The 57,671-nt window shown below is 39.5% G+C and carries 52 protein-coding genes and 1 other RNA gene (1 of these 53 running past the window's edge); 33 read left to right on the top strand and 20 right to left on the bottom strand.

The features are described from left to right. The 5 genes from AC5YCE_RS10320 to sucD all read left to right on the top strand — a co-directional run. On the top strand, positions 1–439 hold the end of the coding sequence (locus AC5YCE_RS10320) for a 2-oxoglutarate dehydrogenase E1 component (RefSeq protein WP_496125154.1). Its footprint begins 2,402 nt before the window's first position; the window shows 439 of its 2,841 coding nt (coding positions 2,403–2,841); the start codon falls outside the window, past its left edge; the stop codon is at positions 437–439. Further along, positions 439–1,653: a 2-oxoglutarate dehydrogenase complex dihydrolipoyllysine-residue succinyltransferase gene (odhB, locus tag AC5YCE_RS10315; protein ID WP_496125153.1), complete on the top strand. Its 1,215-nt coding sequence runs from the start codon at positions 439–441 to the stop codon at positions 1,651–1,653. Before AC5YCE_RS10320 ends, odhB begins: the two co-directional genes overlap by 1 nt. A gap of 67 nt (positions 1,654–1,720) precedes the next feature. Continuing rightward, positions 1,721–3,154, top strand: a complete 1,434-nt coding sequence (lpdA, locus tag AC5YCE_RS10310; protein WP_496125152.1) for a dihydrolipoyl dehydrogenase — start codon at positions 1,721–1,723, stop codon at positions 3,152–3,154. 168 nt (positions 3,155–3,322) lie between these two features. Then, a complete protein-coding gene (gene sucC, locus AC5YCE_RS10305) occupies positions 3,323–4,489 on the top strand; it encodes an ADP-forming succinate--CoA ligase subunit beta (RefSeq protein ID WP_496125151.1) in 1,167 nt (388 codons plus the stop codon). A gap of 12 nt (positions 4,490–4,501) precedes the next feature. After that, a complete protein-coding gene (gene sucD, locus AC5YCE_RS10300; protein ID WP_496125150.1) occupies positions 4,502–5,392 on the top strand; it encodes a succinate--CoA ligase subunit alpha in 891 nt (296 codons plus the stop codon). 47 nt (positions 5,393–5,439) lie between these two features. Here the strand turns inward: sucD and AC5YCE_RS10295 are convergent, their stop codons facing one another. Both AC5YCE_RS10295 and AC5YCE_RS10290 read right to left on the bottom strand, forming a co-directional pair. Further along, positions 5,440–5,577, bottom strand: a complete 138-nt coding sequence (locus AC5YCE_RS10295; protein WP_496125149.1) for a hypothetical protein — start codon at positions 5,575–5,577, stop codon at positions 5,440–5,442. Positions 5,578–5,590: 13 nt separating this feature from the next. Next, positions 5,591–6,301, bottom strand: coding sequence for an IS30 family transposase (locus AC5YCE_RS10290; RefSeq protein ID WP_496125148.1), 711 nt, complete (start codon positions 6,299–6,301; stop codon positions 5,591–5,593). 213 nt (positions 6,302–6,514) lie between these two features. Here AC5YCE_RS10290 and AC5YCE_RS10285 point away from each other — a divergent pair, with 213 nt between their 5' ends. Beyond that, positions 6,515–6,754 carry a hypothetical protein gene (locus AC5YCE_RS10285; protein ID WP_496125147.1) on the top strand — a complete coding sequence of 80 codons (240 nt, stop codon included), beginning with the start codon at positions 6,515–6,517 and terminating at the stop codon, positions 6,752–6,754. A gap of 59 nt (positions 6,755–6,813) precedes the next feature. On the opposite strand, the gene rsmD is transcribed toward AC5YCE_RS10285, so the two are convergent. Next, the gene (gene rsmD / locus AC5YCE_RS10280; RefSeq protein WP_496125146.1) at positions 6,814–7,368 is read right to left on the bottom strand and encodes a 16S rRNA (guanine(966)-N(2))-methyltransferase RsmD; all 555 of its coding nucleotides are present in this window, start codon (positions 7,366–7,368) and stop codon (positions 6,814–6,816) included. Position 7,369: 1 nt separating this feature from the next. Continuing rightward, positions 7,370–9,457: a penicillin-binding protein 2 gene (gene mrdA / locus AC5YCE_RS10275; protein WP_496171981.1), complete on the bottom strand. Its 2,088-nt coding sequence runs from the start codon at positions 9,455–9,457 to the stop codon at positions 7,370–7,372. Positions 9,458–9,693: 236 nt separating this feature from the next. Here mrdA and AC5YCE_RS10270 point away from each other — a divergent pair, with 236 nt between their 5' ends. The 4 genes from AC5YCE_RS10270 (at position 9,694) to AC5YCE_RS10255 (ending at position 12,581) form a co-directional block, all read left to right on the top strand. Further along, positions 9,694–10,209, top strand: a complete 516-nt coding sequence (locus tag AC5YCE_RS10270; protein ID WP_496125144.1) for a hypothetical protein — start codon at positions 9,694–9,696, stop codon at positions 10,207–10,209. Positions 10,210–10,271: 62 nt separating this feature from the next. Beyond that, positions 10,272–11,588, top strand: a complete 1,317-nt coding sequence (locus tag AC5YCE_RS10265; protein WP_496125143.1) for a hypothetical protein — start codon at positions 10,272–10,274, stop codon at positions 11,586–11,588. Positions 11,589–11,667: 79 nt separating this feature from the next. Continuing rightward, positions 11,668–12,327, top strand: coding sequence for an adenylate kinase (gene adk, locus AC5YCE_RS10260; RefSeq protein ID WP_496125142.1), 660 nt, complete (start codon positions 11,668–11,670; stop codon positions 12,325–12,327). 77 nt (positions 12,328–12,404) lie between these two features. After that, positions 12,405–12,581 carry a hypothetical protein gene (locus AC5YCE_RS10255; protein WP_496171980.1) on the top strand — a complete coding sequence of 59 codons (177 nt, stop codon included), beginning with the start codon at positions 12,405–12,407 and terminating at the stop codon, positions 12,579–12,581. A 125-nt stretch (positions 12,582–12,706) separates the two neighbouring features. Here the strand turns inward: AC5YCE_RS10255 and nth are convergent, their stop codons facing one another. Continuing rightward, the gene (gene nth, locus AC5YCE_RS10250) at positions 12,707–13,396 is read right to left on the bottom strand and encodes an endonuclease III (RefSeq protein WP_496171979.1); all 690 of its coding nucleotides are present in this window, start codon (positions 13,394–13,396) and stop codon (positions 12,707–12,709) included. A 1-nt stretch (position 13,397) separates the two neighbouring features. After that, complete coding sequence (locus AC5YCE_RS10245; RefSeq protein WP_496125140.1) at positions 13,398–14,192, bottom strand: RnfABCDGE type electron transport complex subunit B; 795 nt, start codon at positions 14,190–14,192, stop codon at positions 13,398–13,400. Between the two features lie 341 nt (positions 14,193–14,533). On the opposite strand from AC5YCE_RS10245, the gene gdhA reads away from it, so the two are divergent. After that, positions 14,534–15,877 (top strand): NADP-specific glutamate dehydrogenase, encoded by a 1,344-nt coding sequence (gene gdhA / locus AC5YCE_RS10240; RefSeq protein WP_496125139.1) that lies wholly within the window; start codon positions 14,534–14,536, stop codon positions 15,875–15,877. Positions 15,878–15,942: 65 nt separating this feature from the next. Here the strand turns inward: gdhA and AC5YCE_RS10235 are convergent, their stop codons facing one another. From AC5YCE_RS10235 to rlmH, 3 genes are all read right to left on the bottom strand, one after another. Then, positions 15,943–16,719: a DUF4377 domain-containing protein gene (locus AC5YCE_RS10235; RefSeq protein WP_496171978.1), complete on the bottom strand. Its 777-nt coding sequence runs from the start codon at positions 16,717–16,719 to the stop codon at positions 15,943–15,945. Between the two features lie 218 nt (positions 16,720–16,937). After that, positions 16,938–17,714: a dioxygenase family protein gene (locus tag AC5YCE_RS10230; RefSeq protein ID WP_496171977.1), complete on the bottom strand. Its 777-nt coding sequence runs from the start codon at positions 17,712–17,714 to the stop codon at positions 16,938–16,940. Between the two features lie 179 nt (positions 17,715–17,893). Next, complete coding sequence (rlmH, locus tag AC5YCE_RS10225) at positions 17,894–18,376, bottom strand: 23S rRNA (pseudouridine(1915)-N(3))-methyltransferase RlmH (RefSeq protein WP_496125136.1); 483 nt, start codon at positions 18,374–18,376, stop codon at positions 17,894–17,896. Between the two features lie 230 nt (positions 18,377–18,606). Between rlmH and AC5YCE_RS10220 the strand changes: the two genes are divergently transcribed. After that, complete coding sequence (locus tag AC5YCE_RS10220) at positions 18,607–19,551, top strand: M20/M25/M40 family metallo-hydrolase (protein ID WP_496125135.1); 945 nt, start codon at positions 18,607–18,609, stop codon at positions 19,549–19,551. A gap of 328 nt (positions 19,552–19,879) precedes the next feature. Here AC5YCE_RS10220 and lon read toward each other — a convergent pair whose 3' ends face one another. The 3 genes from lon to AC5YCE_RS10205 form a co-directional block, all read right to left on the bottom strand. Continuing rightward, positions 19,880–22,306, bottom strand: coding sequence for an endopeptidase La (gene lon / locus AC5YCE_RS10215; RefSeq protein WP_496171976.1), 2,427 nt, complete (start codon positions 22,304–22,306; stop codon positions 19,880–19,882). Positions 22,307–22,450: 144 nt separating this feature from the next. Next, entirely contained in the window at positions 22,451–23,041 is a 591-nt protein-coding gene (locus AC5YCE_RS10210; RefSeq protein WP_496171975.1) for a 5-formyltetrahydrofolate cyclo-ligase, read from the bottom strand. A 39-nt stretch (positions 23,042–23,080) separates the two neighbouring features. Next, complete coding sequence (locus AC5YCE_RS10205; RefSeq protein ID WP_496171974.1) at positions 23,081–23,467, bottom strand: MerR family transcriptional regulator; 387 nt, start codon at positions 23,465–23,467, stop codon at positions 23,081–23,083. Between the two features lie 81 nt (positions 23,468–23,548). On the opposite strand from AC5YCE_RS10205, the gene AC5YCE_RS10200 reads away from it, so the two are divergent. The 3 genes from AC5YCE_RS10200 (at position 23,549) to AC5YCE_RS10190 (ending at position 28,298) form a co-directional block, all read left to right on the top strand. Beyond that, entirely contained in the window at positions 23,549–26,518 is a 2,970-nt protein-coding gene (locus AC5YCE_RS10200) for a heavy metal translocating P-type ATPase (RefSeq protein ID WP_496171973.1), read from the top strand. 272 nt (positions 26,519–26,790) lie between these two features. Next, positions 26,791–28,017, top strand: coding sequence for a putative solute-binding protein (locus AC5YCE_RS10195; RefSeq protein ID WP_496171972.1), 1,227 nt, complete (start codon positions 26,791–26,793; stop codon positions 28,015–28,017). A 158-nt stretch (positions 28,018–28,175) separates the two neighbouring features. Beyond that, positions 28,176–28,298, top strand: a complete 123-nt coding sequence (locus AC5YCE_RS10190; RefSeq protein ID WP_496171971.1) for a hypothetical protein — start codon at positions 28,176–28,178, stop codon at positions 28,296–28,298. A 232-nt stretch (positions 28,299–28,530) separates the two neighbouring features. On the opposite strand, the gene ssrS is transcribed toward AC5YCE_RS10190, so the two are convergent. From ssrS to AC5YCE_RS10175, 3 genes are all read right to left on the bottom strand, one after another. Continuing rightward, positions 28,531–28,712: non-coding RNA, 6S RNA (gene ssrS / locus AC5YCE_RS10185), on the bottom strand. Between the two features lie 101 nt (positions 28,713–28,813). Further along, a complete protein-coding gene (locus tag AC5YCE_RS10180) occupies positions 28,814–29,098 on the bottom strand; it encodes a cell division protein ZapA (RefSeq protein WP_496125128.1) in 285 nt (94 codons plus the stop codon). Between the two features lie 2 nt (positions 29,099–29,100). Continuing rightward, on the bottom strand, positions 29,101–29,652 hold the full coding sequence (locus AC5YCE_RS10175; RefSeq protein ID WP_496171970.1) for a hypothetical protein: 552 nt from the start codon (positions 29,650–29,652) through the stop codon (positions 29,101–29,103). Positions 29,653–29,717: 65 nt separating this feature from the next. Between AC5YCE_RS10175 and AC5YCE_RS10170 the strand changes: the two genes are divergently transcribed. The 6 genes from AC5YCE_RS10170 (at position 29,718) to AC5YCE_RS10145 (ending at position 36,372) form a co-directional block, all read left to right on the top strand. Next, a complete protein-coding gene (locus AC5YCE_RS10170) occupies positions 29,718–30,338 on the top strand; it encodes a UPF0149 family protein (protein ID WP_496171969.1) in 621 nt (206 codons plus the stop codon). A 131-nt stretch (positions 30,339–30,469) separates the two neighbouring features. Further along, the gene (gene pepP, locus AC5YCE_RS10165; protein WP_496171968.1) at positions 30,470–31,792 is read left to right on the top strand and encodes a Xaa-Pro aminopeptidase; all 1,323 of its coding nucleotides are present in this window, start codon (positions 30,470–30,472) and stop codon (positions 31,790–31,792) included. Between the two features lie 66 nt (positions 31,793–31,858). After that, positions 31,859–33,352, top strand: coding sequence for a hypothetical protein (locus tag AC5YCE_RS10160; protein ID WP_496171967.1), 1,494 nt, complete (start codon positions 31,859–31,861; stop codon positions 33,350–33,352). A gap of 134 nt (positions 33,353–33,486) precedes the next feature. Then, entirely contained in the window at positions 33,487–34,695 is a 1,209-nt protein-coding gene (ubiH, locus tag AC5YCE_RS10155; RefSeq protein ID WP_496171966.1) for a 2-octaprenyl-6-methoxyphenyl hydroxylase, read from the top strand. Then, positions 34,692–35,936, top strand: coding sequence for an FAD-dependent monooxygenase (locus AC5YCE_RS10150; RefSeq protein WP_496171965.1), 1,245 nt, complete (start codon positions 34,692–34,694; stop codon positions 35,934–35,936). Before ubiH ends, AC5YCE_RS10150 begins: the two co-directional genes overlap by 4 nt. 187 nt (positions 35,937–36,123) lie before the next feature. Further along, complete coding sequence (locus AC5YCE_RS10145; protein WP_496125112.1) at positions 36,124–36,372, top strand: hypothetical protein; 249 nt, start codon at positions 36,124–36,126, stop codon at positions 36,370–36,372. Positions 36,373–36,517: 145 nt separating this feature from the next. Here AC5YCE_RS10145 and rsmI read toward each other — a convergent pair whose 3' ends face one another. Continuing rightward, complete coding sequence (gene rsmI / locus AC5YCE_RS10140; RefSeq protein WP_496171964.1) at positions 36,518–37,366, bottom strand: 16S rRNA (cytidine(1402)-2'-O)-methyltransferase; 849 nt, start codon at positions 37,364–37,366, stop codon at positions 36,518–36,520. Between the two features lie 11 nt (positions 37,367–37,377). Here rsmI and AC5YCE_RS10135 point away from each other — a divergent pair, with 11 nt between their 5' ends. The 4 genes from AC5YCE_RS10135 to AC5YCE_RS10120 all read left to right on the top strand — a co-directional run bounded on the left by AC5YCE_RS10135 (position 37,378) and on the right by AC5YCE_RS10120 (position 40,519). Beyond that, positions 37,378–38,319 (top strand): penicillin-binding protein activator, encoded by a 942-nt coding sequence (locus tag AC5YCE_RS10135; protein ID WP_496171963.1) that lies wholly within the window; start codon positions 37,378–37,380, stop codon positions 38,317–38,319. Between the two features lie 98 nt (positions 38,320–38,417). Continuing rightward, a complete protein-coding gene (locus AC5YCE_RS10130; protein ID WP_496171962.1) occupies positions 38,418–38,873 on the top strand; it encodes a YraN family protein in 456 nt (151 codons plus the stop codon). Between the two features lie 61 nt (positions 38,874–38,934). After that, entirely contained in the window at positions 38,935–39,639 is a 705-nt protein-coding gene (locus AC5YCE_RS10125; RefSeq protein ID WP_496125108.1) for a BON domain-containing protein, read from the top strand. Then, the gene (locus tag AC5YCE_RS10120; RefSeq protein ID WP_496171961.1) at positions 39,626–40,519 is read left to right on the top strand and encodes an alpha/beta hydrolase; all 894 of its coding nucleotides are present in this window, start codon (positions 39,626–39,628) and stop codon (positions 40,517–40,519) included. Before AC5YCE_RS10125 ends, AC5YCE_RS10120 begins: the two co-directional genes overlap by 14 nt. 75 nt (positions 40,520–40,594) lie before the next feature. Here the strand turns inward: AC5YCE_RS10120 and nudC are convergent, their stop codons facing one another. From nudC to dnaQ, 3 genes are all read right to left on the bottom strand, one after another. After that, a complete protein-coding gene (gene nudC / locus AC5YCE_RS10115; protein ID WP_496171960.1) occupies positions 40,595–41,356 on the bottom strand; it encodes an NAD(+) diphosphatase in 762 nt (253 codons plus the stop codon). After that, positions 41,356–42,999 (bottom strand): chemotaxis protein, encoded by a 1,644-nt coding sequence (locus tag AC5YCE_RS10110; RefSeq protein WP_496125105.1) that lies wholly within the window; start codon positions 42,997–42,999, stop codon positions 41,356–41,358. The genes nudC and AC5YCE_RS10110 overlap by 1 nt, the downstream gene beginning before the upstream one ends. Before the next feature lie 136 nt (positions 43,000–43,135). After that, on the bottom strand, positions 43,136–44,659 hold the full coding sequence (gene dnaQ, locus AC5YCE_RS10105) for a DNA polymerase III subunit epsilon (RefSeq protein WP_496171959.1): 1,524 nt from the start codon (positions 44,657–44,659) through the stop codon (positions 43,136–43,138). A gap of 216 nt (positions 44,660–44,875) precedes the next feature. On the opposite strand from dnaQ, the gene AC5YCE_RS10100 reads away from it, so the two are divergent. The 6 genes from AC5YCE_RS10100 (at position 44,876) to AC5YCE_RS10075 (ending at position 55,207) form a co-directional block, all read left to right on the top strand. Further along, on the top strand, positions 44,876–48,316 hold the full coding sequence (locus AC5YCE_RS10100) for a lytic transglycosylase (protein ID WP_496171958.1): 3,441 nt from the start codon (positions 44,876–44,878) through the stop codon (positions 48,314–48,316). Between the two features lie 52 nt (positions 48,317–48,368). After that, the gene (locus AC5YCE_RS10095; protein WP_496171982.1) at positions 48,369–50,195 is read left to right on the top strand and encodes an extracellular solute-binding protein; all 1,827 of its coding nucleotides are present in this window, start codon (positions 48,369–48,371) and stop codon (positions 50,193–50,195) included. A gap of 28 nt (positions 50,196–50,223) precedes the next feature. Continuing rightward, positions 50,224–51,306, top strand: a complete 1,083-nt coding sequence (locus AC5YCE_RS10090) for a microcin C ABC transporter permease YejB (RefSeq protein ID WP_496171957.1) — start codon at positions 50,224–50,226, stop codon at positions 51,304–51,306. Next, positions 51,306–52,319, top strand: a complete 1,014-nt coding sequence (locus AC5YCE_RS10085; RefSeq protein ID WP_496171956.1) for an ABC transporter permease — start codon at positions 51,306–51,308, stop codon at positions 52,317–52,319. The genes AC5YCE_RS10090 and AC5YCE_RS10085 overlap by 1 nt, the downstream gene beginning before the upstream one ends. After that, positions 52,294–53,883, top strand: coding sequence for an ABC transporter ATP-binding protein (locus AC5YCE_RS10080; RefSeq protein WP_496171955.1), 1,590 nt, complete (start codon positions 52,294–52,296; stop codon positions 53,881–53,883). Before AC5YCE_RS10085 ends, AC5YCE_RS10080 begins: the two co-directional genes overlap by 26 nt. A gap of 79 nt (positions 53,884–53,962) precedes the next feature. Beyond that, positions 53,963–55,207 carry an NADH:flavin oxidoreductase/NADH oxidase family protein gene (locus AC5YCE_RS10075; RefSeq protein ID WP_496171954.1) on the top strand — a complete coding sequence of 415 codons (1,245 nt, stop codon included), beginning with the start codon at positions 53,963–53,965 and terminating at the stop codon, positions 55,205–55,207. A 76-nt stretch (positions 55,208–55,283) separates the two neighbouring features. Here AC5YCE_RS10075 and AC5YCE_RS10070 read toward each other — a convergent pair whose 3' ends face one another. Continuing rightward, positions 55,284–56,042, bottom strand: a complete 759-nt coding sequence (locus AC5YCE_RS10070; protein ID WP_496171953.1) for a glutathione S-transferase — start codon at positions 56,040–56,042, stop codon at positions 55,284–55,286. A 210-nt stretch (positions 56,043–56,252) separates the two neighbouring features. On the opposite strand from AC5YCE_RS10070, the gene AC5YCE_RS10065 reads away from it, so the two are divergent. Beyond that, positions 56,253–56,441, top strand: a complete 189-nt coding sequence (locus tag AC5YCE_RS10065) for a hypothetical protein (protein WP_496171952.1) — start codon at positions 56,253–56,255, stop codon at positions 56,439–56,441. Positions 56,442–56,463: 22 nt separating this feature from the next. Then, positions 56,464–57,629 (top strand): IS3 family transposase gene (locus tag AC5YCE_RS10060; protein WP_496171372.1). Its coding sequence is split into 2 segments (ribosomal slippage): positions 56,464–56,731 and positions 56,731–57,629, totalling 1,167 coding nucleotides; the frame shifts between segments, so codons are not numbered across the junction. The last annotated feature ends 42 nt before the right edge of the window (positions 57,630–57,671 follow it).

Below are 57,671 nucleotides of genomic sequence, written 5' to 3'. Positions count from 1 at the left end.
CCAAACTGTGATTGATGAAGTAGATAACATCAACAAGTCTGATGTAACACGTTTAGTGCTTTGTGGTGGTAAGGTTTATTACGATTTACTTGAAAAACGTCGTGAAAACGAATTGAACAACATTGCCATCGTTCGTGTTGAACAATTATATCCGTACCCTGAAGCTCGTCTGGCTGAGGTTCTTGCTCAATATCCAAATGTGAAAGAATTAGTATGGGCTCAAGAAGAACCGAAGAACCAAGGCGCGTGGTTATTTATTGCTCCTCGTTTATACGAAGGCGTAATGAAGTCTGGTCAACATATTCAAATTAGTTACGCAGGTCGTGAAGCTTCTGCTGCACCAGCTTGTGGTTCACCTTATTTGCACGCAAAACAACAAGCTCAGCTCGTAAATGACGCATTGGCGATCGTAGCTGAACAATCAGGAGATTCTAAATAATGGCAACCGAAATTAAAGCACCGGTATTTCCAGAGTCAGTTGCAGATGGAACAATTGCAACTTGGCACAAACAACCAGGTGAAGCTGTATCACGTGACGAAGTGATCTGTGATATCGAAACTGACAAAGTTGTTTTAGAAGTTGTTGCGCCTGCAGACGGTACAATTGCATCTATCGTTAAAAACGAAGGTGATACTGTTCTTTCTAATGAAGTAATTGCTCAGTTTGAAGAGGGTGCTGTATCTGGCGCTGCTCAAACTCAAGCAGTTCAATCAGAAGCGAAAGTTGAACAAGCTGCTGCGGTCACTGAAGCAGGTGCTGCACCTGTAGTTGAGCGTGCTCAAGTTGCTGATCAAGCGCCAGCTGTGCGTAAAGCATTGACTGAGTCTGGCGTTGCTGCAAGCGATGTTGCTGGTACTGGTCGTGGTGGTCGTATCACTAAAGAAGATGTTGCGAATCATCAAGCTAAACCAGCTGCTGCTCCAGCTGCGCCTTTGAGTGTTGCTGTGGGTGAACGTGTTGAAAAACGTGTTCCGATGACTCGTCTTCGTAAACGTGTTGCTGAACGTCTTCTTGCTGCAACGCAAGAAACTGCAATGTTAACGACGTTTAACGAAGTGAACATGAAACCAATCATGGATATGCGTAACCAATACAAAGATGCTTTTGAAAAGCGTCATGGTGCACGTCTTGGCTTCATGTCATTCTTTGTTAAAGCTGCGACTGAAGCGCTTAAACGCTACCCAGCGGTTAATGCATCAATTGATGGTGAAGATATCGTTTATCACGGTTTCTACGACATCGGTGTTGCAGTATCAAGCGAACGTGGTTTAGTGGTTCCTGTTCTTCGTGACACAGACCGTATGAACTATGCTGAAGTTGAAAACGGTATTCGTGCATATGCGGGTAAAGCGCGTGACGGTAAATTGGGTATCGAAGATATGACTGGCGGTACGTTCACGATTACCAATGGTGGTACGTTCGGTTCTTTACTCTCTACGCCGATTCTAAACACGCCACAAACTGCGATTTTGGGTATGCATAAAATCCAAGAACGTCCAATGGCTGTAAATGGTCAAGTAGAAATTCTTCCAATGATGTACTTGGCTCTTTCTTATGACCATCGTTTAATCGATGGTAAAGAAGCAGTCGGTTTCCTTGTAACAATCAAAGAATTGCTAGAAGAGCCAGCTCGTTTGATCCTTGATCTTTAATTCATAGTTCATAAAATTACAAAAGTAGATTTAGGGCGATCCTCTAAATCTACACTTGGAGATTAATATGTCTCAACAGTTTGATCTTGTTGTGATTGGTGGTGGACCAGGTGGATACGAAGCTGCGATTCGTGCTGCGCAACTTGGTTTTAAAGTTGCTTGTATCGAAAAACGTATTCATAAAGGCAAGCCATCTTTAGGTGGTACATGCTTAAACGTGGGTTGTATCCCATCTAAAGCATTGCTTGATTCTTCTCATCGTTACGAAGATACAGTTCATCATTTAGATGATCATGGTATTACCACCGGTGACGTGAAGTTTGATCTTGCAAAGCTTCTTGCGCGTAAAGACAAAATCGTTGACCAATTGACTATGGGTATCGATGGCCTGCTTAAAGGTAACGGTATTGAGTGGTTAAAAGGGACTGGTAAACTCCTTGCGGGTAAAAAAGTTGAGTTTGTATCTCACGAAGGTGAAACTCAAATTTTAGAACCTAAATACGTGATTCTTGCGACCGGTTCTGTACCTGTAAATATTCCTGTTGCTCCTGTAGATCAAGACATCATTGTTGACTCAACTGGCGCATTAGAATTCCAAGAAGTTCCTAAGCGTTTAGGCGTAATCGGTGCGGGTGTCATCGGTCTTGAACTTGGTTCAGTATGGCGTCGTTTGGGTGCAGAAGTTGTTGTATTTGAAGCAATGGATGCATTCTTACCCATGGCTGATAAAGCTTTGGCTAAAGACTACCAAAAACTTTTAACGAAGCAAGGTCTTGATATCCGTGTTGGCGCGAAAGTTGCTGGTACTGAAGTCAATGGTCGTGAAGTTACTGTTAAGTACACACAAGGCGGCGAAGACAAAGAGCAAACTTTCGATAAATTGATCGTTTGTGTAGGTCGTCGTGCATATGCTGAAGGTTTATTGGCAGACGATTGTGGTATCAAACTCACTGAACGCGGTTTGGTTGAAGTAAACGATTGGTGTGCAACTTCTGTTGAAGGTGTATATGCCATTGGTGACTTGGTACGTGGTCCAATGCTTGCACATAAAGCAATGGAAGAAGGCGTAATGGCAGTTGAGCGTATTCACGGTCATGCTGCACAAGTGAACTATGACACCATCATTTCTGTCATCTACACACACCCAGAAGCGGCGTGGGTAGGTTTAACAGAACAGCAAGCAATTGAAAAAGGCCATGAAGTGAAAACTGGTCAATTTGGTTTTGCTGCAAATGGTCGTGCAATGGCTGCGGGTGAAAATGCAGGCTTTGTTAAGTTTGTTGCTGATGCAAAAACAGATCGTCTTTTGGGTATGCACGTGATTGGACCTGCTGCGTCTGACATCGTTCACCAAGGTATGATCGCACTCGAGTTCGTATCTTCTGTTGAAGATTTACAGTTAATGACTTTTGGTCACCCAACATTCTCTGAAGTGGTTCATGAGGCTGCGCTAGCAGTCGATGGACGTGCGATTCACGCAATTCAGCGTAAACGTAAATAATCTAAAAAGAGCGGCTTAGGCCGCTCTTTTTGCATTTGGTGGTTGTTTTTGTATGAATAATCATCTAAAACTAATAATAGAAAATTAAATAATTGCTAATACTTATCGTGATGGATGTTTAGGTATTAGTAAACCATAAAAACGTGAAAAGTAGTCAAAGGTAAAATAATGAATCTACATGAATATCAAGCGAAATCGCTGTTAAAAAAATATGGAATGCCAGTTCAAGAAGGGATTCTTGCAACCAATGCGGATGAAGCTGTTGCAGCTTTTGAACAGCTCGGCGGTAAGTTTGCTGTCATGAAAGCACAAGTTCACGCAGGTGGCCGTGGTAAAGCAGGCGGTGTAAAAGTTGCCAAATCTAAACAAGAAGTTGCTGATTATGCAAATTCAATAATTGGTACAAACTTAGTTACCTATCAAACCGATGCCAATGGTCAGCCAGTAAACAGCCTTTTGATTTGTGAAGATGTTTATCCTGTGGAAAGAGAATTGTACTTAGGTGCGGTTGTTGATCGTTCAAGTCGTCGTGTGACTTTTATGGCATCCACAGAAGGTGGTGTTGAGATTGAAAAAGTCGCAGAAGAAACTCCTGAGAAAATTATCAAAGTTGAAGTCGATCCGTTGGTTGGACTTCTACCTTTCCAAGCACGTGAAGTTGCATTTCAATTAAATTTGAAAGATGGGCAAATTAACCAATTTGTAAAAATAATGACTGCGGCTTATCAAGCATTTATTGAAAATGATTTCGCATTATTTGAAATTAACCCACTTTCAGTCCGTGAGAATGGCGATATTCTTTGTGTAGATGCAAAAGTAGGGATTGATTCAAATGCCCTCTATCGTTTACCTGAAATTAACGCGATGCGTGATAAGTCTCAAGAGAATGAGCGCGAGCTTAAAGCCTCTGAGTTTGATCTGAACTATGTTGCCTTAGAAGGTAATATTGGTTGTATGGTCAATGGCGCAGGTCTTGCTATGGCAACCATGGATATTATTAAATTGTATGGTGGTCAGCCTGCAAACTTCCTTGATGTTGGTGGTGGTGCAACGAAGGATCGCGTGATTGAAGCATTTAAAATTATTTTGTCAGATACCACAGTAGAAGCAATTCTGATCAATATTTTTGGTGGGATTGTACGTTGTGACATGATTGCTGAAGCCATCATTGCAGCGGTTCAAGAAGTCAATGTAACGGTACCTGTCGTTGTTCGCTTAGAAGGGAACAATGCGGAACTCGGTGCAAAATTACTCGATGAATCAGGTCTTAAATTAATTTCTGCTGCTGGCTTGGCTGATGCTGCAGAAAAAGTTGTTGCTGCAGTGAAAGCGTAAGGAGTATCAATCATGAGCGTATTAATTAATAAAGACACCAAAGTATTGGTACAAGGCTTTACAGGTAAAAATGGTACTTTCCATTCTGAGCAAGCTTTAGCTTACGGCACAAAAGTCGTTGGTGGTGTGACCCCTGGTAAAGGTGGGCAACAACATCTTAATCTCCCTGTTTTCAACACAATGAATGAAGCAGTTAAAGAAACTGGTGCTGATGCATCTGTGATCTATGTACCTGCTCCATTTGTTTTAGATTCAATTGTAGAGGCAGTTGATTCCGGTATTGAGTTGATTGTTGTGATCACTGAAGGCGTGCCAACCTTAGACATGCTCAAAGCAAAACGTTACCTCGAAACCTATGGTAATGGTACGCGCTTAATCGGACCAAACTGCCCAGGTATTATTACACCAGGTGAATGTAAGATCGGGATCATGCCAGGTCATATTCATCAGCCAGGTAAAATCGGAATTATTTCTCGTTCTGGGACTTTGACGTACGAAGCTGTAGCGCAGACAACCAAACTTGGTTTAGGTCAGTCGACTTGTATTGGTATTGGTGGTGATCCAATCCCAGGCATGAATCAAATTGATTGCTTAAAATTATTCCAAGACGATCCACAAACTGAAGCAATCATCATGATTGGTGAAATTGGTGGTACTGCTGAAGAAGAAGCTGCTGAATACATTAAGTCTCACGTAACGAAGCCTGTTGTGGGTTATATTGCGGGTGTAACTGCGCCTAAAGGTAAACGTATGGGGCATGCGGGTGCGATTATTTCTGGTGGTCAAGGAACGGCTGAAGAGAAGTTTGCAGCTTTTGAGCGTGCAGGAATGGCATATACACGTAGTCCAGCAGAGTTAGGTTCAACCATGCTACAAGTTTTAAAAGACAAAGGCATTGCTTAAAATAATTTAAATAAAAAAACCTCCTTTGGGAGGTTTTTTTATAGGTCTTAGATTAGCATTTGAAGTGCAACGCCATGTTGTTGGGATAATACCTGACTTGGACTTTTAAAGCCGAGTCTTTTTCTTGGACGTTGATTTATACGGTCAGTGATTTTTGAAATGTATTCATCCGTATACTGATCCAAGTCACTTCCTTTTCTAATGTATTGTCTGAATAAGCCGTTTATATTTTGATTGGTACCTCGGTTGCCAAGCGCTATAAGGATCAGCCAAGTACCAATCTATTTCTGATTCTTGAGCAGCATACTCATGCAGGCTGAACTCCTTACCATGATCTGCGGTAATCGTCTTGAGCTGATCTTTAAGCGGCTTAAGTAGACGAATAGTTGTTTGGCAAACTTTATCTGCCTTACGTGAGCTACACTTCTTCAAACACAAATAGGTTGTCTTTCGATCTACAATCGAGACCAATGATTGCTCATGATTCTTACCAATAATCGTATCTATCTCTAGATCACCAAAACAATTACGCTGCTCAATCTCAACAGGTCTATCATGAATGCTTTTACGATTAGCCAGCTGACCACGGGTTTCGCAAGAGCCATATTTCCTCTTTCTTTGATTTCTGAAACGTAGGTGATGAAAGAGTGTGCCGCCCTTATTTTTATCCTGCCGTATCAAACGATAAATTGAATGCAGACTGACTGAAACACGAGAAGCGATCTCTTCAGGATTCCATTGAAGTTCAAGATAAGAGATGACATGTATCCATATGTCATCAGGAATTCTTTTAGGATTGTTGGAAGGTGAACGATTCAGTCTCCAAGCAATATAACGCTTAGAAAACCTTTCATCTAACAATGTATAAATCGGATATCTTTCTTCTTGGGTAAGATGAGTATAGTTCATGATGCAACTTTGACTTTGGTCGGTCTGGAAGCAAAATACTAACTCATCTTGCCTCCTTTCAATAATTTAATCTCTGTTGCACTTCATTTGAGAATCTAAGTATCAAATATGAATTGAACATGAACAGTTATAAACATGATTCAACATTTTCTACAGCTTCACTCCATTTTTAGTCACTACATTGAGCTTAGAAAAGAGTTGCGGAGCTGAACCATGAAAAAGACAATAGCACTGACTGTACTGATAACTTCATTGACCGGGTGTGTTGTAGCCCCTTTTGATGATCATCCAAATCGTAATAACGAACGATATGATCAAGATAAACGCTATGATCGTGATCATAAACGTCAAGATTGGCAGAATCAAAAACGTGGTGATTGGAATAAACAGCGAGATCAACGAGCTGACTGGGATCGTGAACGTCCACGATCAGATCACCCTCGACCACGCTAATATTTTAACCGAAACAAAAATGGGATAACGTTATCCCATTTTTTAACTGTAATTTGAGTTTAATAAGTAGACTTTTTATATAATCCTGCACGAACAACACCCGCTTTCGTTTCTTTGATCAAAGACCAACTATTTGGTAATTCCAATTGATTCAGTGGGCAATCCGCTTCAACATAGATAAATCCATTATTTTTAATTAAAGGATCAGTATTGGCTGCAAGTTCTTGCCAAAGATTTAAGCGATAGGGTGGATCTAGAAATACCAACTCAAAATGGTCAGCTGGCAAACTTCTGATCGCTTGTTGTGCTGTTGTGACATGCAATTTACAGTTTTCAATTTTCAAAAGTTTCAGATTATCTTTTAAAAATTTAGCTTGTATAGCGTTAGGTTCAATCATGGTGACATTTGCAGCACCACGTGATAATGCTTCGAAACTAAGCGCACCTGAACCCGTACATAAATCTAAAACTTCAGCATTTTGAACGTCCCACATCAGCCAATTGAACAACGTTTCACGAACACGATCAGGCGTTGGTCTTAAATTTTCAATATCTGCAAAAGGTAAGACGCGACGTTTTAATTCACCACCAATAATACGTAATTGATTTTTCATCTTAATTTCCTGTAGCTGATGGTGGAGTGATCATTTGAGTTAGAGCAGAAGGCTGTCTAGCAGCGGTGTTTTGACCTAAAGCTGGTTGTGATGTTGCCGTTGCAGTTGCCAATGCAGTTGTAGTTTGAGTAGATTGTGGGGTTGAAGAAGGATTAACGTTCGCAGACATCGTGTTATCGCCACTTGGTAAATCGCCTGGTTTAATTCCAGCGGTCATCAAGCCACCACTGATTTGATGTTGTGGTGGTTGAATCGGATTACGCTTACGCGTGAGTAACCAGTAGTCCATAATCGGACGTGCAATTGGCGTAGCACTACCACCACGACCGTTTTCAACAATGATCGCAACAGCAATTTCAGGCTTTTCAGCAGGGGCAAAACCGACAAACAAACCATGATCGAGCTGGCGATCCGTTAAAATTGCTTCGTTATAGCGTTTCCCTTGAGCAATACTTTTCACCTGAGCCGTTCCTGTTTTCCCTGCGATTTGATACTGCAAGCCTCCACGAATGGCTTTTCCTGTTCCAGATTGGATGACATCGACCATCGCTTCACGCATTTTGATCCAGTCTTCAGGTTGACCATTGAACTGAATTTTGCCATTGGGTGCATTATGGACTTTATGTGCTTTAGCGCCTTTAGATTCACGCAGAACATGCGGGGTAACATGAGCCCCTTGATTGGACGTGATTGCAGTCGCCATAGCAAGTTGAAGTGGCGTGGAGGTAAAAGCCCCTTGTCCGATACTCACCGAAATAGTTTCACCGCGTAACCATTTGGTTTTTCGTGTACGCATTTTCCATTCAGGACTAGGGTAAAGTCCTGTACTTTCACTAGGTAAATCCACCCCGGTTTTCTCACCAAAGCCAAACTGACGCATCCAACTATTCATCTTCTCAATCCCCATTTGGAAAGAGAGAATGTAAAAATAAGTATCGCAAGACACCACTTGAGCTTTATGCATATTGACTGAGCCATGACCTGATTTTTTATGGTCACGGAAACGGTGACTATCACCTGGCAAAGTGAAATATCCAGGGTCAGAAATGGTGGTATGCCAATCCACCACACCATAATGGATTCCCCCTAAACCAAACATCGGTTTAATGGTTGAACCTGGTGGGTAGGAACCTTGAACAGCACGATTATATAATGGCTGATCAATATTATCGCGTAGCGCACTATAATCAGCTGTACTGATGCCTGTGACAAACAGGTTTGGGTTAAAACTTGGACTCGACACAAGGGCTAAGATCTCACCCGTATTCGGATCCATCGCTACAATGGCGCCACGCTTACCGATGAGTTGTTCTGATGCAACTTGTTGTAGACCATAATCAAGCGAGAGATATAGATCGTTACCGCGAATGGATTCTTTTTTACCTAATTTACGCAGCACATTACCAAAAGCATCTGTTTCAATTGACTCAAAACCCGGCGCACCATGCAGTAAATCTTCATAAAATTTTTCAACACCAATTTTTCCAATCAGATTGGTGCCTGCATAAGCATCTTTATCAATTTCCTTGAGTTCTTTATCGTTAATACGACCCACATACCCAATCACATGCGCAAATAATTCACCATGTGGGTAATAACGGGTCATTTGCGTTTCAATGGCTACGCCCGGAAACTGGAATTTAATCTCACTAAAACGTGCAATATCAGTCTCAGTCAAATTTAATTTAATGGTAACGCGTTCTGTCTTTTTAGCCGTTTTTACACGGTTGTTAAACCGCTCAATATCTTCAGCGGTCAGACTAATAATAGGCTTTAAGCGTGCAATGGTAGCATCAATATCTTGAACATCGGCTTTACTTAAGGTCGCTGTAAAAACAGGATAGTTATCTGCGAGTAAAACGCCATTACGATCATAAATATAACCACGGGCAGGACTAATCGGTTGTAAACGAATGCGGTTATTATCAGATGCCAGTTTGAATTCTTCATGATGTATAATTTGCAAATAGGCATAACGAACTAATAGAAGCATTAAAAAAAAGATGACAACACCCATCGCGAAAAATATTCGACTACGAAATATACGTTTTTCTTGTTGAACATTTTTTAAAGGAAACTGATGTTTCATATGACGTCGACTTAATCACGGTTTAGGGTTTTGTTGGTGCACGTATGTTACCTTAGAATACGATCGATTTTAAAAAAAATAATGCATTCTGAGAGGGATGAATTATGCGAAATCTTGACCATAGCGACATTAAATTTCATTTGATTTGTATATAAGATCGAAAATTAATCTGTTAAAGTCAAAAAATTAAGGATAAATAAAAAAATTGATCTCTAGATGAGACAATGGAGAAAATAATGAGAAATATCTTTCCTTTAGTTTTTCTCGGTACAATTTGGAATGTTGCTCATGCAGATATTTCTGAATATTTACCTCCAGCAAAGATAAAGTCGGAACAAATCTCTACACTCAATGTGGGCGCTGGAATCACTCAAAAACTCGCACATGTAAATGGTGAATGGGCGAATCCTTATGGTATCGCTTATGCAAAAGTAGGCGCATTTACCAATGATGATCATGAAATTGGTGGACAGATTGGATTTAGATATCCGGTTGTTTTAAATGGTAAAGATGCAAATGGTTTTTACTTGGGTGCATTTGCAGGTCATTTAAGAAGTGTACCAATCAATGGATCTGATGAGTTGCAGTTAGGCGGTGGCGTAGATTTATCCTATGTACTCTTAAATAAAGAGCGGATTAGTACGATTAGTGTGGGTGTTACAGCTGGAGAAGAGTTAAAGGATGGTAATCGTGTTGTACGTGAAACCAAGCCTGAAATACAATTTGCCTACACCTTAAGTATGGGATTTTAGAAGATATTATGCTTCTATACAGTTTATTTGACCGCACATAGAATTCAATATGAGAGTCATGAATGTTTGAATATGTAAGTGATTTGTGGCAAGCCTTCTTAAATCGACCAGATTTTTATGCTGTGCTCAGTATTATTCCAGTAACAGCACTTGTTACTTGGGCACACGTGTGGATGGCACTCAAAATGGTGTTCTATCCAATCAAATTTTGGGGCTTCCACATTGGTCCACTTCCAGTGGGTTGGCAAGGGATTGTACCGCGTAAAGCTGGACGTATTTCAGGCATTATTACCGATAATACTTTATCTAAACTGGGTTCATTGCAAGAATTTTTACAAGCCATGGATCCAGAAGATATGGCACGCATTATCGGAGAGCAAGTCGGCTTTGAGCTTGAACATCTGATCGATGAAGTGATGATGGATCGCAATGCTGTGCTCTGGGAAAACTTACCTTATTCGATTAAGCGCCGTATTTATGCACAAGCACACAAACAGCTACCCGCAGTCTTAAGACAGTTAGTGACTGAATTGACCATGAATGTTGAATCATTAGTCAATATGCGTGAGATGGTGGTGAGCCAAATGGAAGGTGATCGCCAACTGATGGTGAACATGTTCCTGAAAGTCGGTCAAAAAGAAATTAATTTTATTTGGCATATCAGTGCGTTAATTGGTATGTTCTTCGGTGTTTTCCAAATGATCGTATGGTTTGTGGTGCCTTGGCACTGGACTGTTCCGATTTGGGCTGCAATTTGGGGTTTCTTAACCAACTGGATCGCCATTTGGATGGTATTCAATCCGGTTGAGCCGCATTTCATTCGTTATCCTCAATTTTTTGAGTTGACGAAAGATCGAAAATTTCCTTGGATTAAGCCTGTCATTCCGCGAATTGGGACTTATAATATTCAAGGTGCATTTATGAAACGTCAAGAAGAAGTTTCAGATGTATTTGCAAAAGTAGTGACTGAAGATTTAATCACTTTAAAATCGATTATGACCGAAATGATGTATGGCAGTAAAAAGGAAAAAACTCGTCGTATTGTAAAACGTCATATTAATGAAATTATGGAAACACCATTGGTTCGGACTTCATTACAGCTATCTTTAGGTCCAAAAGAGTATGCAAAACTCAAGACAGACTTGATCGATCGTTCAATTGAAATTACGATGGTGCCTGTATGCGACCCTGCGTTCAATGCGAGCCGTGCACAGAAAATCTATCAAATGTTTAGAGATCGTATTCGCGAGTTAACACCGAAAGAGTTTCAAAATCTATTACGTCCTGCATTTCAGGAAGACGAATGGATATTAATTGTACTTGGTGGGGTAACCGGGTTTTTCGCTGGCTTAATACATTTGTTTGTGGCTTTCTTATAATTAGATGCTAGATTTTTACAGATTTTGGGTTCTGTAAAAGCAAGTGTCATACATATTGTTAAAATGAGGATGTTTATTTATGCGCATTATATTACTCGGACCTCCTGGAGCAGGTAAAGGCACACAAGCTCAGTTGATCTGTAAGCGCTACAATGTCCCACAAATTTCAACCGGTGATATGCTCCGTGCTGCGATTCGTGAAGGAACTGAACTCGGTCTTCAAGCTAAAAGCGTGATGGACAATGGTGGTCTAGTATCAGATGAACTGATCATTGGTCTTGTAAAAGAACGCATTGCACAGCCTGATTGTGTGAATGGTTGTATTTTTGATGGTTTCCCGCGTACGATTCCTCAAGCTGAAGCTTTGGAAAACGAAGGTATTACGATTGATCATGTGATCGAAATTGATGTGCCTGATGAAGAAATCGTTCAACGTTTATCTGGTCGTCGTCAACATCCAGCGTCTGGTCGTGTCTATCATATCGTTTACAATCCACCAAAAGTGGAAGGTAAAGATGATGAAACGGGTGAAGACCTAGTTCAACGTCCAGATGACTTAGAAGCAACGATTCGTAAACGTTTAGGTTCATATCACACAGAAACTGAGCAACTGGTTGGTTTCTACCAAGGTCGTGCAGCTTCTGGTGAAAATGCACCGACTTATGACAAATTGAATGGTCTACGTCCAATTGATGAAGTTCAAACGGATTTGTTTGCGATTCTAGATCAGTCAAAATAATTCAAAATTAGAATTTTTGACATTAAAAGAGTCCTAAGTCATATTAGGGCTCTTTTTTATGGTTTGGAGTAAGGGCTTTGCTCAAAGTTGGTGTGGTACTACTTCTTATTTGTACTTTTGCGGTGATGTGTTATTTGGTTTTCATTAGCCTTAGACTATTGCGTAAAGCAGAAGCAGAACGAAAAGCAGAGATGAAACATAATAAACCCGAAGTCCAACTACATCCAAAACTGAAAGATAAAAACAAGCCGTAGGTCGTTTAGCTTTATATCAACACAGGTAGCATTTTCAAAAAGATCGCTTTTGTTTATGTATAGGCTTTTTTATATATCGGAATGAAGAAAGATACCTATATAGGTATCTTTCTTAATCTTTCATTTTAGCTTTGAATAGTTTTGATTTTAATGGGTTTAGCTGCCCCAAAATCGAAACGGTCTGGCCAGTTGCAGACATCTGACACAATACACTCATCGCATTTAGGTTTACGAGCAATACAACAATATCGACCATGCAAAATGAGCCAATGATGAGAATCAACGATAAACTCTTTGGGGATCACTTTCACCAATCGGTGTTCGACTTCAAGTACATTTTTACCGACTGCAAGACCCGTACGATTACCCAAACGGAAGATATGGGTATCAACCGCCATAGTCGGTTGTCCAAATGCTGTATTGAGTACCACATTTGCCGTTTTACGACCGACACCAGGTAAAGCCTCTAGATCAGCTCTATTGTTTGGAACAACGCTGTTGTGCTTTTCTATGAGCATCTGACAAGCTTTAATCACATTTTCAGCTTTAGAGTTATAAAGCCCGATGGTCTTGATGTATGACTTTAAGCCATCAACACCGAGGGCATATATCGCTTCTGGCGTATTGGCGACTGGAAAAAGTTTATCGGTGGCTTTATTGACGCTGACATCTGTCGCTTGAGCTGAAAGCGTTACAGCAACCAGCAACTCAAAAGAGCTTGAATAGTTTAACTCGGTTTTAGGTTCTGGACGTTGTTCACGCAATCGTTCAAAAAAAGTTTGAATTTGTTTTTTGGTCATATTCTTTACAGTCATCTTAAGCATCCTGCAAAGCTTCAAGTTGTTGAGTTAATTGTGCTAAAAGCTCTCTTTTCTTTAAATCATCACGAACACTGAGTTGTTTTTCCAGTTTTTTAATTTGTGTACGCAATTTTGCAAGTGCTAATGTGTTCTTCACATCAAGTGGTGCTGAAACCTGTGACGCTTTCTCCACAATTTCTATAGAGGGAACATGGATAGATTGTGCTGAAAATTGAGCAAAAAGTTCAGTATCAATGTCGGCCCGAACCACAGGACCTTTACGGTTGATCCGTCTTTTTTCTTCACGTTGAATATGTGAGTAATAGCGTCGTCTCAGATCAGTTTGTTCTTCCATGCGCTTAGTGTCATTTGGTAATTCACTTTGATCTTCAACCAGATCAATACAATCAACAGGACAAGGCGGAATACACAGCTCACAACCCGTACACAGGTCAGTCAAAATGGTGTGCATAAGTTTGCCTGAACCAATAATGGCATCCACAGGGCAGGCACTAATACATTTGGTACAGCCGATACATTCATCTTCTCTAATGATGGCCTTCATACGCTGAGGACGTAAATCCGCTTGAATCGGCCAAACACTTTCTTCTGCTTTAAGTGTCGGACGATCGAGCAAAGCTGCGATTTGATCAGCGACAGGTTGACCACCAGGGACACATTTGTTGGCTTCCTCACCCTCAGCAATTGCTTTGGCATAAGGAAGGCAACCATCACGATGCCCGCACAATCCACATTGAGTTTGCGGAAGAAAAGCATCAATTTGTTGTATCAGAGAGATTTTTACGTTCATGTAAGGCTTAATTTGGAAGATTAAAGAGCGATGCCCATATATAGCTGAGCAAGTTAAAATTTTACCATGAAAAGAGGTGGAAAAGGACGCGCTGATATAGGGCTCAAAAAGCGCATTTTTAGCACAATAAATACATTTTTCTTATAAGAAAATATTGGGTGATTCATAATAAAAAATTATCTTTACTATATTTAAATCATTGATTAAATAATTAATTTAAAATATTAATGAAAAAGTGTTGTAGATTGACTTCAAAAGATATTTAATACTTTGCGCCAAAACTTATCAATATTTTGAAATTTTGACCAATTTTGATCCACCTTTCTGCTGAGGATTAAGCGTTGAAATATAACAGCCTTAACGACTTCCTAAACTACGTTAAAACACGTGATGCGAATCAACCTGAATTTCTACAAGCTGTAGAAGAAGTGATGATGAGCTTATGGCCTTTTATCGAAAAGAATCCAAGATATGCTGAGCACGGATTACTTGAACGTTTAGTGGAGCCAGAACGAGCGATCCAATTTCGTGTTTCTTGGGTTGATGACCAAGGACAAACACACGTAAACCGCGCATTCCGAGTTCAATATAACTCTGCAATCGGTCCATTCAAAGGTGGTATGCGTTTCCACCCATCAGTGAACCTTTCAATTTTAAAATTCTTAGGTTTTGAACAAACCTTTAAGAATGCATTAACGACATTGCCTATGGGTGGTGGTAAAGGCGGTTCAGATTTTGACCCTAAAGGTAAATCTGAAGGCGAAATTATGCGTTTCTGCCAAGCGTTAATGATCGAGTTATATCGTCATTTAGGTTCAAACACAGATATTCCTGCGGGTGATATTGGTGTGGGTGGTCGTGAAGTAGGCTACATGGCGGGTATGATGAAGAAGTTAAGCAATGACACATCGTGTGTATTCACGGGTAAAGGCTTAACTTTTGGTGGCTCATTGGCTCGTCCTGAAGCAACGGGTTTCGGTACTGTGTATTTCGCTGAGGAAATGCTCAAGACTCGTGGCGATAGCTTCAAAGATAAAGTCGTAACGATTTCAGGTTCTGGTAACGTAGCACAGTATGCTGCTGAAAAAGCGATATATTTAGGTGCAAAAGTGGTTTCACTTTCTGACTCTGCGGGTACTGTTTACATCAAAGACGGTTTAACTGAAGAGCTTCTACGTGAAGTGATGGAACTTAAAAACGTTAAACGTGGTCGTATCTCAGAGTTTGCGTCTAAGCACGGTTTTGAATACTTGGAAGGACAACGTCCTTGGGGTATCAAATGCGATATCGCATTACCATGCGCAACTCAAAACGAGTTAGATGCAGATGACGCTGACAAGCTTCTTGCAAATGGTGCAATCTGTGTTGCTGAAGGTGCAAACATGCCTTCGACTTTGGCTGCTGTTGAGAAATTCGTAGAAGCGAAAATTCTTTATGCACCAGGTAAAGCTTCAAACGCAGGTGGTGTTGCAACATCGGGTCTTGAAATGTCTCAAAATGCAATCCGTTTGGGTTGGACGTTCGAAGAAGTAGATGAGCGTTTACATGCAATCATGAAAGAAATTCACCGTAACTGTGTTAAATACGGTACTCAAGAAGATGGTACTGTGAACTATGTTGATGGTGCGAATATTGCAGGCTTCGTAAAAGTGGCTGAAGCCATGCTTGCTCAAGGCGTTTACTAATTTGTAAATAGGCTTGAAATAAAAAACCGAGACATTGTCTCGGTTTTTTAATGAGAAATTTTAACTTAAAGTGAACCTTTCACTGCTTCACGCTCAACGGACATGTCATAAATATAAGCATACTTAGATTGATCTGCAGCTGGATGTTTAATCTCAAAACGTTTTACACGAATGACTTGACGCTCATTTGGTGTATGTGTAAATCCTTCGATTTTGTCATAGAAAAGATTCCAGTCTTTGTCCACCTGAGTCTTTACACCTTGTTCGCTATATTTGATCTCACGGACTTGTAAGCAAGTTTGTGGAGCAATGCCAGTGCACTGTTTAGTTTCAGGAGAAACTTCAAGGAAAATCGTTTCAGCAGCAGAGCTATATTTGACTTCAGGTGTCATTTGACCCGTAAGGACAACTGTTTGACCATTTTTATCTGTCAGAGTTAAAGTCGGTTTGTTTGGATCGTTCATGTTTAATACAAATGGTACTTTTCGATCTTCAAACCAACTCGATGCAATCTCTTCTTGTTTCATGTAATGATCAGGACATGCCATCATTGTTGACATAAAATTGCCTGTGACAATCTGGTTATTTTCAACTGTCCAAGAAGACCCCATCGTATTACAGCTGGTCGAAATACTTAAACGACCTTCATTTGAAAAATTCAATACAATCGGTTTTGGTGCATCAGCTGTTGTGGTGCTCCATATATAGGATGCCAATGTTTTATCTGCATTTTGTTGTTGTAAAACAGACACTGTTACATCTCCAGCTTTATTAATATCAGCAGACTCGCAAGCTGCGAACATTAAAGGAATCAGTACGATAGCTAAGTATTTGAATTTCATTATGATAAGTATCAATAAATATAAATGAATGCATCATAACGGATACTATTGAAAAGAAAATGAAAAGACTGAATAGTTTCCGTATCAATATGTATCAAGTAACAAGCATTTGTAAATACATAAATTTTGATTGTTTTTTAAGACAATTTATTCTTTTGTTATGAAAAAAAAGCTAAATGGATATGGTTAACCATTTAGCTTTAATTTTCGGAAGTTATTTAATCAAAGCGATAAACATCCATACCTAACGCGCCCATGGTAAAGCTACTATGTACAATGCTAAATCGATGACCTGTGCCCATTGCAAAAAATAAGGGGGCAAAGTGCTCAATGGTTGGATGGTTGCGTTCCATATATGGAATATTTTCCCAGTCAAGCACTGCATCAAAATCATTATGGCTCAGTTTATTGACGACATAATTACGAAAAGTGAATGCCCATTCAGGAACATTTGAATCTTCGCCGTGCCATGATAGTTCACGTAAATTATGCGTAATACTTCCTGAGCCAATAAGTAAAATTTGACGTTCACGCAGGAGTGCTAATATTTTACCAATCTTGTAAATATCATCAGAACTCATATTCATCGGAAGGGATATTTCAATCACTGGAATATCAGCTTCAGGGTACATGTGTAACAATGGCATCCATACGCCATGATCGCGTGGACGCGTATTATTTGCATGTGCAGCAATCTGGGCATCTGCCAATAACTTGAGGATCTCTTCTGCTAATTCTGGTTGACCAGGTGCCGGATAACGAATGTCATAAAGCTCTTCAGGAAAGCCACGAAAGTCATGCCAAGTCATTGGGCGTGATGCTGTACTTACTTCTAGTGCGTTGCTTTCCCAATGTGCTGACATCACAATAATCGCTTCAGGCTTGGGTAAGTTTAAACCTAAGCGATTTAAAGCTGGGCCAACCTGTTCAGGATTAATCGCTAACATCGGTGAGCCATGCGAAATAAATAATCCAGGAAGCGTTTGTAAATTCATGATGATTTGCCTAATCATTGGGAGATTTTGATCATCGCTAAAATTAGAGATGAGATAAAGACAGTTATGGTCAACGTGGCGTTTCAATAATAGAATGATTAAATAGCCTAAGCTGATTCTAATGCTCAGCTTGTTTCAAATATCTAGTTCACTCAAGTATTCATTAAACAGTTAGAATATTAACCCGCACGATGATAGGGGTGATTATGATTGATCGTCATTGCACGATACAGTTGTTCAATGAGCATCACACGCACCATTGGGTGAGGCAGTGTCAGTTTCGATAAAGACCAATGCCATGCAGCTGCTTTACGTACCGCTTCAGAATGACCATCTGGACCACCAATCGCCAAGACAACATCGTTGCCTTCAAGCATCCATGATTTCATGGTTTCAGCAAGCTTTTCAGTACTAAATTCTTTACCGCCGACTTCAAGTGCAATCAGCACTTCATTTTGTTTCATTGCTCCTAAAATACTGTCACCTTCAATCTGACGGTATTTTAAAATATCAGCCTCAGAATCATTCTTACCACGCTTTGCCATAGGCAGTTCAATGATTTGAGTTTGAACAAAAGGCTGAATACGTTTGAAATAATCTTCAAAACCTGTGAGTACCCAAGCAGGCATTTTTTGTCCAATGGTCAAAATTCGAATTTTCATAAGCGTAGAATCTGGTGACTTCAGACTATTATAGCGTTGATTTAAGGTCAGGGCAGATGGATTCTTTTGAAGATGCTTTTAACAAGATAAAAGTGAATTAAAATTACACTATTTGGTGAAATTAAGTGCTAAATTGTACTCAGATTATTTTAAATATATTCAAAATATAATCAAAAAAATCAACTTCATTATTCCCTACGTCACAATAAAATAATATGGTTTAGTTCAACATGTTTAAAACGATTTTCCAAACAATACTTTTCAGCGCAATATGTTGCGTGAGTAGTTTTTCTTTAGCAAATTTATCTTCAATTAGACAGCAAGCTGAAACTGAAAATTTATCGGTTTATCTCAATCAAATCATTAGCCCAACAAAATATAGAAATCATACTGAAATTGAAGAACTGAACCGTGTATCGGCATGGATTCAGGGTCAAATGCAGAAATTTGGTATTCCATGCGATTTCCAAAATTATAAGGTGGAATCCAATCGATACCGAAATGTGGTATGTGAACTTAATGTTGGTGCTGCCAAGAATCTTATCGTCGGTGCACATTATGATGTTCATGGTGAAACTGATGGTGCGGATGACAATGCCTCAGGTGTGGCAGGCGTGTTGGAAACAGCTCGAATTTTGGCAAAAGAGAAAAAACATTTAAAACATAATGTTGAATTTGTATTTTATACCTTAGAAGAGCCGCCATACTTTAGAACTGAACAGATGGGCAGCGCAGTTCATGCGAAGGCGATAGAAAAATATAAAGACCGCATTGCTGGGGTTTTTATATTGGAAATGATTGGGTACTTTGATCAGCGTAATATTCAAGAATATCCTGTGGGATTAAAACTCTTTTATCCTGCACATGGTAATTTTATTGGTGCTGTGAGTAATTTTGATTCGAATCGCTTGGGAAGTGCGTATTGTGCTGCAATGAAGCAAATGAAACGTTTGGATTGTCAAAGACTGGTTGCCCCATCATTCGTGACTGGTGTTGATTTTTCAGATCATTTGAATTATTGGAATGCGGGGATTCCTGCAATTATGATCACCGATACGGCATTTTTTCGAAATAAAAACTATCACACTAAAAATGACACAGTCGAAACTTTAAACTTACAAAAAATGAAATATGTGATTGATGGTGTTGTGTTCACGATTTTGAACATTCAATAGCGTCGCCTACTCTAAAACTAATTGTCATTAACGACACGTCATGTAATACATTCAAATGGTTAGAACTTTGACATATTTTAAGTTCTTTCGGATAAAAAAACGCAGTCACAAAGGGTAGTATGACTGCGTCTAAACACAAATCCGTCTGGAGACACAGATTTGTGTTTGAAAACCTATTCAAGCAAGCGAATGTCTCACATATTTCATATATGAGGTTATTTGGCATAATTTCAATACTGATTATGATGTAGTAACTCTATCAATTTTTAGACAAAAAAATGAGAGCCGTAGCTCTCATTTTTTTATCAGAATTTTCAAGCTGAGTGACTTAATGACGTGCAGCTTTAGCTTCATCTACCGCTTTAACAATCGGCGTTTTAACCAATGGTTTTGGCACTGAAACTAAGCTTAAAGGTAAAATCTCATCAATTGATTTTACGGCTTTGATTTCTAAACCTTCCTTAACGTTTTCTGGAATTTCAGCCAAATCACGGACATTGTCTTGTGGAATGAACACAAGTTTCACGCCACCGCGATGTGCAGCAAGCAGTTTTTCTTTTAAACCACCAATACGCATTGCACGGCCACCTAGACTGGTTTCACCTGTCATCGCGATGTCAGGACGAATTGCAATACCTGTAAACGCAGAAACAAGCGCTAATGTCAGAGCTAAACCTGCAGATGGGCCATCTTTTGGTGTTGCACCTTCAGGTAAATGCACATGAACATCCGTTTCTTCAAAACGAGAAGCTTCGATCCCCAGTTCATCTGCACGCGTACGTACAACAGTCATTGCGGTGGTAATCGATTCTTTCATCACATCGCCGAGAGAACCCGTCGTAATGAATTTACCTTTACCTTTCACTGCAGCAACTTCAATCGTCAGTAATTCACCGCCCACAGATGTCCAAGCCAGACCATTCACACGACCAACTTGAGCCTCTTCTTCAGCCATACCGAAGTCAAACTTGTGTGGGCCTAAGTAATCAGGCAGATTGCTTGAATCAACTGTGACTTGAAGATTCTTGGCTTTCTTGCTGACTGCTTCTTTCACGACTTTACGTGCAATTTTAGAGACTTCACGTTCAAGACTACGAACACCTGCTTCACGTGTATAACGCTGTACAATGTCACGAATCGCTTCTTCATGAACGGTTAATTCATTGGCACGTAGACCATTGTTCTTAATCGCTTTAGGCACAAGGTAACGATCAGCAATATTCACTTTTTCATCTTCGGTATAACCCGGCAAACGAATCACTTCCATACGATCAAGTAAAGCTTCAGGAATATTCATGCTGTTTGCAGTACAGATGAACATCACTTCAGAAAGGTCAAGATCAAGGTCTAAATAGTGGTCGTTAAACTTACTATTTTGCGATGGATCTAAAACTTCCAAGAGTGCAGAAGCTGGGTCGCCACGGTAGTCCTGTGCCATCTTGTCAATTTCGTCGAGTAAGAACAACGGGTTCTTTACGCCAACTTTTGTTAAAGATTGCACGATTTTACCTGGCATCGCACCAATATAAGTACGACGGTGACCACGAATCTCAGCTTCATCACGTACACCACCCAGTGCCATACGAACAAATTCACGACCTGTTGCTTTCGCTACAGATTCACCCAGAGAGGTTTTACCTACACCAGGAGGACCCACTAAACACAAGATTGGACCGCGTAATTTCTTCACACGTGATTGAACTGCTAAATATTCAATAATGCGGTCTTTGACATCATCTAAACCGTAGTGGTCAGTATCGAGAATATCTTGAGCTTTGTTGAGGTTAATACTCACTTTGCTCGCTTTATTCCACGGTGTGTCTAAAATCGCTTCGATGTAGTTACGCACCACAGCCGCTTCACTAGAAGCAGGTTGCATGGCTTTGAGTTTGCGGAATTCAGCTTCAGCTTTTTTACGCACATGTTCAGGTAAATCAGCTTCAGCTAAACGACGCTCAATCTCTGCAACATCATCTTCAGCACCGCCATTCATGTCAGAAAGTTCGCGCTGAATCACCTTCATTTTTTCATTCAGGAAGTATTCGCGTTGATTCTTTTCCATTTGGCGTTTTACATTGTCATGCAAACCTTGCTCAATCTGTTGTTCTTCAGACTGTTGAAGTAGGTAGGTCATGAGCTCTTGTAAATGTGCTTCGAATTGATCGTGTTCTAAGAACTTTTGCTTAATATCAATGTTCAATGGAACACGTGTAGCAACGAAGAACATCAATTGTAATAAGTCATCAATCTTCGCAGCTGCCGCAATCAATTCACGAGCATTACGTAATTTTGCTTCTGCGTATTGTGAGAACAGAACACGCAACTCTTCAAGACGGGTAGATTGAGTTGATTCATCAATCGTGATCGTCATTGGGCTAAGCGAATGTTCAGCTGATAAATATCCTTCATTTTCGATGATATTGACCAATTTTGAACGATAAATACCTTCGATTAAAACTTTAATGCAGTTTTCATCATTTTCATGATTTACAACTTGAACAATCTTCGCAACTGTTCCGTATTGGTACAGGTTATCGTGATCGATTTCTTCTGATAGAGAATCTTGTTGTGCCACCACAAATACTAAATTGTCACCGTTACGAGCTACATCAACTGCTTTAATCGATTTTTCACGGCCGACAAATAGCGCAATTTGCATGTGTGGATATACAACAACATCACGCAATGCTAATAGAGGTAATACGCTTGGGGTCTGAAGTTCTAAGTTTTCTTCATTCATAATAATATCAGTCATGAGCACTCCTAATGAGTGACAACGGTGTTGCCATACTTTTTTATAGTGATGGGTATTTTTTAAATTACAAGGGCTATATGTGATATTTATGCTGAATTTATGAGAAATGAAGTATAAATATTAAGCACAATTCATGATTTAGCTCTAAATTCGTCTAAAACGGTAAGTTTTTGATGGCGTGATTAAAATATCCAGAGGTTGATCCCAGTGACGACGGATTAGCGGTTCTGATAAATATTGAAAATTATGCGCTAGCCCTAAGCGAATCGGCTTGTATTTGGCTTGTCCTAAAGTGCGATCATAATAACCGCCACCCATGCCCATACGTGTACCACTTGCATCACATGCTAATAATGGCATGATGAGCAAATCAAGCTTTTTGACATTGTTACCACGCGCTTTTATCGGTTCTTTCATGCCGAGTCGATGATGACTAAATCGCCTATTTAAATACTGTTTAGGTGATACTCCAATCCAAACAAGTTTTTGATTCATGTTGCAAATCATCGGTAGGTAGACGTTTTTCCCAAGCGAAAAACATTTTTTGATGATCAAATCCGTTTGAATTTCGCCAAATGCATGAAGATAAAGACCGACGTTTTGAGCATGCTTAAACGCGGCGGATTCTATGATCAGTTTTAAAATATTCTGTTCAGATTGTCTTTGTTCAAAAATAGACACGCGTCGACGCTGTTGTCTTAATGTTTTACGCAATATATTTAGGTTCGCGGACATGTGTTTCTCTATGATTTTGACTGAGTCGACGTTGTAGGTTTATTCAGAATTTTTTAAAGCTTTCAGAATTGGACAACAATCTTGGCTGCTACTTTTGCATTCATCCAGCCAAGTGGCTAAACGTAATTTTAAAGATTGTAATTCTTGAATACGCTGATCAATTTTTGCTAGACGTTGTTCAATGACCTGTCTGACTTGAACGCGGTCATCAAGTTCTAAAGTGAGTAATTCTTGGATTTCACGCAGTTGTAGTCCAGCATCTTTGGCTTTTTGAATAAAGTTTAAAGTTTCAATGTCTTGCTCATTGTAATAACGATATGCCGTCGTTGATTTTGGAACACGTAATAATCCAATTCGCTGATAGTAGCGAATCGTTTCCATATTCATATCACAATGTTTTGCAAGCTTTCCGATGGTGAGCATCATTGATCTCCTAAAAGGCTTGACTCTGTACTTAGGTACAGACTTTATGCTAGCACAAATGATAAATGAATAAAGGTGATCGTTATGACTGAGCAACAAAAACCTTCATGCTGTTCGAAAAAGTCTGATCAAGAAACGACGCAATCTGAACAGATTGTGGAAGTGATTGATATTGATCCCGTATGTGGGATGAAAGTCGATGAGAATTCACCACATTTTATTCATTGGAGTCAAAGGAAATATTTATTCTGTGGTCTTGTTTGCAAAGAAAAGTTTGAATTACAGCCCAATAGCTATATTAATGAAATAGACTATAAAAAAGTAAGTAGCAATCCTTTTGAGCACAATATGCCTTTTGAGCATGTCAACCATTCGGATCAATCTGAAACAACTCAGAATATTCAATCATGTTGTTCATCATCTAAAAAGTATGAACAAGCTTCTAAAATTAAAAGTCTTATACGTTTAGATCCATCATGCTCATTTAAAGCGATTGATCCTGTTTGTGGCATGACGGTGACCAATCCTGAAAAGCCACAGGCTGAATATCAAGGTACAACTTATTATTTCTGCAATCCGAAATGTTTAGAAAAGTTTGTTGCCAATCCAAACCAATATTTAACGTCGTTTGAAAGTTCATCATGCTGTGATGCTAAGACTCAAAAAAAACAGACTTATTTTGAACAGACCTCTCAAACTTCAAGTTCATGTTGTGCAATTGAACCTCCAAAACTAATACCCACTGCATCTACGGGCTGTTGTGGTGGTGTGCATGTCGTGACTGATAGTGAATCTGAAGTTGATCCTGTCTGTGGTATGACAGTTTCCACTTCAACGGATCTAAAGACAGATTATCAAAATCAGAACTATTATTTTTGCAATCCGTCATGTCTATCAAAGTTTAAGAATGATCCTGAACCGTATTTGATTCCGATGGATCAGCGAGCACAGCCCGAAGGAATGGATGATGTACTGTTTACTTGTCCGATGGATCCGGAAATTGTACAAAAAGGGCCGGGTACATGTCCGATTTGTGGCATGGCACTTGAACCCATGCAACCGAGTTTAGATGATGGGCCGAATCCTGAGTTGGTTGATTTTAGCCATCGGTTTTGGATGACCTTGCCACTTACTTTACTGGTTTTTGTTTTGGCAATGGGTTCACATATTCATGCCTTTATCTCACCGCATATTCAACCGTGGATTGAATTGGTGTTGAGTATTCCAGTGGTGCTATGGGCAGGTAAGCCATTTATTGAGCGTTGTTTTACTTCATATAAAACCCGCAATTTAAATATGTGGAGTTTGATCGGTGTCGGCATATTAGCTGCATTTATTTACAGTGTAGTGGCGACCATTTTCCCATCTCTGATTCCGATGGAAGCAAAAACAGGACATGGTGTCGCAGTCTATTTTGAAGCTGCATGTATGATTGTGTCATTAAGTTTGCTTGGACAAATCATGGAGCTGAAAGCGCGTGCCAAAACAGCAGACTCTTTAAAAGCCTTGCTTAAACTTCAACCGAGTACAGCCAAACGAATTGAAAATGGTCGAACCATTCAAGTCAATATTGATCAGATTCATCAAGGTGATATTTTACTGATTGCGTCAGGTGAACAGATTCCATTGGATGGAATCGTGGTTGATGGACAAACCCACATTGACGAATCAATGATGACAGGTGAGCCACTTCCTGTTAAGAAAATGCTTAACGATCCAGTGATTGGTGGAACGGTCAACCAACAGGGCAGTATTCAAATACGAACCACGGCTATTGGTCAAAACACCACACTAGCCAAAATGATTCAGACCGTCGCAGATGCACAACGTTCAAAAGCACCTTTGCAGCGAATGGCGGATGTGGTTGCTAAATATTTTGTGGTGACTGTACTGATGATCAGTGTTTTAACTTTTGTCGCTTGGATGATCTTTGGTCAGGCTCAGTTTGATTTAGCATTGATGTGTGCTGTTGCTGTACTGATTATTGCTTGTCCATGCGCACTAGGTTTAGCTACACCAATGTCTGTCATGGCAACCACAGGACGCGCAGCCCAAAAAGGGGTTTTATTTAAAGATGCTGAAGCGATTGAGGCTTTGAGTAAAGTAAATACCTTGATTATTGATAAAACTGGGACATTGACGGAAGGTAAGCCAAGTTTAAAAGAAATCAAATTGTTAACTGATGATGTACAACCCATTCAAGTCGAAACATGGATTGCTTCAATTGAACAATATTCAAGTCATCCGATTGCCAAGACCCTAACGAAACTTGTACCTGAGGATCAGTTATTAAGTATTCAAGACTTTGAAGATGTTTCTGGTTTTGGTGTGAAAGCTAAAGTTGATGGTCAATGGTTATATGTGGGAAGTCAAAAACTCATCGAAACTATGGGATTATCACTCAATGATTCGTTGATACAGCAACTTGATCAACAACGCCGTGAAGGTAATGTGATGAGTTTTATTGCCAATGATCAGCAAGTTTTAGCGTATATCTCAATTCATGATGCGATCAAACACAATGCAAAAGCAGTCATTCACCAATTATTGAGCGATGGTGTAGAAGTGGTTATGGCAACAGGTGATCATGAGCAAAATGCTTCAGTCGTTGCTGAAACCTTGGGGATTCAACAGGTCTTTGCCAATTGCACACCACAAGATAAATTAGAGCTTGTAAAAAAATTCCAAGCCGAAGGAAAAGTGGTTGCCATGGCAGGAGATGGAATTAATGATGCGCCTGCATTAGCCCAAGCCAATATCGGGATTGCTATGGGTAATGGCACTGACATTGCCAAACAGACTGCACAAATCACGTTGGTGAAAGGTGATGTGCGTGGTGTGGCAGATGCGATTCACATGGCAAAACTTGGTGTTAAAAATATGAAGCAAAACCTTGCATTCTCATTTCTCTATAATGGTTTAGGCGTGCCAGTCGCAGCGGGAATTTTTTACCCCCTTACAGGTTTATTGCTTACGCCCATGATTGCTGCCATTGCGATGTCCTTGAGTTCTTTATCTGTCGTGATCAATGCATTGCGATTAAATAAATCTTAAATACATAGATAACGTTTAAGCAGCTTCGGCTGCTTTTTTTAATAACAAAATAATGCCATTGATCATTTAAAATGATTAACCGACTAAAGGAAAGCGAACTTAAGAGGCTTATTTATAAATATAAATTACATGGAGCATTAGATTTTCGACTCCTATGGTTTAATCGCCTGATTCTGTAAGCTACTGAGTCATTGGTTTAAAGTTTTAATTAATTTAACTTAATAAACATAACATGTTTGAATAATAAAAATGCTTTAGGAAAAGGATTCCTTATGAAGAATAACATCGAAGTATTACGTCACTTGGCAGTGCTCACAACAATCGCATCAACAACGTTTATTACTCAACTCATTTATGCTGCGCCTAAATTAGATTTGTCACTTTCTGCTCATTCAACCGCTAAAGTTAAAACGCTATTGAATAATCCACAGACATGGAAACAAATTCCAAAAGAAGTGACCCTTTGCATTTATTCACCGAATGGTGCAAATGGAGAGGCTTTTGATCAAGCGACCAGTTATATCAGTGAACTCCCAAGAATATCTCAAGTTGCTAAAGACTTTGGGGTAAATATGAATATTACACGCCCTTCAAAATTACAAATGAAGATTGATCTCGATTATCCAAAGTTGAAACAAAAAGCATCCACTGAGGTCAATTTAAAAGTTTATACCGATGAGCGTGTGCTTACAGAAGACTTCAGAAGTAAACGCTGTGATGGTGCAGGAATCAGTAATATTCGTGCGCGTCAATTTAATAAATTTGTGGGGAGTATTGATGCGATCGGTGCAGTCCAAAATTATAAACAATTGACGCAAGTGATTCAGCTTTTAGCTCGCCCAGAATTTGATAATAAGATGGTGAATCGTGACTATGAAGTGGTGGGTATTGTACCTTTAGGTGCGGCGTATATCATGGTGAATGATCGCCGTATTGATACTTTACCGAAAGCTGCGGGTAAAAAAGTTGCAGTAATGGGCTTTGATGCGACACAAAAAAAACTGGTTCAAAATGTCGGTGCGCAACCTGTAACCGTTGATTTAACATCGGTTGGTGGGAAATTTAATAATCGTGAAGTGGATATTATGGCGGCACCTGGGATTTTATTTGATCCCTTAGAACTGCATCAAGGCATGCAAGACAAATCAGGAAAAGTGTTCGGTGCAATTATTCGTTTTCCATTGGTTCAAGTGACTGGGACGCTGATCATGCATCGTAATAAATTCCCTGCTGGTATGGGACCGATTGCTCGTGAGCTGATCTCTAAGCAACTGACACCTGCTTTTCAATTTGTCGATAAAATGGAAAAAGACATTCCTAAAAAATATTGGATGGATATTCGTGAAGCAGAAAAGCCCGGTTATTTGAAAATTATGCGAGAAGCGCGAATTCAAATGATCAAAGAGGGCTATTATGACCCTGCGATGATGACTATTTTGAAAAAGGCGCGTTGTGCTCAGTTCCCAGCGAATTTCGAATGTGCTTTAAAAGATGAATAATCGAAAATGAGATTGATATAAATTTTAATTTAAAATACAAATCGTAATTATAAAATTAATCTGTTTTAACAATTAAGTGTATTCACGTATATTTATTGCACAGGAAAGTTGGAGTCAAACTTGGACTTTCTAAACAATTTTTATGAGGATACAGGCAGATGAGTAAATTAGTTGTGGCAGTAGCATTGGTTGTAACTTTAACAGGCTGTGCACATAACCCGAGTTTCTATGAAGAAACACGTAAGATGGATAACAGCTTGCATAACCAATCAATGGGTTGACGAATTGTGAATGTAATCAAGGAAGGTAAACTGAGAGCATCTATTTTTATAGGTGCTTTTTTTATGCTCAATTGAATCGGATACTTAAGAGTAGGAATATAAAAATCGTTAATAGATGACGATGAACTAAATTTGGAATAATGCAAAATATTTAAATTGGATAAAACTAAATTTTTTAATAGATTTTTTATATTTTAAATTATTTTTTGATTAAACAGTTTAATAAGAAAATAAACACTCCGAAGATGCCGCTGCATGTCGTTACCCTGAACCCGATGAGTTCAAGGTGGACGCGACGTATACTTGCTGGGTTTCCTGCACGAAGGCAGGCATACACTCTAAATACACAGAACGCATCCGGGGATATAAGTATCGGCAGGGATATAGACTCACTGGCGAACACCTCAGAGATAAACCAAGTATATATCATCAAGGATGATTGGCAAATCTTAACTTGGACTTAGGCTGTCAAATGCAACTGAATTTGATCTATTTGCATAAAGAAAAAGCAGTTTTTATACTGCTTTTTCAACATCTTCCAGAATCACACTTAAAAGTCGTTCACAGTGCGCGTATTCTTGTAAGGATTTGTTCATGCTAAGCACTTCTTGCATCAGCTCAAGTGCAACCATGATTACCAATTTGTTGTGTTCAACATTTGGCGCTTTACGACGAAATTCTTGAAACTTTTCATTGAGTAGATCACCTGCACGTTCCAAATCTGCTTTTTTATCAGCAGTGGTCGATAAACGAAAAGATTGTTCGATTAAACGTAACTCGACTGTGACTAATTCAGACATGCTTAAGCTTCCTCATTGGGTTCAGTAGGATGAGCAAGTTGTTGAATCTCTTGCGCATGATGATCTTGCTCAGTACCTAGAATCGCAAGACGCTGAATAATGGCTTCAACTTTTGCTTTGGCATGTTCATTTTTTTGGACTAGACGTGTACGTTCAGCCTGTAATGCTTGAATTTCCTGCTGAGCTTGGCGTTGCTCACCCAAAATCTTTTCTTTCACCACACGCAGTTCGTTTCGCTCAGCTAAAATTTCTTGGAAACGATTTTTAAGATCAGTACAACTTTTCTCTAAACGTCCATAACGTTCAGCCAAAGCGGTTGAATCGGTATTGAGCTGATTAAAAGAAGTCTGTAATTGGCTTAATTTTTCCGTGAGATTATCTGCTTCATCTTGTTTTTGTGTGATGATGCTGTTTTTTTGCACGATTTGCGAGAAATGTTGTTCCTCACTACGCTGTTTTTCTTGTAGTAAGGTTGCATTTTGACTCTCAACGTCATGCAGACGCGTTTTGAGCGTATTGATGTGCGCCTGTAGACGCTGTAATTCTTCTAACATAACGAGGTCGCGTAGATTCGTAATCAAAGGTAATATATACAGAAGTATAGAGATTGGAAAAGCGAATGCAAGACGATATTTCAGGTTGGTTAGATTGGAATCAACATTTTAGTTCAATTGAGGAGATTTCAAGTCCAAGTGAGTTACATGGGCTTTTAACTGGTATTGTTTGTGTAACGCAATCGCCTTCACGAGAAGAATGGCAACAAATCTTAACGACGCTCGCTGTGCCAGAATTGACAGATGAAGCATTGGACTTGTTGGTGCAAGAAGCTGAAGATGTTTCACATGCCTTATCGGATGATGAATTAGACTATTTACCGATCCTACCAGATGACACGCATGCACTGGATGAACGCGTTCAAGCGCTTGCTGATTGGTGCGCGGGTGTCGTTCTCGGCTTTGGTTTGGCTTCAGGTCAAATCCGTGCAGATGAAATTGAATTGATTGAACATCTGCAAAATGTTGCTGCCGTTGAGTTCGAAGAATCGGATAACGATGAAGAAGGCGAACAGAGCTATGAAGAACTCTATGAATTTGTTCGTCTGATTCCTGTAAGCCTTGCACTTGGACGCTCTAAGATTGACGTTTCAGAAAGTACTTTGTTGAAAAAAGTGAAAAGCAACTCAGCTAAAAAAACGGATATTAATGTCGTTGAGATGTTTACCCCGAGTCGTTTGAGCTAAATTGCATTGTAAATAATGAATAGATAGATTCATTTCTAAAATGATGAAATAAGTTCAAATTGCTGTCTGTTGATGTTTGCATGTAAGGTGTAAACATCAACCTCATATTCATCTAGAAAAGCCATATAACAATGAAATTAACTCAAGTAGATTTTCAAGACCGTCGTGATCGTTTAGCTGAAACGATGGGACCGAACAGTATTGCAATCATTGAAACTAGCCAAGAGGCAATGCGTAATCGTGATGCAGACTATAAATATCGTACCGATAGCAGTTTCTTTTATTTAACGGGATTTGCTGAGCCTGAAGCTGTTGCGGTGATTGAAACTTCAGAGAATGGTGAAGAATATACCTATAGTCTATTTTGCCGTGAACGTAACCGTGAAATGGAAATCTGGAATGGTTATCGAGCTGGTGTAGATGGTGCGGTAGATGATTATGATGCAGATGAAGCTTATGCGATTGATCTGCTGGATGAAGAAATCATTCAAAAACTACTGAATAAAGAAAAATTATTCTATCGCATCGGACATCGTGCAGAGTTTGATGCACGCGTAGCGAAGTGGGTCGTTGAAGCCAATGGTGAGTCTCGTAAGGGCACAACAGCGCCTACACAAATAATTCAATTAGATCGCATCGTTGACGAAATGCGTTTGCATAAAGACGCTGAAGAAATACAATTGATGCAAATCGCGTCAGATATTAGTGCTGAAGCGCATACCCAAGCGATGAAAGCAGTACGTCCGGGTATGATGGAATATGCACTAGAAGCTGAACTGAATTATATCTTCGGTAAAAATGGTTGTGTACCGTCATATAACAGTATTGTTGGGGGTGGTGCAAATGGCTGTATTTTACATTATGTTGAAAATAACAAACCATTGAAAGATGGGGATTTGGTCTTGATTGATGCTGCATGTGAATATGAGTTCTATGCATCAGATATTACCCGTACTTTCCCTGTGAATGGCAAATTTAGTCCTGAACAAAAAGCGCTTTACCAAATCGTTTTAGAAGCGCAAATCGCAGCGATAGATGCTGTGCGTATTGGGAACTCTTATAAAGAACCACACAACGTTGCGGTGCGTATTTTGGTTCAAGGTCTACTTGATCTTGGCATTATGCAAGGCGATCTTGATGAGATCATTGAAAAGGAAAGTTTCCGTCAGTTCTACATGCATGGCACAGGGCATTGGCTTGGTATGGATGTGCACGATGTCGGTTCATATAAGCAAAACGGTGAATGGCGTACTTATGAAGAGGGTATGGTCGTGACTGTAGAGCCTGGTCTTTATATTGCACCTGATGATGAAACAGTTGATGCGAAATGGCGTGGTATAGGCATACGTATTGAAGATGATATTGTTGCCACTAAAAATGGTCCATTGAATCTAACCGTTAAAGTTGTCAAAACTATTGAAGAGATTGAAGCGTTGATGGCAACAGATGGTTAGTAGTTGATGTGAAAAGCCGATTAAACAGTCGGCTTTTACGTACAATAACAATAATGGGATTTAAAAATGCAGACACCATGCGCATTTAAAAAAATAATTAGCATTTTTATTGTTGTTCATATCTTATTAGCTTGCTCAGAAACCAGTAAAGATCATATTCCTAAGGAAGGCGAAATAGTGACATGGAAGATAACACAAGGTGCTGAGTTGATCATACATACGCAGCTAAGAGAGCGATTGGTATATTCTGATGAATTTAAAAAATCTATTTACTATAGACCACAAGATGAAAATTATTTGGGGCAATTCCCCATTGATTTTAAGCCACCTTTATCTAAAAAAATTACAAAACAGCAAGCACTTCATACACCCTTAAGCAAGGGGAGTCTTAGTTTTAATCTCATGTTAAATGGTTCGAATGTTCAGGCAAAGGGTTATAAAGATTTACGATTGAGTGATTTGGACCATCCCGATCAGGTGAGAGTGGAACTAAAAAATAGAGAATTAAATTTTGATTTTCTAGATACAACAGCAACAATTTTTCAGCAATATAAAGCCAATACACCACATTACGATGTGAACAATTCACGCGCTTATGGATTGGAATGCTATAAAGACTTGGAATTAAAACACACCCTTTGCTTCGGAAAATCTGAAAATAAAAGAATATCTGGGATTATATTTAAACTTTACGATCATAATGTAATCGCAAGCTCTACTGAACCAATGTATGGTGCGATTAAGCTGAACTGGCAACTCGATCTTAAAAATTTAAAATATTGGAGGGAAATCGATCGAAATATTTGGCGTTTATTGGAGGCATGGAATATTGCGCCTGATGAGCTTAATGATAATAAACGCTATCAAGATAAACATAAAAAAGGGGATGTAGTGGTTTGGCAAGTTACACCATCACTCCTTTTTAAAGCCAAAGTTGGGGAAAGGATAAAAACAGTCTATAAATATCCAGCAGAAAGCTATTTTCTTGGGCAATTTTTTATTGATGATCAACCAAATAAACGACAAATATTGAGTTCCGATCAAATAGAAAATGCATCAGATTTTCAGCATCCATTACAGTTTAATTTACTCTTGAATGGGGCCAAGAATATCCCTATAAACGATTACCATCACAAAGTCTTTCCGAATCAAGTAAAAGTCAACGTCCATAATTTGGACGGACTTGATTCAGTTGATAAAAAAATCAAGCAAACCCCAAGAGAATGGATAGACTATCTTAGGGGGGGAGGTTATGAAAAAAATCCTAAGCTTTCAAAGGAATATGATCTTGAGTGTTATTCACGTCATCTACCTGATTATTTAGCACCATCGGATCAATGTATTGCAAAAACGTCAATCAAAGGTCAATCATTCGAATTTCTTTTAAAAAGACATAAGAATTTATATAACCAAATTATTGTAGAAGCCGATATTGAAACTGCCCTTTATCCTTTGACTAAGGTTTCATGGGTTGCAACGGAGGATCATATGAAAGATTGGAAAACAATTGACGAAAATATTTGGCGACTTTTAAAAATTTGGGATGTTACATCTAGGTAGTTTGACAATACTATTGGCATAGTATGTTTGAGTTAATCTAATATAAAAAGGTCGAGCCTTGATGTAAGATAAAACCAATACAGGTTTTAAGTATTTCGACATTTAGAATCGAATACACAAATAAGGAAGTAAGCATGCAACAAGAGGTGATCATCGTTGGCGGTGGAATGGTTGGACTCAGTTTGGCACTGATGCTCAGTAAAGCCAATATTCAAGTGAAACTTCTAGAAGCAATCAAATATCCAAATTACGATGATGAAAATCTTGCTCCATATCACTCAAGTTTTGATGCTCGAAACAGTGCTTTGTCACGCCGTACAGTCCAAATTTACCAAGAACTCGGACTGTGGAATGCATTACAAGAACACGCAACGCCCATTTTAGAAGTCAACATCACAGAACAAGGCAGTTTTGGTAAGGCGCGCTTAAAAGCAGCGCAAGAGAAAGTCGAAAGCTTTGGACAAGTGATTGAGAATGCTTGGCTTGGTCGCGTGCTATTAGCTGAAGTTAAAAAGCAGTCATCGATCGAGTTGATTGATGGCTTACAAGTGACATCACTCACCCAAGATTCAGACCTCGCTTATATCGAAGCTGTTCGAAATGGTCAAAAACTTGAATTACAAACCAAATTAGTCATCGCAGCCGATGGTCGAGACTCTTTCTGTCGTAAAGCACTGGGTATTGGTGCATCAGAACATGACTATGATCAAGTGGCGATTGTGACGACAGTTCAAACATCAAAGCCCCATGATCATGTAGGATTTGAACGTTTCAGTTCACTTGGTCCACTCGCACTATTACCACTACCCGGAGAATATCGCCGTTCAGTGGTTTGGCCAGTACCGAAAGGAACAGAGGGTGAATGGCTTGGTGAAGAAAATGATCAGCATTTCTTAGATGCACTTCAAGAAACTTACGGTGATCGCGCAGGAAAATTCCAAAAAACAGGCAAGCGTTTCAGCTTCCCACTTTCTCAAGTACTTGCAGAAAAACAAGCGATTGGACGTGTAGTGCTGATGGGTAATGCGGCACATACGATTCATCCAGTCGCAGGACAGGGCTTTAACTTGTGTATGCGCGATGCTCATGTGCTTGTACGATATCTGACAGAACAACTTGAAAAAAATGCTGATTTAGGTGAAGCATCCGTACTTCAAGCCTATGAACAAGCACGATTGAAAGATCAACAACGCGTGATTAAATTCTGTGATTCCGTGGTTCGTGGCTTCAGTAATCAAAACCTACTTCTCAGATTCATTCGAAATATGGGCTTAATGTGTTTTGAAAATATACCGGGTATAAAGCCACTCGTTGCCAACTATGCGATGGGGTTAAAGTCATGACAAATACTCAATCAGCCTTAAAAGAGGTTGTCATTATTGGTGGTGGCTTGGTGGGTGGTTTAACTGCATTGCTTTTAGCAGAAGGTGGTGTACAAGCAACGGTGTTGGATGCTGCCCCAATTTTAGATGAAGCATCGGTACTTCAAATTGCCAATCCACGCGTATTGGCGCTGAGTCAAGCAACCATTCATTTACTTAAAACGGTTCAAGTCTGGGACAAAATTCAACGTCACATGCCCTACACAGGCATGCAAGTGTGGAACAAAAATGGTTATGGTGAAATTAACTTTGGTGAAGAGTCTACACAATTTCCAAGTGTTGAAAATAGCTTAGGGTCAATGGTTGAACCGAGTGTGCTCAATCTCGCGATTCAACAACAAATGTTAGCTGTCGTGAAAGACTATCGCACTCAAGTTAAAGTGGTACGGATTGAGCGCGGTGTAAAGTGTTGGATCGTCAAACTTGCTGATGGCACTGAGCTGAAAACCAAGCTACTCATCGGTGCAGATGGTGCAAATTCATTTGTGCGAGAGCAAGCGTATATCGATATAGATGTACTGGATTATAAACAAGCAGGTTTAACCTGTGCGATTCGTACAGCACAACCGCACTTGCATGTGGCACGTCAGATTTTTCTACCTACAGGACCTTTGGCATATTTACCCATGGCGAGTTTAAATGCAGAACAAGAGGGACATTGGCAGTCGATCGTTTGGACTTTGCCAGATGACTATGCGGAAGAGTATGCCAACCTAGATGATGCTGAATTTACAGCATTATTGACACGTGAAAGTCACCACATGTTAGGAGAGGTGTTAGAAGCAACGCCACGTGCACAGTTCCCATTAAAAGCACGAGCAGCACAGCGATATGTTCAAGATGGACTAGCCTTGGTGGGTGATGCAGCGCATGTGATTCATCCACTTGCTGGGCAAGGCGTAAATATTGGCTGTTTAGATGCAGCCATTTTGTGTGATGTGTTATTGCATGATCTTAAGCGAGGCGTTTGGGCACATGAACAGACCTTAAAGCGCTATGAGCATCAACGTAAAATTCAGAATGAAGCCATGATGCATGGCATGTCAGCCATTGGATGGTTGGAAACCACCGAATTATTTCCAGTGGTTTGGGCGAGAAATTTTGGTTTGAAGCAAGTTGAGCAGCTGCCTATTTTTAAAACGCGCTTTATGCAACAAGCTAACGGTTTATCAGTACTTAAAAATACTCGTTATCAAGCCTAATGGGTCGAAAATAAATGTCTGGATTAAATTTGCTCAATCATTAATACTTTTTTACGAATTTGATTGATAAGTATACAAATCAAGTGGCTGAGACTCTAGTCGAAATCGTAATAGCTTGCTACATTCCTCATTAAATCGAACCTGATTTATCTGGGTTGCTATGGGTGTCATTAATGGGGAGTTTAAAATGACAGATTCAAATGATTTTGATGATAACGAAGATAACGTTGTTGATGATGATGAATCTCAAGCTGCCGAAAAAGGTGCAGCTATAAGTGATTCAATTGTTTCTGATGCCGATGTTGCTGAAGCAGAAACCTTAACGATCACAGCGAAATTAAAACAGCGTCAAGCTTTAGAAGATGAAGTTGCTGCTTTTCTAGCGCGTGGTGGACAGATCAAAGAAGTTCCTCCAGACGAGAGTGCACGAGATTAAAACAGATAGTCTGTATGGCATGAACGTTTTTAGCGTGCATTAAAAAAGCATCACATCAGTGATGCTTTTTTTCTTGAAAATTTAAATAAAATATCTCAACCAATGAATAGTCATAAAAAAAATTGAGTCAAATGAGATGTAATTTCTAATCATCATCGGCTTGAGCAGTCAATTCTAATGCACGTTGATAGGCAATTTTCTTTTTAATCCCCGTCAAATCAGCCGCAAGTTGTGACGCAGCCTTAACAGATAAATCTTGCAGTAGACGAAGCAATAATTTATCTAACTCTTCTTGCTCCATGTCCTTTTCTTCTGCTGCACCCGCGATCACCAGTACAATTTCACCTTTTTGTTGATTACGATCACTTTCGATAAATGCATGTAATTCAGCCAAAGTCATCTTTTTGATGGTTTCAAATGTCTTGGTAATTTCACGAGCAAAACCTACTGCGCGTTCCCCACCAAATACATCGACCATGTCTTTAACAGAATCCAAGATGCGATGAGGTGCTTCATAAATAATCATGGTATGCATGTTATTTTTCAATCTATTTAACTGAATCAAACGCTGTGATTGCTTAGAAGACAAGAAACCTTCAAAGCTAAAATGGTCACTGGGTAAACCAACTGAACTGAGTGCTGCAATGGCTGCACATGCTCCCGGTACAGGAGTAACACGGATGCCATGCTCTTGTGCGGCACGAACCAGTTTAAAACCTGGATCGCTAATCAATGGCGTGCCTGCATCACTGACAAGCGCAACATTCTCACCATTTTTTAGTTTTTCGATAATTATATCAATTTTGTTACTTTCATTGTGATCATGACACGCGGTCAATGGAGTTGCGATATTATAGTGTTTCATTAAAAGAGCAGACTGACGTGTATCTTCAGCTGCAATAAGTGCGACAGACTTTAAAACTTCAATAGCGCGATAGGTCATGTCGTCTAAGTGCCCAATCGGGGTTGCTACTACAAATAACTGAGCACTCATAGGTTTTCTCCATGGTGGATAAATTGAACAATAAAAAAAGTTTGTTTTGCTTAGGGTTGCTTGGAATGATGATCCAAGCTCAAGCGGAGGTTTTGGTTATTTTACCTGAATCAGGGCCTATGGCGCGAGCAGGGAACAGCATTAAACTGGGGATTGTGTCTGCACAACAGTCATCCAATAGTAAAATACCGCTTAAATTTGTAAATTCTGATCGTAAAACGATCAAAGAGTTGTTGAGATCAAATGTTAATCGAAATACTAAAATGATTATCGGACCGTTAGCACGCCAAGATGTTGAACGCTTAATTCAAGAAAATCCAAAGCGACCGGTCTTGGCGCTTAATGAGGTTGAAATGTCTCATCCTAATGTATGGCAGTACAGTTTATCAAAGGATGCTGATGCGGATGCATTGGTGAAAGTGCTTGAGAAAGACAAAATTAAAAATATCTATGTGATTCGCGAAAAAGGAACAGAAGCGGGAACCTTAAGCTTCGTCAATGCACTCTATAAAAAATACTCAAGTCATGTGTCGATCGTAGATCAAGTCCCTAAAATAAAATCTAAAGATGGGATACTACTTTTGGGAAGTAATGCTTGGATTAATTCCTTGAAAGGATTACCCACTTCCAATCTCTATGTTCAAGCGATTTCAATTGAAGATAGTCAACCGATTCCATTGGGTGTGAAATTTTGTGATGTACCGGCCGTCTATCAAACCAAATGGCCGGATGTGATTAATGTCTATAAACAAAATCCTACCACATTAGCATTCCAGCGTTTATATGCGTTTGGAGGAGATGCATGGCATATTGCAGAGCAATTAGTATTAAACCCGAATGTTAAAAATTTAAGTTTTCAAGGTCGGACGGGTTTGATCAATATTGGCAGTGATCGTGTTGAACGATTACCCACCTGCTTTGAAAAAACCAAAAAAGGTTTGGTTGCAATCTAAATTTGGGTAAGTGGAGCTTACTATTAATCGCCAACTGAGAGGTCATGGCTTAAGCATTTTTTGAATGAGGTCAACCTAAATAAAAGATTGTGATCATTATGCAAAGTCTACAATTAGAGAAAACACCTAAACTTCAATCCACGGCTAAATGTTTGGGTGTTTGGGCAGAACAGCAGGCTAAAACAATCTTGATTGAAGACCAATATCAGATTATTGCAACCAATTATCATTCACAGTATGGCGAGATTGATCTCATTGTGATTAAGGATCAAAGCTTAGTTTTTGTTGAAGTCAAAGCACGTAGCCTGACTCGACATGGCACTGCCAATGAAGTTATTACCTTGTCAAAGCAACGCAAAATTATTAAAACGGCACTGGTATTTATCAGTGAAAATGAACGATTTGAACAGTTTTATTATCGTTTTGATGTAATTTGTTTTGATTTCAATCAACAAATTGCAAAAAATCTACAGCAAGACTTTTCTAAGTTGGCGTATGATCAACAGTGGATTGAAAATGCATTTACATTGGATGCAGACTTGATTAATCTATAATTTGTAATTAGATCAGTCATTTAAATTAAAGAATATTGAGTTTCACGAGGAGACTTGCTGAGTGTTTAGCCGTATTGTAGTAACAATGATGTGTGTTGCAAGCCTTTCAGGTTGCGCGAGTTTTATTTCAAGCGGTACAGGTGCTGAGCCTGTCGGTGTTTCAAGCGGAACGCGTTCGCTTGGTCAGGTTTTTATCGATTCTTCAATTGAACGTACTGCAAAGATTAATCTTTATAAATTGGATGCACGTTTTAAGCAGTCGCGTGTCAATGTCAACAGTTTTCACAGTAACGTGTTGTTGACAGGCCAAGTTCCAGATGCACATTTAAAACAATTGGCTGAAGATAATGTCCGTGCAATGAGTGATGTAAAAACCATTCACAACTATATCACTGTTGGTAATCAAGTGAATTACACCACGATTATGCAGGATGCTACCGTGACGGCGAATACACGTGGTCTGATCATGCGTGCGCCTGTTGTGGCTGAAAGTAAAGTATTAGTCCATACAGAAGATGCTGTGATGTATGTGATGGGACGTTTAAATAACGCCGAAGAAAATGACTTGAATACGGTGCTTCAACAAGTAGGTAATGTCCAAAAAATTGTGACTTTGATTGATAATGTTGAACAACAAAGTACCGCAAATGGCATTCAATCTGCTTCTTTTACAACACCAATGGTCGGTGGGGCACAAACTCAACCTTTAGAGCAGACTCCAGTTGCCATTGATCCAGATGCAGTTGAGCCAAATGTCCAACCCTAAAATCAAAGTACTAAAAGAGCGATTAGGAAATAAATTCAAGCCTCAACTTGAGTTTGTTCAACGTAAAATTGAAAACTTTCGCCCTTACGATTTGGGTGGTTTAGCGATCAATGGTCTTACTCCAAAGAAAGGCTATCAGATTCGTCCTAACATTGCCTATGGACTAGAGCCACGTCAACAGTTGGATTTGTACGTTTCAGATCATGCTCAATCTAAGTCTCTGATTGTTTTTGTGCATGGTGGGGCATGGAGTCGTGGCGATAAGAGTTCTTATAAGTTTGTGGGGGAAGCTTTTACTCGTTTCGGACATGATGTAGCGGTCATTAACTACCATTTAGCCCCTGACCATATTTTTCCAAGCTATGTTGATGATTTGGTGGTTGCACTCAATTATCTAGATTCAAATCAAGATAGACTGGGTATATCGACGTCCAATATTATTATGATGGGACATTCAGCTGGGGCATTTAATATTGCATCACTGATTTATCATCCTAAAGCGGTTGAGTTTAAAAATAAGCAAAATATTAAAGCACTTATCGGGATTTCTGGACCTTATCATTTTGACTACAAAGGAGATGCTTTATCAGAGCATGCTTTTGACCAGACTGTTCATTATCAGCAAGTGATGCCGTATTATTTTGTTGATCAAAATCCGATTCAGCATTATCTATTATTGGCAGAGCAGGATAAATTGGTTAAGAACAGCAATACCTATGATTTAGAAAAGCAGTTAAAAGCTTGTGGAAATCACTGTGAAGTGATTACGATTCCCAAAACAGGACATGTTTCGATCATGGGCAGTATCTCGAGTTTATTTAGTCCATTCTTTAAAACCAGACAAACCATTTTAGATGCGATAGAGCAATCACTGAAATAAAAAAGCTTATAACAATAAAAAGAGAATCAGGTTGCAACGTGATTCTCTTTTTTTATTTTTACTCTTATTTGGGTTTTAATCTGAATGCATTGATGTGTTATGAATCACATGCTGAATCATGGCATGCGCGATACTACCTGCAAAGGGAATTTCAGGAAGTTGATCAAATTTGAAGAATTGTGCATCACTAATTTCTTCTTCTTGAAGATTGATTTCACCTGACGCATATTCAGCTTTAAATGCAATCATGAGGTTGCTTGGAAAAGGCCAAGGTTGGCTTGAAAGATATTGGATATTTTTCAGGTTTAGACCAATTTCTTCTGCTGTTTCACGCGCTACCGCTTCTTCAAGCGTTTCACCCACTTCTACAAATCCTGCAATCAATCCGTACATATTGGATTTATTTTTTGCATTTTTGGCCAATAATATTTCATTGTCACCACGTGTAATGACGGTAATTACACAAGGCTGAACACGAGGGTATTGATGATAACGACAGGCTGGACAAACCATCGCATATTCAGAAGTATGGACTTCAGTTTCAGCACCACAATGGCTACAGAATTTATGATTTCTACGCCATTCTAACAGTTGGATCGCACGACTAGCTTGCTCAAACTCATGTTTGGTCCATTGCGTGATCAACTGTCGAATCGGGACAAGCTGATAGCCTTCAGGAATCGCTTCTTCAATATGCAAATCTCGGGCGATGACTTGTTCATCCGAGATAAAATGCAGGTCGTCTGCAAGCTTTTCGACTTTTGGTAGTTGAAAATTTTCATCTACCAAAAGCTGTTGTTGCTTAAAGATATAAGCAATCGAGAGTTCTTTACACATTAAGCAGAGGCTTTTAAGTTTTGGCTACTAGTCAGGGCAATATCAAACATTTTTTGAATAATGGGTTGCTTATTCCGGATATTTTCAATCAGAATTTCTACACTTGCAAGTACATCGAGTAAGCGTTCAACTTGAGGTTTAGTCAGTGTTGACTCTTTCGCTATTTCGGCTTTCAAGAAGCTTTCACTATTGAGTAATGCAGTTTGACCATCTTTTGCGCTAAGGAAAAGTAATGCACCGCTAATTTCTTTAAATTGCGCTGGAATATTTTCAAGGCTCGTCGCTTGAGGATCTTGTAAATAATTCAACAGTATTGTGCTTGACTCTTCAACTAACGTTTTGGTTTGTGTTAATAATGCATCATGTGCTTCATCTAAACGATCTAATGAAATTTGCATGTTATTGACACGAAGCTGCAGGCGGCTAGAAGTAAAGTTACGCTCCAAAATGCCAATTGAATTCATTGCAGATAAAATACTATTCATCAATTGCTGTGCAAATTGTTGATTATTTTGCATATTGTCTTGCGTTAAATTTTCAGCTTGAATTTTCAATTCAACAAATGCTTCATTCAAATTCATCACTTTAAACACATTTGCTAAATTAAACAGTTTGGTTTTAATTTCAGCAATTTTGTCTTCTGGCATGTTTTGATAGTTAAATTCGATTTCATTACGAATTTGCGTCATCTCTTCAGTAATCAGTTTACTTGCGACATGTACAGTTTCAAAGTCAGGCCCAAATAAATGACGACTGAACACGTGAAGTTGTGAATCTGTAAGCAGGTCTTCACCAATATTGGCTTGCTCACGAATCTGATGTGCTTGATCATCATCTTGACTAATACAAATGCTCAATACGTTGGCTAAATCAATCAATTCAACATTGAAGTCATTTGGAGACTCGAAGAAGCTAGCAATATTAGTTTCAATACTAATCAATGTTCTTAAGCGTGCATCACTTAGCGCTAAATTTTCGATTTGATTAAATGCCACATGAACTAAGCCCCAATATTGTTGGCTTGGTTGCGCTTGAGATAAATGTGCGAGATAAATGCCGACAATTTTTAAAGCTTGCTGATCAAGTTCAGTTTCCTGCTGATGAAGAAACTTCTGCAAACTTAACTTATAAAGTTTATGAATAAAGATTGATTTTTCAAGTTCAGGGGCTTGAGGCAACGCAAAACGAGGTTCAATACATTCTAAAGAAGACAGAATAGGTTGACCTTCTGGCGTGACCGGTTTGCCTAATGCGATTTCAAGATTATTGATTGTGTCGAGTAAGAACTGGGGTACGCGGACTTCACGTAAACAAATAAACTCGATATAGCGGCGCAACATGGTCGTGCCTTCACTCAATGCAACTACATCTTGAGTCTTGATCTGACGTGGATTCAGCATGATTTTACGCATCAATTCGGCTGCATATTGCGTCAATTGAGACAAGTGTGGCATGTCAATGAGCATAAGAACTTGTGCACATTGCTCGAACTGAATTAGAGCATCATCAATACCGAAAGGCAGACTTTGATCTTCGACTAGACTATTAACAGCAGTTTCTACTTGTTGTATTGAATTATCGACTTCTTTTTTAATTATCAATAGTGCCGTAGGGTCAAAATGAATTGAGGTTTGGTAAGACATCTATCTGCACCTTTCCTAAGTATATATGAGTATATAAGTGTTCTAACTAGCCCCTAAAAGCGAGGCTAAATTGTTCTGTGTTTAATATAACTGAACTCAATATTGTTTACAAAAAATATCAAATCGAAACATGAATTTATTTTGCGAAAAAACAAGGTTCGCCATGTTTTTCTTGATATTGTTTGACCCAGTTCTCATGTTGTTCTAATTCATCTTCAGACGCCATAATCACGGGCAAATCAAATTCGATCTTAGCACGTTGAATAGATTGACTTGCAAAGTCTTGCTGAGCATTCGCACTATCCATATCAAAAGACACTTGACCACCGGTCATCGCCAGATATACGTCAGCGAGAATCTCGGCATCCAGTAATGCACCATGGAAAGTACGGTCTCGCTGAGCAATTTCATAACGGCGCACTAGAGCATCCAAAGAATTCTTCTGCCCCGGATGTTTAGACTTTGCCATCGCTAAGGTATCTGTGACTTCACAGACCTCTGACAGTGCCACAAAGCCTGCACGTTTAAACTCCATATCTAAGAAGTTCATATCGAAGCTGGCATTATGGGCAATGATTTCTGCACCTTTTAAATAATCAAACAGCACATCCGCAATTTCAGCATAAACAGGTTTATCTTTTAAAAACTCATCAGAAATACCATGGACGTTTTCAGAGTCGCCAACGGGTTTTTTCGGATTAATGTAAATATGAATCGAGCTACCTGTGAGTTTGCGATTGATCATCTCAAGCGCACCAACTTCAATGATTCGGTCAGTATCTTGATAATAGAAACCAGTCGTTTCAGTATCTAAGATCAATTGACGTGGTCCCTGCAGCTTTAATTTCGCAGGTGTAATCACAATATGTGGATGTTGCTTTGTCGTATTAGCGTTTGCATTTCCAACAGTCGGTGTTGAAGGATCAGCATCTTGAACGTCAGGAGTTATTAACTCAGTTTGAGCATTGCTCATCAACGAAGAGTGATCAGATTCATTGGATTGCTCTTGATCAAAAGCATCCTGATTTGGTGCAGTAGAATGGGAATGATGATTCATTGCCAAATTGTCAGGTTCTACTTCATCAAAGCCTTCTTCAGCTAAATCAAAGCCAAAAGGGTCATCTAAAAGCCAGTCACTTTCAACTTTTTTTTTAACTTCAATCTTTTTTTCAATGCATTGTTCTGATGGCTGAGTTTTTTCTTGAGTTGAAGCTTTAGAAAATTCACCATTTTTCATTTTTTCTAAAGTTTGATCTGCACCCAGATTGGCCAATTGATCCGCCATTTCATTCCCTGGGTGTCCAGCATGACCTTTGATCCAATTCCATTCGATGTCACGCCCTTGGCAGGTTGCATCCAGTTTTTTCCAAAGATCTGGGTTTTTAACATCTTTCCAGTTTTTCTTTTTCCACCCTTGAATCCATTCTGTGATGCCACGTTTAACATAGATCGAATCTGTCCAAACGATCAGTTTTGTATCAATAGGACAAAATGCAATGCCTTCAATGGCAGCCGTTAATTCCATGCGATTATTGGTTGATTCAGGTTCGCCACCACACAATTTATGTTCTTCATTTTCGGTAACGATATAGGCACCCCAACCACCCAAACCTGGGTTTCCACGGCATGCACCATCAACATAAAGGGTGATTTCAGACATAGTTTGAACCAATAAAAAAGAATAAAGAGTTGAACAACAACATTTAAGAATTTATTGTATACGCAAATGGGGATCATCAGTGCTTTAACTGAGTATTTTTTAATTTCTTGTAACATTTATCAATAATGAGGATGCATTTGTAGGGTTGTCTCTGACGGTGTGTTCTCTAAAATGTCCTTTATAAAATAAATCTATTATTCGTTTTTCGGAATTTGTATGTATAAACCAACCACCACAGCGTGGAAGCCACCTGTTAATCTATTCTTTAAATTATCTGTAATTGCATCTGCGGTGGCAGGTTTAGGTTTAACAACGGGGTGTTCATCTACACCTGCCAAAGCAAAAGTTCAAAAGTCCCAATCTGGGTTGCTCGATGCCAACAGTTTGGATTCACTTGAAGACTTACTTTCTGCCACTGACATGCGTGCAGTAGAAGGCGATCGCTTACTCATTTTAAAACATGGTGATGTGTGGAAGCGCATGACGGTTGGTTTTAAAATGGATGAGAATAAATGGGACCCTCGTATTGAAGCACAACGCGGTTGGTTTATTACGCGTCAGCCCTATATCGAACGTTTAAGTGCGCGTGCATCTCGTTATCTTTATCACACCGTTAAAGAAGCAGAACGCCGTGGATTACCAACAGAATTAGCCTTATTACCGGTCATTGAAAGTTCTTACGATCCCGCGGCAACCAGTAGTGCGGCGGCGGCGGGGATGTGGCAATTTATTCCAAGTACGGGGAAAATTTACGGTTTAAGACAAACCAGTATGTACGATGGTCGTCGTGACGTGGTTGAGTCGACGCGTGCTGCTTATGAGTTCTTAGGGAGTTTATATAATCAGTTTGGTTCTTGGGAATTGGCTTTAGCGGCATACAATGCAGGACCAGGGCGTATTCAACAGGCGATTAACCGTAACCGTGCTGCGGGTCTACCTACAGATTACTGGTCTTTAAAATTACCGCAAGAAACCATGAATTATGTGCCACGGTTCATGGCAGTAGCACAAATCATTAAATCTCCGCATAAATATGGTGTGAACTTACCGCCCATTGCGAACCGCCCACACTTTCGAGAGGTGACTGTTCCTGCAGGCGCGAGTTTGAATGAAATTGCGTCTATTACAGGATTAAGTCGTGCCGAATTGTATCAATTAAACCCGGGACATCGTGGTGATATCGTCGATGCATCGAGCACAATGCGTATCTTGATTCCTGCGGATTTAAATCCGAATATTGATGCGCGACTTAAATCACTTAAGCCATCTGGTGGAAGTTATTGGGCCGGTGGAACATCGCCATCATCAAATGCAGTGACCACTAAAACATCGACAACGCCGATGGTCACTTCGACGAATATACCACCAGCATTGAATCAACCTTCACAGAACTATTCTGCACAAAGTAAAGCTCAAACTACAACGTCAACAGTAACAACGACGCCAGCAATTCAGTCTAAACCTCAAACTAAGCCCACTGAAACCATACGAACTACTGAATCTCCAGCGACTGTAGCTACGGCGGTTAAGAGTCCAAATACGTCATCTACAGCAATAACTGTGAGTAAAACGCCAACAGGTTCTGATGCTTTGGCAGCTTTTGCATCATCTGCTGTTTTACCGAGTGCACCACGTATTCCAGTTGCAATTACCCCTGCAGTGAATGTGAAACCCGTATTGGTAGAACCGCCTATTTCTGCGGAGGAGCGTGAAAAGATTTTAGGTGCGCTACCTGCACAGCCGAATTTAACAGCTGAACAAAATATTGAAAAAGCGGTTGAACCAGAAGCAACTCAAGCTGAAAAAGATGAAGTGGTCAAAGAGCTGACAGCACTTGCGCCTAAAGGTACCGAAGTGGTAGATCCGCTTGATGGCAAAATTAAACTTACAGCGATTCAGACCAGTCAGTCCGTTGCTGCTGAACAAGGAACTGAGGTAAAAGTTGGTTTCGCATATCCTAAGTCCGTTGCTGAAAATACATCAGCCTCTTCGGAAGAAGCGAAATTAAATCAAAATAAAAATTTCGAAAAAACTGAAAGTGAAGTCATCGTTACGCCTCCGAAAGGAAAACGCAGTACCTACACGGTTTTACCGGGCGATACTTTAGCTGTCATTGCAATGAAAAATGGCGTTAATTGGCGTGATATTGCTAAATGGAACCAAGTCGACCCAAATGGAACATTATTTGTTGGAACAACACTCTACCTGTATGACGCAAAACCACAAGCTCAAGAGTCCAAAGTAGTCGAGAAGAACGCTGAGGATAAAGCTAAGACTTATGTGGTAAAGCCAAATGATAATTTAACTGGGTTAGCCAATCAGTTTGATCTGTCCGTTCACGATTTAGCTGAATGGAATGGTTTAAACAGCAACAGTAATCTGTTTGTGGGGCAAACATTAACCTTAGTGGAAAAGAAAGGTTCAACGACTAAAACTCCAGTTGCGTCTTCTAAGGCTCAATCTAACGCTAAAACAGCCGAATCATCGAGTTCAATTGCTTCTAAGATCAAAACTCAACCTTATGTGGTAAAGCGAGGCGAATATCTCAAGCTGATTGCGGATCGTTATGCGTTATCGAATCAAGAGTTAGCTTCGTTAACAGAAGGTTTAAAAGCAGACACGTTCCTCATCGCGGGTCAACGTATCAATGTGCCTGTAGATCAGCTTTCAGATGTAAAGGCAAACGCAGATAAAAATACGCGTAACCAAATCGAGAAGGTGAAGGTACAGCCAGCTTACAAGACTGAAAATTATCGAGTTCAAAGCGGGGAAAGCTTATACAGCATCGCGATGAAATCGGATATCACCTTAAATGAGCTTGTTGAGCTAAACGACTTACAAGCAAATAAAGCGTTATTTGCAGGTCAAACCATCAAAGTGCCTGTCAGCAATAAAGTGCCTGATAGCTATACGGTTCAATCGGGTGATAGCTTGCACGCTATTGCAAGTAAATATAATTTAGGTCTCGTACACGTTGCAGAGTTGAACGGTTTAAAACCTTCAGCAGGTTTATATGTCGGACAAAAGTTAAAATTAGCAGGAGCTCCTGAAACAACCAAAGCAGTTGCTGAGCGAAGTTCAAAGTCCGAAGTAAAATCGACAAAATCTTCAAGTAAATCAACTGAAGTGGTTTCAGAGATTTATGCTGTACGTTCAGGTGAAACTTTAGCTTCGATTGCCCGTAAATTTGGTATGCAACTGGATGACTTGCTTGAGTTAAATGACCTCAATCGACAATCGACCATTCGTGTGGGACAGCGTTTAAAAGTCATTGGTGAAGATGCATCCTCCAATGATCATTCATCTAAACCGAATAGAACATCTGCTGTAACTAAGTCATCAACTATGAGTAGTAGAGCTACAGAATCATATACCGTTAAATCAGGTGAGTCTCTCAATGTAATTGCGAGTCGTATGGGAATTACGGCAAAAGAATTAGCAGATTTAAATAACATGAATACTCGTGCAGGCTTGAAACGTGGTCAAACTTTACAAGTGCCGAAATTGGTCACTGAATATAAAGTGCGTAGCGGCGATTCGATGATTCGTCTGGCCAATCGATTTGGGGTTGAAACTGATCAATTGGCGGAGATGAATGATTTAAAACCTCATGCAACGCTACAAGTTGGTGATATTCTCAAAGTTCCCAACTTTTAGTATTTGCTTGAGCAATTAAGGATTCAGCGCAAGGATGCAACCGCTTATTAAAATGTCAAGAATGACAATTCTTGCCGTTGTTTGCTTCAGTTCCATCAATGTCGTTTGGGCAGAAGTCCAAACGACGCCTTATATTTCGCTTTATGCCACGCCAAAATATGCCAATGCTAAAAGTATGCCTTATGCAAATCCAGATGCACCTAAAGGAGGGCTGATCAGTTATTCAGCCAATGGGACATTTGATAATTTAAATAGCATGAACGGCAAAGGCACGGAGGTAGATGGCGTCAGCTATTTATTTGATACCTTGATGGGGAGTTCGCTTGATGAACCGAGTGTACTTTATCCATTGTTGGCTGAGAAAGTCACTTTTGATCCCAAGAAAACACAGTATGTAATTTTCCAACTCAATCCCAAAGCCAAATTCAGTAATGGTAGCAGCGTGACAGCTGAAGATGTCAAGTTTAGCTTTGATGTATTTCAAACCAAGAGTAATCCGGGTTTGCAAATGTATTTATCAGATTTAGCGAAGACAGAAGTTTTATCTAAACACCGTGTCAAAATGACATTTAAATCGAATAACAATACTGAAATGCCGACGATTCTGGCGCAGATGCCAATTTATTCAAAAGCAGATTGGAAAAATAGAGATTTCACTAAAATTACTTTGCAACCGATCATAGGCTCTGGTCCTTATACGATTGATAAGATTGATGCTGGGCGAAGTATCACTTATAAGCGAAATCCAAATTATTGGGCGAAAGATTTGCCACTCAACCGCGGTCGTTATAATTTCAATCAGATTAAATACATTTATTACCGCAATATGGATATTGCTTTTGAGGGATTCAAATCTGGACAATTCACTTTTCATGAAGAAAAGAAAGCCAGAACGTGGGTCACTGGATATAATTTTCCGGCTATAAAATCAGGAATGGTGAAGAAATATATTTCATCGCCTGAAACGCCAGCACCGACTCAAAGTTTTGTTTTCAACACCCGAAAAGCGCCGTTCAATAATATTTATTTTCGTCAAGCATTAACCTATGCCTATGACTTTGAGTGGCTGAATAAGGCGTTGTTCTATGGTCAGTATCAGCGATTACAAAGTCATTTTTCTAATAGCGAACTTGAGCCTAAAGGTTCACCAAGCTCAGCGGAACTCAAAATACTGCAAAACTATTTACCCAAGTTACATCCTCTACAAAGACAAGGGGCTGTAGCCAATTGGAAGTTTCCGGTTTCTGATGCCAGTGGATTTAACCGTCAAGGTTTAATACAAGCACGCTCAATTTTGTTAAAAGCAGGTTATCGCTTTAAAAATGGAAAATTGCATGATCAGCGTGGTCAACCGATGCAATTTGAGCTGTTGATTCATCAGGATGGTTTACAACGAGCAATTTTACCCTTTATTCGAAATGTCAAAAAACTGGGTATTGATGTTCAAATCAGGCAAGTCGATGTACCGCAGTATTTAGAACGTATGCGCCGTTCAGACTTTGATATGACCACCATGGTGATGCCACAGTCTTTAACGCCGGGCAATGAACAAGCACAGTTTTGGAGTAGTAAAGCGGCGGATGAAGAGGGCAATTACAATTTCTCAGGCATCAAAAATCCAGTGATTGATGATGCTGTTCAACAAGTCATTCGCGCACCGAATCGTGAACAACTCATTATCAGAACCAAAGTGTTAGATCGATTGTTACGCGCAGGCTATTATCAAATCTTGACCTATGGCAATAATAAAAATTGGTATGCCTATTGGAATATGTATAAACAGCCGAGTGTGAAACCTAAGTTGGCATTAGGTGAACAATATTGGTGGGTGGATCAAAACGAAGCCCGAAAAGTTGCTCAATATTTACGTCGCCAATAAGACGTAATTAAAAAGGAATTGCGTAAATATGGGCATGTATATTTTAAAGCGCTTGTTATTGATTATTCCCACGCTGTTTTTGATTCTGTTAATCAATTTCGTTGTCATTCAACTTGCACCTGGTGGCCCTGTTGAACAAGCGATCCAACAAGCTGAAAATTTCCAAGGTGTGGGTGTGGCTACAGGTGGTGGAGAAGCTGGCTCTACAGGGACCAATGTAGGCGCACAGTATCAAGGTGCGCGAGGATTGAGCGAAGAAATGATCGCAAAAATCGAAGCACAATATGGCTTTGATCGACCTGCTCATGAACGATTTTGGTTGATGCTCAAAGGCTATGCCAGTTTTGATTTTGGTACCAGTTTCTTTAAAGATAAACCTGTCACTCAACTGCTATGGGAAAAAATGCCAGTGACCATTTCACTGGGACTTTGGAGTACTTTACTGATTTATCTGGTGTCGATTCCTTTAGGGATTAAAAAAGCTCGTCAACATGGTTTGTTTTTTGATAAATCAACCTCTCTGCTTTTGGCCGTGGGTTATGCCGTTCCATCCTTTGTTTTTGCAATTTTGCTTATCGTGTTCTTTGCAGGCGGATCTTATTTTCAATGGTTCCCACTACAAGGTTTAGTCTCTGAAAACTTTGCACAACTCAGCTTGTTTGGAAAAGTTACCGACTACTTTTGGCATATGGCTCTACCACTGACCGCATTGGTTTTAGGTGGATTTGCAGGTTTGACCTATCTAACGAAGTATTCGTTTATGGAAGAACTGAACAAGCAATACGTGCTAGCGGCACGTGCAAAAGGACTGAGTGAAAATCGAGTGCTCTACGGTCATGTATTTCGTAATGCGATGTTAATTGTGATTGCCGGTTTACCTGAGGCATTGGTTGGAATTTTCTTTGTCGGTAATTTATTTATCGAAATTATTTTTAATCTCGATGGTATTGGTTTGCTCGGGTTTGAAGCGATTCAACAACGTGATTATCCTGTGATTTTTGGCACATTGTTTATTTTCACTTTGCTTGGCTTAGTGCTTCGTCTCATTAGTGATGTGCTGTATCAAGTGATTGATCCTCGGATTAATTTTGATTCGAGAGGAGCAAAATAATGTCTCCAATCATGCGTGAGCGTTTCAATCGTTTTAAAGCCAATCGTTTAGGATTTGGTTGTTTTATTTTATTCTCCATTATTTTTATAGCATCACTATTCGCTGAATTTATTGCGAACGATAAACCAATCGTGGTGCAGTATGATCAACAGCTGTATTTTCCTGTTTTTAAAACCTATGCTGAAACTGAATTTGGTGGGGTCTTCGAAACGGAAGCGGATTATCGTGACCCTGTAGTAGAACAGATGATTGAGGATAACGGTTGGGCAATTTGGCCGATCAGTCGTTATTCCTATCAAACCCCAAATTTTGATTTGACTGTGCCAGTACCATCACCCCCAACTGCACAAAATTGGTTGGGTACAGATGACCAAGGACGAGATGTTTTGGCTCGAATTCTTTATGGATTACGTGTTTCACTGTTATTTGGTTTAGCGCTGACTTTATTGGCCTCTGTGATTGGAATTATTGTGGGTGCAATACAAGGCTACTATGGTGGGTGGATTGATTTAATCGGTCAGCGGATTTTGGAAGTGTGGGGTGGGTTACCGACATTGTTCATGGTGATGATTTTAGTGAGTATGTTCACTCCAAGCGTGTATTGGCTGTTCTTTATTATGCTGTTATTTGGATGGACAGCATTGGTTGGTTTGGTTCGTGCAGAGTTTTTAAGAGCACGTAATTTGGATTATGTTCGAGCCGCTCGATCCTTAGGTGTAAAAGACGCTACGATTATTTTTAGGCATATATTGCCCAATGCCATGAGTTCAACGTTGTCTCAATTACCTTTTATGCTTACCGCCAATATTACAGCTTTGACTGCACTTGATTTTCTCGGCTACGGATTACCGCCTGATGCAGCATCTTTAGGGGAGCTATTGCTTCAAGGGAAAAATAATTTAAGCGCACCGTGGTTGGCTTTATCGGGATTCTTTAGCTTAGCCATCGTCCTTTCATTACTGATTTATATTGGGGAGGCGACGCGAGATGCATTCGATTCAAGACAAAATTAAACCCTTGCTAAGTGTTCATCATCTTCAAATTAAAAATCAGCAACAGGTTTTGGTAGAAGATCTGAGCTTTGAGCTCAAACAAGGTGAAACGCTTGCGATTGTCGGTGAGAGTGGTTCGGGAAAGTCGATTAGTAGTTTGGCTTTACTTGGTTTATTGCCGCAAAACTTACAGATTTCAGGTGAAGCCTTATTTCAAAATAAAAATCTACTCACCTTAAATCAACAGGCACTTCAAGCTATTAGTGGTCAACATATTGCCATGATCTTTCAAGAGCCGATGACCGCACTTAATCCATTGCATCATGTTGAAAAAATCATCGGTGAACCTTTATTGCTCAAAGGGTATAGCAAGCAAGAGGTTCGCATTAAAACCATTCAATTGCTACATGATGTCGGTTTGAGTGATGCTGAAGAAAAGCTCAGACGTTATCCGCATGAGTTGTCGGGTGGTCAGCGTCAACGTGTCATGATTGCAGCAGCACTGGCACTAGAGCCTGATATATTGATTGCAGATGAGCCGACGACGGCATTGGACGTAACTTTACAAGCTCAGGTGCTTGATCTACTTAAGTCGCTCATTCAAAAACGAAATATGGCGATGATTCTGATCAGCCATGATCTTAACTTGGTTCGCCATTATGCACAGCATGTGATTGTGATGCATCAGGGACTTGTTGTAGAGCAAGGCGAAGTCGAAACAGTCTTTACCCAGCCAAAAGCCAGTTATACCCAGCATTTATTGGATCATGATTTTGGAACTGCAAATTTAGCGTTCAACAACAGTCAGGAAATTTTAGCGTTAAAGCAGGTTGCGGTTAAATTTCCCATTAAGCAGGGTTTACTCAACCGTGTGAAAGATTATTTTATCGCTGTTGAAGCATTGGATCTCAACATTCTCAAAGGTGAATCGATTGGTGTGGTCGGAGAAAGTGGTTCGGGTAAAACGTCTTTAGCGCTCGCAATCGCACGATTAATTGAAAGCGATGGCAATATTGTTTTACTAGGAAATGATCTCAATCAATTGAATGAAAACAAGCTTCGACCCTTACGCAGTGATTTTCAAATTGTCTTTCAAGATCCCTTTAGTAGTTTAAATCCGAGAATGAATGTCGAGCGGATTATAGGTGAGGGATTGGGAATTAAAAAAGTTCCTGCATCAAAAATCATTGAGTTGATTGATGAGTCATTAACGCGTGTAGGATTACCCACACATTTTAAATCTCGCTATCCCCATGAGCTTTCAGGTGGTCAACGTCAACGTGTGGCATTGGCACGAGCATTGATTTTGAAACCTAAACTCATCATTTTGGATGAACCGACTTCTGCGCTTGATCGAACAACACAACGTTCTATCGTAAAGTTATTGAGACAGTTACAGCTTGAAGATGCACTCAGTTATTTATTCATTAGTCATGATTTGCATGTGGTGAGGGCGCTTTGTCAAAAGATTTTAGTGCTCAAAAATGCCAGAGTAATCGAGTTTCAAGACACAGAACAATTATTTATGCATCCACAAAATGAATATACAAAAAACCTGATTAAGGCGAGCCAATATTCATCTTAATCAAATTGACATTGTATATTGTCAAATTTACACTCAAACTCATAATTTATTTCATTGATTAAAATAAGAGATCGCCAGCATGAACCAGATTGCAGAACAGATTCAGATTCGAAAGACCACATTTAAAAATCGCGTGATTAAAGGTGCAATGAGCGAAGCACTGGCGAATGTCGCAGGTGAACCGAATCATCTTCATTTGGGTTTATATGAAGCATGGGCAAAAGGTGGTTTAGGCTGTGCAATCACGGGTAATGTCATGGTTGATGCACGTGCCAAGAATGAACCAGGTGTGGTGATTATCGAGACTGAGCGTGATTTGGCAAAGCTGAAGCAATGGGCGGATCTGGGTAAGCAACATGGGATGGTGCAGTTGATTCAGTTGTCACATCCTGGTCGTCAATGCCCTAAAGGATTGAATAAGGAAACAGTCGCACCTTCGGCTGTGCCTTTTAGTGCAATGTTGGCAACCACATTTGCGACACCACGTGCATTGCATGAAGATGAAATTTTAGATTTGATCCAACGCTTTGCAACCTCTGCTGCGATTTGTGAAAAAGCAGGTTTTGAAGGAGTGCAATTGCATGGTGCACATGGTTACTTGATCAGCGAATTTTTGTCACCAATCACCAATAAGCGTACGGATCAATGGGGTGGGTCCATTGAAAATCGTACACGCTTCCTGTTAGAAATTTATAAGGCTGTCCGTGCGGCAACGTCTGATGATTTTATTATTTCAGTGAAACTCAACTCTGCGGATTTTCAGCGTGGTGGGATTACTGAGGAAGAAGTCATTTCTGTCTTTAAAGCGATAGATGCAGCTGGGATTGATCTGATTGAAATCTCAGGTGGCACATATGAAGCGCCTGCAATGGCGGGTGCAAAATCCAGTCAGCGCAAAGAAAGCACCATTGCACGTGAAGCGTATTTCTTAGATTTTGCTGAGAAAATTCGTAAAGAAGTAAAATGTAAACTGATGGTGACAGGTGGATTCCGCACAGTCAAAGGTATGAATGCAGCGCTTGAAAGCGGTGCTTGTGATTTTATTGGGATCGCACGTCCGCTTGCGGTTGAGACGGATTTAACGAATCGTTTGATCGCAGGTCAGAATGTTAAATATGCAGTCAGCCCAATTAAAACAGGGATTCCATTTGTCGACAAAATGGCGATTATGGAAATTATTTGGTATGCAGCACAGTTTAAGGCGATTGGTGAGGGTAAAGCACCGAATCCTAAATTGTCGCCTTTAAAAGTATTCTTAAATTATGCCAAAGGAAATATTAAAGCCATCATTCAAGGTAAAGTGAATTCACGTAAAAGTTCTTAACATTAAAGATTCACTTTTGATAAGTGTTGTAAATTAATTGAAATAGTCCAAATTTGAGCGTAATTTTTATCACTGTTTAATTTGGACAATTTTTTTTATCAACTTTTGTTGTGTAGCTCTTGTTATGTCGCTCTAAAATATTCCAATATCCCTTAAATGTGGATTCAGACCATTGTCCTTTTTGTAAAGCATTTTGAAAGGCAGGTCTGCTTTCTAAATCTTGAAGATAACGCTGAATATTTGGATAAGTCTTAAATTTACGATTTGTCTCGACACAAGCTCTCAGCGGGAACCATAAAACAATATCTGCAAGCGTGAATATCGAACCTGTGATCCATTGTCGCTGACTGAGTTGAGTTTCAATCGCTTTCATTTGTGCTTCTAGGGCATGATTCAAATAACCTTTGTCAAAACCGTATTTAAACAAAATCGAAATAGGTTTAACGATCCAAGGGGTTTGATTGACAATCTGAGCAAAAATTTGTTTTAAAGCTAGATTGGGCATAAAACTGGATTCAGCAAAATTTTTCCAATAGAAGAAATCAATATGTTCTGCATCCGTTAAATTACCCCATCCAAATTTTTGATATTTATGACTGAGATAATCCGCAATTGCAGTTGTTTCACTCAGGAGAATATCTTTCTGAGCTTGGCTTTGGATACGCAGTAATGGAAATTTAGGATTGGGGCATAGCATTTTTAAATTTTGATAAGCTATATTGTTTTTATTGACTTTGCATATTTCTAATTGGTATTGAAGTTCAAGTTCTTCCATAAGCCAAATGATGCGCTGAGATCGAGAGTTGGCTAAATGGTAAAGTGTAAATGTTGTCATTGAAGCAGCCGATTTATTAAAAATTATCCATGAGTTTTATCACGTTTTCATGGGTTTAAGTTGTTTTTGTAAAAGCTTAATTTTCTAAAGTTTTAATATTTTAACTTTTAGATTTTAAATTTCTCATGAGTCGATTGGACTATTCATTCAAGTCGATTTATTGGGTTGAATGATATAGTGTGAGACAAGGCTAAAAAGAGAAAAATAACCATGATTCAACTTCCCTATAAGCGTTTGGTTTTTACGGTATTGATGAGCTGCCTATCAAATAAGGCCATTTTTGCTCAAGACTTTCAAACGGGTGACATTATTTTTCATACTTCTAAGTCTTCTCAAAGTATCGTGATTCAAAAAGTGATGTGTGCTGATAAAAACGGAGGCTTTCACTTGGTAAACTAGACATACTCATCAGGAGTTTACCATGAGCAAAAAACAAAAGATTTATACAGCAGAATTCAAAGCTGAAGCAATCAAAGCGATTGAATCAAATCAAGGCAATGTCTCTGAAACTGCTCGACAGCTTGGTATTTCCATGCAAACCCTTTCAAATTGGTACAACAAAGCAAAGGTTGGGACATTAGAAGGAACACAACAATATTTGCCCGATCTCGTTGCTCTACTCGAAGAAAATAAGAAACTCAAACAACAACTCAAAACTGCGGAAATGGAAAAAGAATTTCTAAAAAAAGCGGCAGCGTACTTTGCCAAAGAAAGTCAGTGAGGTACGCTTATATGAAAGAGCACAAAAACACATACCCAACCACGATGATGGCTAGATTGCTAAATGTCTCAGTATCAAGGTTTTATGATTGGCTTAAACAAGGTTTAAGCCAACGAAAGATTCTAAGCAATCAGCAGACAATATTGGTCAAAATCGCCCATCAAAAGACCAATGAAAGTTACGGTTATATTCGGCTGACCAAGTATTTACAGGCTCAAGGTATCCAAATTAGCCAGTATGCTGTGCGTTGCATTAAACAGCAGAATCATCTGTACTGTAAGCGCCATAAGCGTTTTAAAAGAACAACGAATAGCGACCACAATCGTTCTATTTATAATAATTTGTTAGAGCAAAACTTTGCAGTAACTGCTCCAAATGTTGCGTGGGTAAGTGACATTACATATGTATGGACAGCTGAAGGATGGCTGTATCTAGCTGCTTTAAAAGACCTTTGTAGCAAACAAGTGGTTGGCTATAGCTTAAGTGAACGGATGACATCACAGCTTGTTTGCAACGCACTTAGCATGGCTATCCGCAATCATAAACCCTCTCGAAACTTAATCGTTCACTCAGACAGAGGAAGCCAATATTGCAGTAAAGAATATCGGAATATGCTTGAAAAATATGGTTTCGAAGGCTCAATGAGTAAAAAAGGAGATTGTTACGATAATGCGCCGATTGAAAGCTTTTGGGGAATATTAAAGAACGAACTTGTACATCATCGCAATTATAAAACAAGGGAGGAAGCTAAGGCTGATATTACAAAATATATAGAGTTATTTTATAATCAGCAGAGAATTCAGAAAGGATTGGATTTTAAGACACCAAATCAAATGGCAGAGGACTTTTACAAGTTGGCTGCCTAGAATCTCCCAAGTTAAAGCCTCCTGTTAATTCAGCATACATCA

Source organism: Acinetobacter sp. CY79 (assembly GCF_059515845.1).
Note: the sequence above shows the minus strand (reverse complement) of the source record. Positions and strands in the feature narration are given on the sequence as shown.

Bases quoted from the DNA above. Each gene is read 5' to 3' on its own strand.
- AC5YCE_RS10080 (WP_496171955.1), top strand. From the start codon at position 52,294: ATGCATTCGATTCAAGACAAAATTAAACCCTTGCTAAGTGTTCATCAT.
- sucC (WP_496125151.1), top strand. From the start codon at position 3,323: ATGAATCTACATGAATATCAAGCGAAATCGCTGTTAAAAAAATATGGA.
- AC5YCE_RS10135 (WP_496171963.1), top strand. From the start codon at position 37,378: ATGGTGGATAAATTGAACAATAAAAAAAGTTTGTTTTGCTTAGGGTTG.
- mrdA (WP_496171981.1), bottom strand. From the start codon at position 9,457: ATGAAACATCAGTTTCCTTTAAAAAATGTTCAACAAGAAAAACGTATA.
- AC5YCE_RS10270 (WP_496125144.1), top strand. From the start codon at position 9,694: ATGAGAAATATCTTTCCTTTAGTTTTTCTCGGTACAATTTGGAATGTT.
- AC5YCE_RS10110 (WP_496125105.1), bottom strand. From the start codon at position 42,999: ATGTCTTACCAAACCTCAATTCATTTTGACCCTACGGCACTATTGATA.
- nudC (WP_496171960.1), bottom strand. From the start codon at position 41,356: ATGTGTAAAGAACTCTCGATTGCTTATATCTTTAAGCAACAACAGCTT.
- sucD (WP_496125150.1), top strand. From the start codon at position 4,502: ATGAGCGTATTAATTAATAAAGACACCAAAGTATTGGTACAAGGCTTT.
- AC5YCE_RS10065 (WP_496171952.1), top strand. From the start codon at position 56,253: ATGATTCAACTTCCCTATAAGCGTTTGGTTTTTACGGTATTGATGAGC.
- pepP (WP_496171968.1), top strand. From the start codon at position 30,470: ATGAAATTAACTCAAGTAGATTTTCAAGACCGTCGTGATCGTTTAGCT.
- rsmI (WP_496171964.1), bottom strand. From the start codon at position 37,366: ATGAGTGCTCAGTTATTTGTAGTAGCAACCCCGATTGGGCACTTAGAC.
- AC5YCE_RS10235 (WP_496171978.1), bottom strand. From the start codon at position 16,719: ATGAAATTCAAATACTTAGCTATCGTACTGATTCCTTTAATGTTCGCA.
- AC5YCE_RS10085 (WP_496171956.1), top strand. From the start codon at position 51,306: ATGTCTCCAATCATGCGTGAGCGTTTCAATCGTTTTAAAGCCAATCGT.
- AC5YCE_RS10150 (WP_496171965.1), top strand. From the start codon at position 34,692: ATGACAAATACTCAATCAGCCTTAAAAGAGGTTGTCATTATTGGTGGT.
- AC5YCE_RS10230 (WP_496171977.1), bottom strand. From the start codon at position 17,714: ATGAATTTACAAACGCTTCCTGGATTATTTATTTCGCATGGCTCACCG.
- AC5YCE_RS10090 (WP_496171957.1), top strand. From the start codon at position 50,224: ATGGGCATGTATATTTTAAAGCGCTTGTTATTGATTATTCCCACGCTG.
- AC5YCE_RS10285 (WP_496125147.1), top strand. From the start codon at position 6,515: ATGAAAAAGACAATAGCACTGACTGTACTGATAACTTCATTGACCGGG.
- AC5YCE_RS10220 (WP_496125135.1), top strand. From the start codon at position 18,607: ATGTTTAAAACGATTTTCCAAACAATACTTTTCAGCGCAATATGTTGC.
- AC5YCE_RS10120 (WP_496171961.1), top strand. From the start codon at position 39,626: ATGTCCAACCCTAAAATCAAAGTACTAAAAGAGCGATTAGGAAATAAA.
- AC5YCE_RS10095 (WP_496171982.1), top strand. From the start codon at position 48,369: ATGTCAAGAATGACAATTCTTGCCGTTGTTTGCTTCAGTTCCATCAAT.
- AC5YCE_RS10160 (WP_496171967.1), top strand. From the start codon at position 31,859: ATGCAGACACCATGCGCATTTAAAAAAATAATTAGCATTTTTATTGTT.
- AC5YCE_RS10100 (WP_496171958.1), top strand. From the start codon at position 44,876: ATGTATAAACCAACCACCACAGCGTGGAAGCCACCTGTTAATCTATTC.
- adk (WP_496125142.1), top strand. From the start codon at position 11,668: ATGCGCATTATATTACTCGGACCTCCTGGAGCAGGTAAAGGCACACAA.
- AC5YCE_RS10130 (WP_496171962.1), top strand. From the start codon at position 38,418: ATGCAAAGTCTACAATTAGAGAAAACACCTAAACTTCAATCCACGGCT.
- rsmD (WP_496125146.1), bottom strand. From the start codon at position 7,368: ATGAAAAATCAATTACGTATTATTGGTGGTGAATTAAAACGTCGCGTC.
- AC5YCE_RS10265 (WP_496125143.1), top strand. From the start codon at position 10,272: ATGTTTGAATATGTAAGTGATTTGTGGCAAGCCTTCTTAAATCGACCA.
- AC5YCE_RS10210 (WP_496171975.1), bottom strand. From the start codon at position 23,041: ATGTCCGCGAACCTAAATATATTGCGTAAAACATTAAGACAACAGCGT.
- lpdA (WP_496125152.1), top strand. From the start codon at position 1,721: ATGTCTCAACAGTTTGATCTTGTTGTGATTGGTGGTGGACCAGGTGGA.
- AC5YCE_RS10190 (WP_496171971.1), top strand. From the start codon at position 28,176: ATGAGTAAATTAGTTGTGGCAGTAGCATTGGTTGTAACTTTAACAGGC.
- AC5YCE_RS10175 (WP_496171970.1), bottom strand. From the start codon at position 29,652: ATGTTAGAAGAATTACAGCGTCTACAGGCGCACATCAATACGCTCAAA.
- AC5YCE_RS10290 (WP_496125148.1), bottom strand. From the start codon at position 6,301: ATGAACTATACTCATCTTACCCAAGAAGAAAGATATCCGATTTATACA.
- AC5YCE_RS10180 (WP_496125128.1), bottom strand. From the start codon at position 29,098: ATGTCTGAATTAGTCACAGTCGAGTTACGTTTAATCGAACAATCTTTT.
- lon (WP_496171976.1), bottom strand. From the start codon at position 22,306: ATGACTGATATTATTATGAATGAAGAAAACTTAGAACTTCAGACCCCA.
- AC5YCE_RS10075 (WP_496171954.1), top strand. From the start codon at position 53,963: ATGAACCAGATTGCAGAACAGATTCAGATTCGAAAGACCACATTTAAA.
- odhB (WP_496125153.1), top strand. From the start codon at position 439: ATGGCAACCGAAATTAAAGCACCGGTATTTCCAGAGTCAGTTGCAGAT.
- nth (WP_496171979.1), bottom strand. From the start codon at position 13,396: ATGACTGTAAAGAATATGACCAAAAAACAAATTCAAACTTTTTTTGAA.
- dnaQ (WP_496171959.1), bottom strand. From the start codon at position 44,659: ATGTCTGAAATCACCCTTTATGTTGATGGTGCATGCCGTGGAAACCCA.
- AC5YCE_RS10070 (WP_496171953.1), bottom strand. From the start codon at position 56,042: ATGACAACATTTACACTTTACCATTTAGCCAACTCTCGATCTCAGCGC.
- AC5YCE_RS10195 (WP_496171972.1), top strand. From the start codon at position 26,791: ATGAAGAATAACATCGAAGTATTACGTCACTTGGCAGTGCTCACAACA.
- ubiH (WP_496171966.1), top strand. From the start codon at position 33,487: ATGCAACAAGAGGTGATCATCGTTGGCGGTGGAATGGTTGGACTCAGT.
- rlmH (WP_496125136.1), bottom strand. From the start codon at position 18,376: ATGAAAATTCGAATTTTGACCATTGGACAAAAAATGCCTGCTTGGGTA.
- AC5YCE_RS10200 (WP_496171973.1), top strand. From the start codon at position 23,549: ATGACTGAGCAACAAAAACCTTCATGCTGTTCGAAAAAGTCTGATCAA.
- AC5YCE_RS10170 (WP_496171969.1), top strand. From the start codon at position 29,718: ATGCAAGACGATATTTCAGGTTGGTTAGATTGGAATCAACATTTTAGT.
- AC5YCE_RS10205 (WP_496171974.1), bottom strand. From the start codon at position 23,467: ATGATGCTCACCATCGGAAAGCTTGCAAAACATTGTGATATGAATATG.
- AC5YCE_RS10145 (WP_496125112.1), top strand. From the start codon at position 36,124: ATGACAGATTCAAATGATTTTGATGATAACGAAGATAACGTTGTTGAT.
- AC5YCE_RS10245 (WP_496125140.1), bottom strand. From the start codon at position 14,192: ATGAACGTAAAAATCTCTCTGATACAACAAATTGATGCTTTTCTTCCG.